The 55868-nt window shown below is 69.7% G+C and carries 56 protein-coding genes and 3 tRNA genes (2 of these 59 cut by a window edge); 23 read left to right on the top strand and 36 right to left on the bottom strand.

The annotated features are described in order from the left end of the window. From nusG to SALPAC3_RS28420, 10 genes are all read right to left on the bottom strand, one after another. On the bottom strand, positions 1-718 hold the 5' portion of the coding sequence (gene nusG / locus SALPAC3_RS0117865) for a transcription termination/antitermination protein NusG (RefSeq protein WP_018217074.1). It extends 11 nt beyond the left edge of the window; 718 of the gene's 729 nt are visible here — the first part of the coding sequence; the start codon lies at positions 716-718; its stop codon lies beyond the left edge, outside the window. Between the two features lie 38 nt (positions 719-756). Further along, entirely contained in the window at positions 757-1134 is a 378-nt protein-coding gene (gene secE, locus SALPAC3_RS0117860; RefSeq protein WP_018222568.1) for a preprotein translocase subunit SecE, read from the bottom strand. A gap of 210 nt (positions 1135-1344) precedes the next feature. Then, positions 1345-1417, bottom strand: a tRNA-Trp gene (locus SALPAC3_RS0117855). Positions 1418-1542: 125 nt separating this feature from the next. Further along, positions 1543-1935, bottom strand: coding sequence for a MaoC family dehydratase (locus SALPAC3_RS0117850; RefSeq protein ID WP_018222567.1), 393 nt, complete (start codon positions 1933-1935; stop codon positions 1543-1545). Position 1936: 1 nt separating this feature from the next. Beyond that, positions 1937-2383 carry a MaoC family dehydratase N-terminal domain-containing protein gene (locus tag SALPAC3_RS0117845; RefSeq protein ID WP_018222566.1) on the bottom strand — a complete coding sequence of 149 codons (447 nt, stop codon included), beginning with the start codon at positions 2381-2383 and terminating at the stop codon, positions 1937-1939. Positions 2384-2495: 112 nt separating this feature from the next. Continuing rightward, a complete protein-coding gene (rpmG, locus tag SALPAC3_RS0117840; RefSeq protein WP_012184342.1) occupies positions 2496-2663 on the bottom strand; it encodes a 50S ribosomal protein L33 in 168 nt (55 codons plus the stop codon). Positions 2664-2796: 133 nt separating this feature from the next. Next, positions 2797-2869 (bottom strand) — tRNA-Met (locus SALPAC3_RS0117835). 24 nt (positions 2870-2893) lie between these two features. Beyond that, a tRNA-Thr gene (locus tag SALPAC3_RS0117830) sits at positions 2894-2966 on the bottom strand. 92 nt (positions 2967-3058) lie between these two features. After that, positions 3059-5587 carry a putative bifunctional diguanylate cyclase/phosphodiesterase gene (locus SALPAC3_RS0117825; RefSeq protein WP_026185687.1) on the bottom strand — a complete coding sequence of 843 codons (2529 nt, stop codon included), beginning with the start codon at positions 5585-5587 and terminating at the stop codon, positions 3059-3061. A 27-nt stretch (positions 5588-5614) separates the two neighbouring features. Continuing rightward, a complete protein-coding gene (locus SALPAC3_RS28420; protein ID WP_196230318.1) occupies positions 5615-5767 on the bottom strand; it encodes a hypothetical protein in 153 nt (50 codons plus the stop codon). A 226-nt stretch (positions 5768-5993) separates the two neighbouring features. Between SALPAC3_RS28420 and SALPAC3_RS0117820 the strand changes: the two genes are divergently transcribed. Then, the gene (locus SALPAC3_RS0117820; RefSeq protein ID WP_018222564.1) at positions 5994-6446 is read left to right on the top strand and encodes a hypothetical protein; all 453 of its coding nucleotides are present in this window, start codon (positions 5994-5996) and stop codon (positions 6444-6446) included. A gap of 41 nt (positions 6447-6487) precedes the next feature. On the opposite strand, the gene SALPAC3_RS0117815 is transcribed toward SALPAC3_RS0117820, so the two are convergent. Then, the gene (locus SALPAC3_RS0117815; protein ID WP_018222563.1) at positions 6488-7741 is read right to left on the bottom strand and encodes an MFS transporter; all 1254 of its coding nucleotides are present in this window, start codon (positions 7739-7741) and stop codon (positions 6488-6490) included. Between the two features lie 67 nt (positions 7742-7808). On the opposite strand from SALPAC3_RS0117815, the gene SALPAC3_RS0117810 reads away from it, so the two are divergent. Next, entirely contained in the window at positions 7809-8702 is an 894-nt protein-coding gene (locus tag SALPAC3_RS0117810) for a 1,4-dihydroxy-6-naphtoate synthase (RefSeq protein ID WP_018222562.1), read from the top strand. On the opposite strand, the gene SALPAC3_RS0117805 is transcribed toward SALPAC3_RS0117810, so the two are convergent. Then, complete coding sequence (locus SALPAC3_RS0117805) at positions 8663-9049, bottom strand: cold-shock protein (protein WP_026185686.1); 387 nt, start codon at positions 9047-9049, stop codon at positions 8663-8665. The genes SALPAC3_RS0117810 and SALPAC3_RS0117805 overlap by 40 nt on opposite strands. Before the next feature lie 208 nt (positions 9050-9257). Here SALPAC3_RS0117805 and SALPAC3_RS0117800 point away from each other — a divergent pair, with 208 nt between their 5' ends. Next, positions 9258-11720: a helicase-associated domain-containing protein gene (locus SALPAC3_RS0117800; protein WP_018222560.1), complete on the top strand. Its 2463-nt coding sequence runs from the start codon at positions 9258-9260 to the stop codon at positions 11718-11720. A 46-nt stretch (positions 11721-11766) separates the two neighbouring features. On the opposite strand, the gene SALPAC3_RS0117795 is transcribed toward SALPAC3_RS0117800, so the two are convergent. Continuing rightward, on the bottom strand, positions 11767-12003 hold the full coding sequence (locus SALPAC3_RS0117795; protein ID WP_018222559.1) for a hypothetical protein: 237 nt from the start codon (positions 12001-12003) through the stop codon (positions 11767-11769). A 421-nt stretch (positions 12004-12424) separates the two neighbouring features. On the opposite strand from SALPAC3_RS0117795, the gene SALPAC3_RS0117790 reads away from it, so the two are divergent. After that, positions 12425-14104, top strand: a complete 1680-nt coding sequence (locus SALPAC3_RS0117790; protein WP_026185685.1) for a DNA repair helicase XPB — start codon at positions 12425-12427, stop codon at positions 14102-14104. Positions 14105-14261: 157 nt separating this feature from the next. Here the strand turns inward: SALPAC3_RS0117790 and SALPAC3_RS0117785 are convergent, their stop codons facing one another. The 3 genes from SALPAC3_RS0117785 to SALPAC3_RS0117775 all read right to left on the bottom strand — a co-directional run bounded on the left by SALPAC3_RS0117785 (position 14262) and on the right by SALPAC3_RS0117775 (position 17959). Beyond that, a complete protein-coding gene (locus SALPAC3_RS0117785) occupies positions 14262-15173 on the bottom strand; it encodes an SCO4651 family lipoprotein (RefSeq protein ID WP_026185684.1) in 912 nt (303 codons plus the stop codon). A 185-nt stretch (positions 15174-15358) separates the two neighbouring features. After that, entirely contained in the window at positions 15359-16624 is a 1266-nt protein-coding gene (locus SALPAC3_RS0117780; RefSeq protein WP_026185683.1) for a zinc ribbon domain-containing protein, read from the bottom strand. A 21-nt stretch (positions 16625-16645) separates the two neighbouring features. Next, entirely contained in the window at positions 16646-17959 is a 1314-nt protein-coding gene (locus SALPAC3_RS0117775) for a M48 family metalloprotease (protein ID WP_026185682.1), read from the bottom strand. 308 nt (positions 17960-18267) lie between these two features. Here SALPAC3_RS0117775 and SALPAC3_RS0117765 point away from each other — a divergent pair, with 308 nt between their 5' ends. Further along, complete coding sequence (locus SALPAC3_RS0117765) at positions 18268-18642, top strand: VOC family protein (protein WP_026185681.1); 375 nt, start codon at positions 18268-18270, stop codon at positions 18640-18642. A gap of 61 nt (positions 18643-18703) precedes the next feature. Here the strand turns inward: SALPAC3_RS0117765 and SALPAC3_RS0117760 are convergent, their stop codons facing one another. Beyond that, on the bottom strand, positions 18704-19699 hold the full coding sequence (locus SALPAC3_RS0117760; protein WP_018222553.1) for an NAD-dependent epimerase/dehydratase family protein: 996 nt from the start codon (positions 19697-19699) through the stop codon (positions 18704-18706). Positions 19700-19886: 187 nt separating this feature from the next. Further along, positions 19887-20096: a GntR family transcriptional regulator gene (locus SALPAC3_RS0117755; protein WP_018222552.1), complete on the bottom strand. Its 210-nt coding sequence runs from the start codon at positions 20094-20096 to the stop codon at positions 19887-19889. Positions 20097-20452: 356 nt separating this feature from the next. Here SALPAC3_RS0117755 and SALPAC3_RS0117750 point away from each other — a divergent pair, with 356 nt between their 5' ends. Together SALPAC3_RS0117750 and SALPAC3_RS0117745 are read left to right on the top strand one after the other, a co-directional pair. Next, complete coding sequence (locus SALPAC3_RS0117750) at positions 20453-20776, top strand: DivIVA domain-containing protein (RefSeq protein WP_018222551.1); 324 nt, start codon at positions 20453-20455, stop codon at positions 20774-20776. After that, positions 20773-21030 carry a hypothetical protein gene (locus SALPAC3_RS0117745; protein WP_026185680.1) on the top strand — a complete coding sequence of 86 codons (258 nt, stop codon included), beginning with the start codon at positions 20773-20775 and terminating at the stop codon, positions 21028-21030. Before SALPAC3_RS0117750 ends, SALPAC3_RS0117745 begins: the two co-directional genes overlap by 4 nt. Before the next feature lie 66 nt (positions 21031-21096). Here the strand turns inward: SALPAC3_RS0117745 and SALPAC3_RS0117740 are convergent, their stop codons facing one another. Continuing rightward, positions 21097-21939 carry an SCO4651 family lipoprotein gene (locus SALPAC3_RS0117740; protein WP_018222549.1) on the bottom strand — a complete coding sequence of 281 codons (843 nt, stop codon included), beginning with the start codon at positions 21937-21939 and terminating at the stop codon, positions 21097-21099. A 135-nt stretch (positions 21940-22074) separates the two neighbouring features. Continuing rightward, positions 22075-22599 carry a TetR/AcrR family transcriptional regulator gene (locus tag SALPAC3_RS0117735; protein ID WP_018222548.1) on the bottom strand — a complete coding sequence of 175 codons (525 nt, stop codon included), beginning with the start codon at positions 22597-22599 and terminating at the stop codon, positions 22075-22077. A 61-nt stretch (positions 22600-22660) separates the two neighbouring features. Between SALPAC3_RS0117735 and SALPAC3_RS0117730 the strand changes: the two genes are divergently transcribed. Further along, complete coding sequence (locus tag SALPAC3_RS0117730; protein WP_018222547.1) at positions 22661-23617, top strand: TIGR03620 family F420-dependent LLM class oxidoreductase; 957 nt, start codon at positions 22661-22663, stop codon at positions 23615-23617. 61 nt (positions 23618-23678) lie between these two features. Next, on the top strand, positions 23679-24089 hold the full coding sequence (locus tag SALPAC3_RS0117725) for a VOC family protein (protein WP_018222546.1): 411 nt from the start codon (positions 23679-23681) through the stop codon (positions 24087-24089). 30 nt (positions 24090-24119) lie between these two features. Here SALPAC3_RS0117725 and ligD (SALPAC3_RS0117720) read toward each other — a convergent pair whose 3' ends face one another. Together ligD (SALPAC3_RS0117720) and ligD (SALPAC3_RS0117715) are read right to left on the bottom strand one after the other, a co-directional pair. Then, entirely contained in the window at positions 24120-25028 is a 909-nt protein-coding gene (gene ligD / locus SALPAC3_RS0117720; protein WP_018222545.1) for a non-homologous end-joining DNA ligase, read from the bottom strand. After that, the gene (gene ligD, locus SALPAC3_RS0117715; RefSeq protein WP_026185679.1) at positions 25021-25959 is read right to left on the bottom strand and encodes a non-homologous end-joining DNA ligase; all 939 of its coding nucleotides are present in this window, start codon (positions 25957-25959) and stop codon (positions 25021-25023) included. Before ligD (SALPAC3_RS0117715) ends, ligD (SALPAC3_RS0117720) begins: the two co-directional genes overlap by 8 nt. An 85-nt stretch (positions 25960-26044) precedes the next feature. Here ligD (SALPAC3_RS0117715) and ku point away from each other — a divergent pair, with 85 nt between their 5' ends. From ku to SALPAC3_RS0117690, 5 genes are all read left to right on the top strand, one after another. Then, positions 26045-27121, top strand: coding sequence for a non-homologous end joining protein Ku (gene ku / locus SALPAC3_RS0117710; protein WP_026185678.1), 1077 nt, complete (start codon positions 26045-26047; stop codon positions 27119-27121). Between the two features lie 154 nt (positions 27122-27275). Then, positions 27276-27965, top strand: coding sequence for an FKBP-type peptidyl-prolyl cis-trans isomerase (locus SALPAC3_RS0117705; RefSeq protein WP_018222542.1), 690 nt, complete (start codon positions 27276-27278; stop codon positions 27963-27965). 124 nt (positions 27966-28089) lie between these two features. After that, positions 28090-28944 carry an SCO6745 family protein gene (locus tag SALPAC3_RS0117700; protein ID WP_026185677.1) on the top strand — a complete coding sequence of 285 codons (855 nt, stop codon included), beginning with the start codon at positions 28090-28092 and terminating at the stop codon, positions 28942-28944. A 35-nt stretch (positions 28945-28979) separates the two neighbouring features. Beyond that, positions 28980-29681: an HAD family hydrolase gene (locus SALPAC3_RS0117695; RefSeq protein ID WP_018222540.1), complete on the top strand. Its 702-nt coding sequence runs from the start codon at positions 28980-28982 to the stop codon at positions 29679-29681. A gap of 49 nt (positions 29682-29730) precedes the next feature. After that, positions 29731-30744, top strand: coding sequence for an NADPH:quinone reductase (locus SALPAC3_RS0117690; protein WP_018222539.1), 1014 nt, complete (start codon positions 29731-29733; stop codon positions 30742-30744). Between the two features lie 209 nt (positions 30745-30953). On the opposite strand, the gene SALPAC3_RS0117685 is transcribed toward SALPAC3_RS0117690, so the two are convergent. Further along, on the bottom strand, positions 30954-32603 hold the full coding sequence (locus SALPAC3_RS0117685; RefSeq protein ID WP_018812969.1) for a fatty acid--CoA ligase: 1650 nt from the start codon (positions 32601-32603) through the stop codon (positions 30954-30956). A gap of 83 nt (positions 32604-32686) precedes the next feature. On the opposite strand from SALPAC3_RS0117685, the gene SALPAC3_RS0117680 reads away from it, so the two are divergent. From SALPAC3_RS0117680 to SALPAC3_RS0117670, 3 genes are all read left to right on the top strand, one after another. After that, positions 32687-33178 (top strand): NUDIX domain-containing protein, encoded by a 492-nt coding sequence (locus SALPAC3_RS0117680; protein ID WP_018217103.1) that lies wholly within the window; start codon positions 32687-32689, stop codon positions 33176-33178. Positions 33179-33239: 61 nt separating this feature from the next. Further along, the gene (gene rfaE2, locus SALPAC3_RS0117675; RefSeq protein WP_026185676.1) at positions 33240-34922 is read left to right on the top strand and encodes a D-glycero-beta-D-manno-heptose 1-phosphate adenylyltransferase; all 1683 of its coding nucleotides are present in this window, start codon (positions 33240-33242) and stop codon (positions 34920-34922) included. Next, the gene (locus SALPAC3_RS0117670; protein ID WP_018222536.1) at positions 34919-35779 is read left to right on the top strand and encodes a glycosyltransferase family A protein; all 861 of its coding nucleotides are present in this window, start codon (positions 34919-34921) and stop codon (positions 35777-35779) included. The genes rfaE2 and SALPAC3_RS0117670 overlap by 4 nt, the downstream gene beginning before the upstream one ends. A 67-nt stretch (positions 35780-35846) precedes the next feature. On the opposite strand, the gene SALPAC3_RS0117665 is transcribed toward SALPAC3_RS0117670, so the two are convergent. From SALPAC3_RS0117665 to SALPAC3_RS0117655, 3 genes are read right to left on the bottom strand one after another with little or no spacing between them, the layout of a single operon-like run. Next, positions 35847-36977, bottom strand: coding sequence for a glycosyltransferase family 9 protein (locus tag SALPAC3_RS0117665; RefSeq protein WP_018222535.1), 1131 nt, complete (start codon positions 36975-36977; stop codon positions 35847-35849). A 7-nt stretch (positions 36978-36984) separates the two neighbouring features. Continuing rightward, positions 36985-37518: an Hsp20/alpha crystallin family protein gene (locus SALPAC3_RS0117660; protein WP_018222534.1), complete on the bottom strand. Its 534-nt coding sequence runs from the start codon at positions 37516-37518 to the stop codon at positions 36985-36987. A gap of 10 nt (positions 37519-37528) precedes the next feature. Continuing rightward, positions 37529-38020, bottom strand: a complete 492-nt coding sequence (locus SALPAC3_RS0117655) for a DUF2231 domain-containing protein (RefSeq protein ID WP_018222533.1) — start codon at positions 38018-38020, stop codon at positions 37529-37531. 99 nt (positions 38021-38119) lie between these two features. Here SALPAC3_RS0117655 and SALPAC3_RS0117650 point away from each other — a divergent pair, with 99 nt between their 5' ends. Beyond that, complete coding sequence (locus SALPAC3_RS0117650; protein ID WP_018222532.1) at positions 38120-38737, top strand: pyridoxamine 5'-phosphate oxidase family protein; 618 nt, start codon at positions 38120-38122, stop codon at positions 38735-38737. A gap of 15 nt (positions 38738-38752) precedes the next feature. On the opposite strand, the gene SALPAC3_RS0117645 is transcribed toward SALPAC3_RS0117650, so the two are convergent. Then, a complete protein-coding gene (locus tag SALPAC3_RS0117645; protein ID WP_018222531.1) occupies positions 38753-40381 on the bottom strand; it encodes an isovaleryl-CoA dehydrogenase in 1629 nt (542 codons plus the stop codon). Between the two features lie 441 nt (positions 40382-40822). Here SALPAC3_RS0117645 and SALPAC3_RS0117640 point away from each other — a divergent pair, with 441 nt between their 5' ends. From SALPAC3_RS0117640 to SALPAC3_RS0117630, 3 genes are all read left to right on the top strand, one after another. Then, the gene (locus tag SALPAC3_RS0117640; protein WP_018222530.1) at positions 40823-42232 is read left to right on the top strand and encodes a right-handed parallel beta-helix repeat-containing protein; all 1410 of its coding nucleotides are present in this window, start codon (positions 40823-40825) and stop codon (positions 42230-42232) included. Positions 42233-42379: 147 nt separating this feature from the next. Beyond that, entirely contained in the window at positions 42380-42874 is a 495-nt protein-coding gene (locus SALPAC3_RS0117635; protein ID WP_018222529.1) for an OsmC family protein, read from the top strand. Positions 42875-42962: 88 nt separating this feature from the next. Then, positions 42963-44135 carry a serine hydrolase domain-containing protein gene (locus tag SALPAC3_RS0117630; RefSeq protein ID WP_018222528.1) on the top strand — a complete coding sequence of 391 codons (1173 nt, stop codon included), beginning with the start codon at positions 42963-42965 and terminating at the stop codon, positions 44133-44135. A gap of 83 nt (positions 44136-44218) precedes the next feature. On the opposite strand, the gene SALPAC3_RS0117625 is transcribed toward SALPAC3_RS0117630, so the two are convergent. Then, a complete protein-coding gene (locus tag SALPAC3_RS0117625; RefSeq protein WP_026185675.1) occupies positions 44219-45304 on the bottom strand; it encodes a sulfite exporter TauE/SafE family protein in 1086 nt (361 codons plus the stop codon). Positions 45305-45830: 526 nt separating this feature from the next. On the opposite strand from SALPAC3_RS0117625, the gene SALPAC3_RS0117620 reads away from it, so the two are divergent. Further along, positions 45831-47207: a hypothetical protein gene (locus SALPAC3_RS0117620; RefSeq protein ID WP_018222526.1), complete on the top strand. Its 1377-nt coding sequence runs from the start codon at positions 45831-45833 to the stop codon at positions 47205-47207. Positions 47208-47350: 143 nt separating this feature from the next. Here the strand turns inward: SALPAC3_RS0117620 and SALPAC3_RS0117615 are convergent, their stop codons facing one another. Both SALPAC3_RS0117615 and SALPAC3_RS0117610 read right to left on the bottom strand, forming a co-directional pair. Beyond that, entirely contained in the window at positions 47351-47731 is a 381-nt protein-coding gene (locus SALPAC3_RS0117615; RefSeq protein WP_018222525.1) for a hypothetical protein, read from the bottom strand. A 266-nt stretch (positions 47732-47997) separates the two neighbouring features. After that, complete coding sequence (locus SALPAC3_RS0117610; RefSeq protein WP_018222524.1) at positions 47998-49371, bottom strand: hypothetical protein; 1374 nt, start codon at positions 49369-49371, stop codon at positions 47998-48000. A gap of 322 nt (positions 49372-49693) precedes the next feature. Between SALPAC3_RS0117610 and SALPAC3_RS0117605 the strand changes: the two genes are divergently transcribed. Further along, positions 49694-50248 carry a GNAT family N-acetyltransferase gene (locus SALPAC3_RS0117605; RefSeq protein ID WP_018222523.1) on the top strand — a complete coding sequence of 185 codons (555 nt, stop codon included), beginning with the start codon at positions 49694-49696 and terminating at the stop codon, positions 50246-50248. 4 nt (positions 50249-50252) lie between these two features. Here the strand turns inward: SALPAC3_RS0117605 and SALPAC3_RS0117600 are convergent, their stop codons facing one another. From SALPAC3_RS0117600 to SALPAC3_RS0117575, 6 genes are all read right to left on the bottom strand, one after another. After that, a complete protein-coding gene (locus SALPAC3_RS0117600; RefSeq protein ID WP_018222522.1) occupies positions 50253-50753 on the bottom strand; it encodes a hypothetical protein in 501 nt (166 codons plus the stop codon). 330 nt (positions 50754-51083) lie between these two features. Beyond that, positions 51084-52394 (bottom strand): right-handed parallel beta-helix repeat-containing protein, encoded by a 1311-nt coding sequence (locus tag SALPAC3_RS0117595; RefSeq protein ID WP_026185673.1) that lies wholly within the window; start codon positions 52392-52394, stop codon positions 51084-51086. 134 nt (positions 52395-52528) lie between these two features. Continuing rightward, entirely contained in the window at positions 52529-53758 is a 1230-nt protein-coding gene (locus SALPAC3_RS0117590; protein ID WP_018222520.1) for a glycosyltransferase 87 family protein, read from the bottom strand. 383 nt (positions 53759-54141) lie between these two features. Next, positions 54142-55368, bottom strand: a complete 1227-nt coding sequence (locus tag SALPAC3_RS0117585) for an NAD(P)/FAD-dependent oxidoreductase (protein ID WP_018222519.1) — start codon at positions 55366-55368, stop codon at positions 54142-54144. Further along, the gene (locus SALPAC3_RS0117580) at positions 55365-55556 is read right to left on the bottom strand and encodes a ferredoxin (RefSeq protein WP_018222518.1); all 192 of its coding nucleotides are present in this window, start codon (positions 55554-55556) and stop codon (positions 55365-55367) included. The genes SALPAC3_RS0117585 and SALPAC3_RS0117580 overlap by 4 nt, the downstream gene beginning before the upstream one ends. After that, positions 55553-55868, bottom strand: the end of a protein-coding gene (locus tag SALPAC3_RS0117575; protein WP_018222517.1) for a pyridoxamine 5'-phosphate oxidase family protein. The gene runs 599 nt beyond the window's last position; 316 of the gene's 915 nt are visible here — the last part of the coding sequence; the start codon falls outside the window, past its right edge; its stop codon occupies positions 55553-55555. The genes SALPAC3_RS0117580 and SALPAC3_RS0117575 overlap by 4 nt, the downstream gene beginning before the upstream one ends.

The following is a 55868-nucleotide window of genomic DNA, read 5'->3' as shown; positions in this document are numbered from 1 at the left end:
CGACCTGGTTGAAGTTCAGCTCCACCGGCGTCTCTCGACCGAAGATCGACACCAACACCTTGAGCTTCTGCTGGTCGGCGTTGATCTCGCTGATCGTCGCCGGCAGGGAGGCGAAGGCACCGTCGGTGACGGTGACCGAGTCGCCGACCTCGAAGTCGAGGACCTTGACCTCGGGCTTCGCCTTCTTCTCCACGGCCTCGACCGCTGGCGCCAGCCACTTCAACACCTCGTCGAGGCTCAGCGGCGCCGGCCGGTCGGCCCGGTCGGTGGCGCCCACGAAGCCGGTCACCCCAGGCGTGTTCCGCACGCAGGAGTACGACTCCGCGGTGAGCTCCATTCGCACCAGGATGTAGCCGGGGAAGACCTTGGCCTGGATCTGGGAACGCTTGCCGTTCTTGACCTCGACCTCATCCCGGGTCGGCACCTCGACCTGGTAGATGTAGTCCTCCATGTCGAGGGAGGTGATCCGGGTCTCAAGGTTGGTCTTGACCTTGTTCTCGTAGCCGGCGTACGAGTGCACCACATACCAGTCGCCCGGCGCGTAGCGCAGCTTCTGCCGCAGCTCGGCGACCGGGTCGAACTCGTTCTCCTCGGCCGGCTCGCTGGCGCTGGCGGAGAGCTCCGGCTCGCTGGCGGCCTCAACCGACATGTCACCAGCCGCCGTCGCGACCGTGGACTGCTCGTCCACAGGCTCGGCGGTCTCGTCGTACTCAGGCACGCTTGCTCACTTCCGTCACTATCAGCACAGTCAGCCGGTCAGCTGGGGTTACCGAAGACCCACAGCACACCCTCGGCGAAGGCGAGGTCCAGGCCAGCCACGATCGCCAGCATCACGGCGACGAACACGATCACCACGGAGGCGTAGGTCAACAGCTCCTTGCGCGTCGGCCAGATGACCTTACGCAGCTCAGCCACGACCTCGCGGATGAATCGCGCAACTCGACCGATCGGGCCAACCCTGTCACCCTGGGCACGGCTTTTCGGCCGGTCAACCGACTCGGCCCGAGACGAGCCGCTCGCGCTCTCACCCCGGGAGGCCGACTCATCGTCGGCGCCGGCATCGCCGGCAGCGTCGAGCTCGCCGTCCAGACGCTCGTCGTCGGCATCCTCGCCGCGCCGCTTGTTGTCGGCCACATCGCCCTCCGTCGCGGGATGTCGGTTCGCACGCCGTCACAGCATACGCGGCGTCTGGTCACGCCGGCCGGCCCGACCGTCCGCGACGGGCCGTAGCCAGCGGTCCGAACTTGGGGCCCGAGTGCCTCGGAGCCGCCCTGCCGATACCACCACCACGGGCCGGACGCCGCCGGCGACGACGCGACCCACGAAACGATCAGGCCTGAGGCGCAGGGGTGACAGGACTTGAACCTGCAGCCTGCGGTTTTGGAGACCGCTGCTCTGCCAATTGAGCTACACCCCTATGCGGCGGACGTCACCTCACCCCGCCAAAACGGCCGGGCAGGGTCACGTGCCCCACGGCGGACCAGTGTACGGGTAGTGGCACGACTTTCCCAACCGGTCCGCCCCCGGCACGTCAAAGATCGGTCAGCCAGACGTCCGGATGGTCGCCCTCGCCTGTGACAACACCTTCTCCCCGCCGCAGGTCGCGGTGATGTCGATCCTGGTCAAGCCCGCATCGGTGACCTCCCGAACCGCCGCCGTCACCTCGATCTCGGTGCCCTGCTCATCGTCTGGGACAACGACCGGCCGGGTGAATCGGACCCCGTAGTCGACCACCGCGTCGGCAGCGCCGGCCCACTCGGCGACGGCCCGGCCCACCAACGCCATCGTGAACATCCCGTGGGCGATCACGCCGGGCAGCCCGACCGAGGTCGCGATCCGGTCGCTCCAATGGATCGGGTTGAAGTCTCCCGAGGCGCCCGCGTAGCGGATCAGGTCCGCCCGGGTTACCTGGAATGTCTTGGTCGGCAGCTCCATCTCAGCCCTCCCCCCGTACGACAATCTTCGACCAGACGGTGACCACCGACTCACCTTCCGGCGTGGTGACCTCGGTGCGGGTGGTCAGGAACCCGTGCCCGCCGCGGGTGCGGACCTCCTCGATGGTGTTGACGCAGACCAGCTCGTCCCCCGCCACAACCGGGCGGGTGTAGGCGAAGCGCTGATCACCGTGGACGACCCGGCTGTAGTCGACGCCGAGGTCCGGATCCGCCACGATCTGATGGGTGGCGGCCATGGTGACCACGACCGGAAAGGTCGGCGGGGCGACCACGTCCGGATGGCCGAGCGCACGAGCGGCGATCGGGTCGTGATGGGCCGGTTCGGTAGCGCCGATCGCGGTCGCGAACTCACGAATCTTCTCTCGGCCCACCTGATAGGGGGCGGTCGGCGGGTAGGTCCGGCCGACGAAGGAGGGGTCCAGGGACATGCCGCGAACCTACACGCAGAACACGGCCGCCGACCCACCCGACCGGCGGCGGTAGAGCCACACGGGTCGGCGGATCGGCGACCGTGGATAGATCAGCGGCGGACCGCCAGGATCAGCGGGTCTCGCGGTGGATCGTGTGCCGGCCGTCCCGCGGGCAGAACTTCTTCAGCTCGATACGGTCCGGGTCGTTACGCCGGTTCTTGCGCGTGATGTAGTTGCGCTCCTTGCACTCCACACACGCCAAAGTGATCTTCGGCCGGACATCGGTCGCCTTCGCCACGGCGGAGTGCCTTCCTCGTAAATGGGTGACAACTACGGACGCATCAGCCTACGCGCTAAGCACGTGGACATGCAAAGCGGGCGCCGAAGGCGCCCGTCCCATCATCCGCCGGGTGAGGCCCGATGGACGAAAGTAGCGGTGGCCGGACTTGAACCGGCGACACAGCGATTATGAGCCGCTTGCTCTGCCACCTGAGCTACACCGCCGGGTGGGTCCAGCCGGACCCTCTGAGCCCCCTTACGGAATCGAACCGTAGACCTTCTCCTTACCATGGAGACGCTCTGCCGACTGAGCTAAGGGGGCCTGCGCGACCACTCGGTGGCCGTGCAGAGGTAAGCGTACACGGCGGGATCGCGGAGCTGAAATCGGATCCCCCGGTGGCCGGTGAGCCCAGCTCACGGCACGACCCGCAGCCGCGGCGGCTCCCCCGCGGCCGCTGTTCCCGACTCCAGTTGGGCGCCGAACCACGCCTCCAGCCGCTCATAGGGCAACGGACGGCTGAACAGGAACCCCTGCCCGTACTCACACCCGATGTCCTGGAGAAGCTCCAGGGTCAACTCGCTCTCCACCCCCTCGGCCACCACGGCGAGGCCGAACTGCTGGGAGAGCGTCACCACCGCGTTGACGATGGCCAGGTCACCTGGGTCGGTCGCCATCCCCTGCACAAACCGGTGATCAACCTTCACCTCGTGCACGGGGAGCCGGCGCAGGTGGGCAAGCGACGAGTTACCCGTACCGAAGTCATCCACCGACAGGCGGACGCCCAGATCACGCAGGCGCCGCAGGGTCGGAATGGGGCGGTCGGTGCCGTCCAGCACCCCGGACTCCCGGATCTCCAACGTGAGCCGCTGCGGCGGCACCCCGTACTCCCCGAGCAGTTCCCGCACCCGCTCCGGGAAGTGCTGGTCGGTCAGCGTACGCGGGGAGAGGTTGACCGCGACGGAGAGCGGGTGACCCCCGGGCGCCCAGTCACGGCTAAGCCGTAGCCCCTCCCGGAGCACAAACTCGGTGAGCCGCCCCAGCTGACCGGTGTACTCCGCAACCGCCACGAAGTCCTCCGGCGAGACCGCCCCGTGGGCCCGGTCCTCCCAGCGGGCAAGGCACTCGACGCCCACCAACCGCCGGTCGGGCAGGGTGACCTTGGGCTGGAAATACACCTCCAGCTCCCCGTTGGCCAGGGCCCGCCGCAGGTCGCCGGCGAGACCGAGCCGCCGCAGCGACCGGGACTCCAACGCCGGGTGGAACAGCTGGACGTTCCCGGGCGCGGACTGGGCTGCCCGGACGGCCAGGTCGACCCGTTGCAGCAGCGCGGCAGACCCCTCGCCATGTTCCGGGTGCACGGCGACACCCACCGCCGTATCCACGTCGAGGGTCAGCCCGTCAAAGGTCACCACGGCCCGGATCTGCTCCCGCATCCGCGCCGCCAGTTCCAGGGCCGCAGTCGACCCCGCCAGCCGGAGGGTCACCAGAAACGCGTCCCCGCCGACCCGTCCCACCAGTGCCGAGGACGGCGCGCAGGACCGAAGCCGCGCGGCGACCTGGACCAACACCTTGTCCCCGGCAGCCCGCCCGAGAGACTCGTTGACCTCCCGGAGTCGATCAACCGAGAAGAGCAGCAGCGCCACCACCTCACCCGGCGCCCGGATCTTCACCGCCTCGTCCAGCGCCTCGGTGACCCGCCGCCGGTTGGGCAGCTTGGTAAGCGTGTCGTGGTAGGCGTCGTGCCGCAGTCGGTCAACCAGCCGGGAATTCTCGAGCGCGACCGCGGTGTGCGCGGCGACGGTCTCGAAGACAGGGACATCATCCGGCGTAAAGCGACCTCCTTCGCTGAGCCGGTTGACGACCTCCAGGGTGCCGATCACCGCCGGACCCGACCGTAACGGGACGACGATCACGTCCTTCACCCCGTGGCCGACCAGGTCCCCCCAAGCGTCAGCGGAGTCCGGGAGGGCTCGCCCAACGGCGAGGGTCAAACCGGATTCCCGGACCTGTTCCCGCAGGTCGGCTGGGGTGGGTGCGACATCGAGCAGGCCCCGGTCGCCCATCCGAGCGCTGAGCAGCACCTCGGGAAACCGCCCCTGCGCGGGGAGCCACAGGGTCGCGTACTCGGCCTGCATCAGGGCTCGGATCCGGCCCAACAGCTGGTCGGCGACGGCGCCCTCCCGGCCGCCCTCGGTCATCGCCCGAGTCAGCTCGTACATGCTGCTCAACGTGCGGTGCTGCCGGAGGAACTGCGCATACGAGCGGTAGACCACCACCATCGCAACGGCCAGCACGGCAATCAACAGCACTGACCACCAGGTCGACTCCAGCGCCAGCAACAGGATCAGGCTGATCGCCACGTTGATGGAGTTGACCACCAGCGGCACCGGGGACCTGCGGAACAACTCCCAGCCCGCCTGCCAGCCGTGGAGCAGACTCACCACACCACTGATCGCGATCAGGGAGACAACCGAGTTCACGGTGACCGCGGCGAACAGGACCGCCCAGGTCCGGGGCCCCACTCCGTCCACACCCGAGAGCCCGACCAGGACCACGCCACCCAGCGAGGCCGCCGCGCCCTTGCAGGCCACGTTGAACCAGACCTTCACCGCGCCGAGCCGACGCCAGAGCAGCCCGACCAGGGTGGACAGGACGATGAGCACCACGACCGTAAAGGGCGGCAGGTAGTAGAACGCCAGCACGAGTGGAATCTCGGTGACGACCACCTCGAGCGCCTCCCGGCGCACGACGATCTGCAGGACCCCGGCACCAGCCGCGATCATCACGACGAGCAGGGCAGCGGCGATAGCCAGGTCACCGGGGGGCGGCTCGGCTGCGAGCGCCAGGAAGATGCTCCCAAAGACCGCGACTATCGCCAGCGGGGCGATGATCAGCCAGACCTGCTCGGTGGTCCTACGCACCGGCGGTGGACTGCCTGACATTCCGCCCCCTGGTTGACGGTGCGGACGCTACCTGCCTACCGCGATGCCCGCCTCCACGGCTGAGGCGGTCCAAATAAAGTCGGCGAGCTGCACACCCGAGTCCAGGGCCAGAAGGCCACCGAGCGCGGCCAATACCGCGAAGGTGAGGGCACTTCGCCAGCGACGTGACAGTCCAGACATCGGTGAGCTCCTGCCGGGAGGGGATCCGCGAAAGTTGCCGGTGCCACGATGGTGCCATACGTGAATCCGCCGGCAAAGCCGACGGGGACGGTTCTAGAAAACGACATGCCCGGGCAAAAGTAACCTTTTGCCAGTACAGCGGGAATGGTCCTGACCTACTTCAATCTGCCGCGAATCTCGACGCAGCAACTGGGTACGGTTCCACCGTTCGTGGGTAATCGATCACATGTCAAACAAGGACAGATCGGTAGACGCGGAACACGCTCGGCCAGCAGGGGTCGATGACGCCACCGTCGAAGCACTGGGCGGCTTGAGCGAGGCGTTGGAGACAGCCCACCGGGCGCGTGGTCACCTGTATTCGGCACACCAGCTCATCGGGGAAGCAGATCTCACCCTCGACCGGGTGGTACGGCTGCTCCGCGAGGCCGGGCACGACGACACGGCCGACCGGGTCGAGCACGAGCTGCTGGGCCGCAACGTGCTACCCGGACGATGGACATTCCAGGTCGTGGAGGAGTTCGACGACGGCTACCACGCCACGTTCCAGGAGATCGAGCGGGACGCACGGGAGCGCCTGGCCGGTGGGCGGCGGCACATCTACGAGGCGGAGATGAAGCAGCGGCGCCGTACCCACGGGTTGCGGGGGCACGAGGCCACGCCGGAGGCGGGAACTCCGTAACGTGGCCTGGTAGCGCGGCTCGGGCAGCGCCACGCGATCATTCATCGATCGACCGGGACCGTCGTGAGCCCGACCCGAGTGGTGCGTAGCGGCGCGGACCGGAGCGCCAGCAGCCCGGCGCCGCTGGTGGCCACCGCGCAGATCACCACCGCCACCACCGCACCACGGTGTTCGACGACGGTGCCGAGCACGTTGAGCATGACCAACGAGGCCAGGCTCTGCACCAGGGTCAGCAGGGCCTGAATACGGGACAGGTGCGTCTCCGGGGTCGTCCCCAGGATCAGGGGCCCGATGTGCGCGGCGAAGAGACCACTCCCGAGTCCCAGCACCACCGCCGCGCCGAGGGCTACAGCGGCGGTCGGTGCGAGCGCCAACCCGAGCACGCCAACGCTCGCTGTCAACAGGCCCCAGGCGGAGAGGAGACCGGGCCGGCCGAGCGGGCCTCGGCGCGCGACAGCCAAGGTGACGACCAGCATGCCGACGCTCTGCGCCCCAAGGATGAGACCGGCAGCCTCCGCTCCCCAGCCTTCCGCCCGCGCGAGCAGCGGGACCAGTAACGACAGCACCGGGAGCAGGAACGCCGCCGCGGCCCCGGTCATCGTCAACCCGGGACGCAGGAGCGGATCCCGGAAGCCGACGCGGAGGCTGTCGAAGGCGTCGCGGACAACCCCGCTGCCCGCCGGCGGTGGCGGGCCACCGTACCGCGGCCGGATGACGATCAGCAGCATCAGTACCGCGGCGAAGGTCACCGCGTTGACCAGGGCGGCCCCCGCCAGCCCGGCCAACCCGACGAGAACCCCGCCGAGCGGACCGCCGCCCACGGCCACCAGCTGACCGCCGGCCTGGCGTAGCGCCAGGGCCCGCGGCAGTTGGTCCGGGTTGACCAGCCGTCGCGGCATTGAACCGGACGCTGGCAGATAGAAGGCGTCGGCGACCCCCACAGCAACCCCGGCGGTGAGCAACAACCAGGGCGGCGCGCCAAGATGGTAGGCCGCTGCCGCCAGGGCGACCGAGAAGACGAGCATCGCCGCATCGCCGGCGATGAGCACTCGGCGTGCGCTCACCCGATCCCCGACCGCCCCACCGATCAGGAGCAGCAGCACCCGCGGCAGCGTGATGGCGGTGAGCACCAGACCGGCGATGGCACCGCCATGCGCACTCGCCTGCCAACCGAGGGCAAAGTAGAACAACGAGTTACCCAGCAGCGAGGCGAGGATCCCGACGAGCCAGAGCAGGTACGAGGTGGGCAGTTGGGGCCTCCGGCGGCGAGGACGCGGATCTGGACCACCGGACAATGCCGGATCTTGGCCGTTGCCACAAGGCCGGCCAGGAACGGCCGTACCGCGGGGCTACCGTAGGTGCGTGACGCTCTCGCTGGCGATCTCGCCCTGCCCCAACGACACGTTCGTCTTCCACTCGCTGGTGCACGGGCAGGTCCCCGGCGCCCCCGCGGTCACGGTGACCTACGCCGACGTGGACGTGACCAACACGGCCGCCGAGCGGGGCGCCTTCGACCTGGTGAAGGTGAGCTACGCGGCGCTACCGTGGCTGCTCGACGACTACCACCTCCTGCCCTGCGGTGGAGCACTCGGCCGGGGATGCGGACCCCTGGTGCTTACCCGACCCGACCCGACGCTCGCCCCTGCTGCGGCACCCGAGGGCTCAGGCAGCCGGGTGACCGGGACCCCGGACCGGGCCGACCTCACCGGGGCCACGGTTGCGGTACCCGGTGACCGGACCACGGCCTACCTGCTCTTCCGGCTCTGGTCAGCCGGGCGGCCACCCGCCCGGATCGAGGTGGTCCCGTTCCACGAGATCATGCCGGGGGTCGCCGCCGGCCGATACGACGCCGGCCTGGTGATCCACGAGGCCCGGTTCACCTACCCCCGGCACGGGCTGACCGCCCTGGTTGACCTGGGCGAGTGGTGGGAGGCCGACACCGGCCTCCCGATCCCGCTCGGCGCGATTCTCGCCCGCCGCGGCAGCGTGGATCCCGAGGCCGCCACCGGATGGATCCGGGAGTCGGTCCACCGCGCCTGGGCGGACCCGGCGGCCAGCCACGACTATGTACTGAGGCACGCGCAGGAGATGGAGCCCGACGTGGTCAAGCAGCACATCGACCTCTACGTGAACGAGTTCACCGCCGACCTGGGCGCAGCCGGGTACGCCGCCGTCAACGCGCTGCTGGGCCGGGCCGCCGACGCCGGCCTGGTGCCTCAGACCTCCAACTCACGGGCGACCGCGTGGACCAGCTGAGCGATCTTCTGCGCGGTCTTCCGGTCCGGGAACCGGCCACGGCGTAGGTTCGGCTGCACCTTCGCCTCCAGAACTTTGATCATGTCTTCGACGAGGCCGTGCAGCTCCTCCGCCGGGCGACGACGCAGCTCCGCCACCGACTGTGGGGCCTCCAACAGCTTGACCCCCATCGCCTGGGTGCCCCGGCGGCTGTCGACCACGCTGAAGTCGACCCGCTGCCCACCCTTGAGTTCGGTGACACCTGCCGGAAGCGCCGCCTTGGGCAGGAACACGTCGCCGCCCTCGTCACTGGTGACGAACCCGTATCCCTTGGTCGCGTCGTACCACTTCACTCGACCCGTCGGCACTTGAAAACCTCTGCTTCACTCACGACGTCTACTGCTCTAAGGCTAGCCGGACCGCGGCGTTGGGCGCCGCTGGGAATCCAGTGAGATCATCGCGCACCGGCGCCACCCCGGCCGCGGCTGCCACGGGTACGGCCGTCACCGATGCGGTGGGGGCGACTGGCCGACCGAGGGGCGGAGCGGGCACCCGTCGGGCTAGCGTGGAAAGACGATGACCAACTCACTCGCCGACCACCTGCGTGCGCTGCCCGACCAGGCGCTCGCGGCCCTGCTCCAGCAGCGGCCGGACCTGGTCGTACCGGTCCCCACCGACCTCGCCGCGCTCGCCATCCGAGCCCAGTCCCGGGTATCGGTGGCCCGCGTGCTGGACAGCCTGGACCGGTTCACGCTTCAGGTCCTCGACGCCGCCCGGCTCACCCGCGACGCAGCGGCCGACACGACCAGCCTCGACGTGATCCTCGCCATGGCCGCGGCCAACGCCCGCCCGCCCGACCCGGCCGCCGTCCGCGAAGCGGTGCGACTGCTCCGATCCCGTCTGCTGTTGTACGGACCCGACGAACACCTACATGTGATCGGCGGCATCGACGAAATCTCCCCGTACCCCGCGGGGCTGGGCCGGCCGGCAGCGGAGCTGGACTCGCGGGCGGCGGCCCTCTGCGCGGACCCGGCGAAGCTGCGGCGCACCCTGCTCTCGGCCCCGCCGTCGGCGCGGGCCATCCTCGATCGGCTCGCCGCCGGTCCGCCGGTCGGCAGCGTGCCACCGGGGGCGTTGCAGGCCCCGCCCCTGGGCGCCGAGGATGTCCTGCCGCCGGACCCCACGAACGGCGGCCCACCCACCGGCTCACCGGTGCGCTGGCTGGTTGACCACCGGCTCCTGGTTTCGGTCACCACCGGTGGGGGCGGCCGGCCCGGGACTGTCGAGCTGCCCCGGGAGGTGGGGCTCCTGCTCCGCCGGGACACCGGCACGCTCGGACCCATGCCCACCGACCCGCCACAGGTCGCGGCCCCACCCCGGGAACCGAAGGCGGTCGACTCAGCCGGGGCCGGCCAGACCATGGAGGTGGTCCGCCAAGCCGAGGCGCTGCTGGAACAGCTCGCCGCGGAGCCGGCCTCGGTGCTTCGCTCCGGCGGCCTGGGCGTCCGCGACCTGCGCCGGCTGGCCCGCGCCCTCGGCCTGGACGAACCGACCGCCGCGCTGCTGCTGGAGACGGCGCACGCCGCCGGACTGACCGGGGAGCTGGAGGCGCCCGGGATCGCCGCGCCCCGGGCCGGCGCCGAGCAGCAGGTGCTGCCGAGCGCCGGGTACGAGGCCTGGCGCGCCGGTTCGCTGGCGCAACGGTGGGAGCAGCTGGCCCGGGCCTGGCTGACGATGACCCGACAACCCGGGCTGGTCGGCCAACGCGACGACCGGGACCGCCCGATCACGGTGCTCTCCCCCGAGGCGGAACGCGCTGGGGCGCCGATCGGCCGGCAGACGGCGCTCGGTGTCCTCGCCGACCTGGAGCCGGCGACCGCACCCACCCCGGACGAGGTGTTGGAGCTGCTGGACTGGCGAGCGCCCCGGCGCAGCCGGGGACGGGAGGCGGCACACCGGGAGGTGCTGACCGAAGCGGCCACGCTGGGCGTGACCGGGCTGGGGGCGCTCACCTCGTACGGGCGGCTACTGCTCGCCGCCACCGCCGGCGAGCAGCGGGACGCGGACGACCCGCTGGGCCTGCACGCCGACGGCGAGCCGTCAACGGCGGTACGGGCGCTGGACGGGCTGCTACCCGCCCCGGTTGACCACTTCCTGGTGCAGGCCGATCTGACCGTCGTCGTACCCGGACCGGCTGACCCGACCCTCGCCGCCGAACTGGACGTGGTGGCCGAGCACGAGTCGGCCGGTGGGGCCAGCGTGCACCGGGTGACCCCGGCGAGTGTCCGGCGGGCGCTGGACGCCGGCTACTCGGCAGACGACCTACACGGGCTGTTCGCCCGGCGATCGCGGACCCCGGTGCCGCAGGGGCTCACCTACCTGGTCGACGACGTCGCCCGCCGGCACGGCGGGCTGCGGGTCGGCGCCACCGGGGCGTACCTACGCAGCGACGATGAGGCGCTGCTGGGCGAGGTACTCGCCGACCGCCGGTTGGAGGTGCTGGCGCTCCGCCGGCTCGCGCCGACCGTGCTCGTCACTCCGGGCCCGGTCAACCGGATGCTCGCCACGCTGCGCGAGGCTGGCTACGCGCCGGTGCCCGAGGACACCACCGGTGCGGCGGTACTCACCCGGCCCAGGACCCGCCGGGCACCGGCGCGCTCGCCGGGCACCGCCGCCCGAATCGTTGACCCGGCCACCGCCCCGAGGCTCCCGATGCCCCGGCTCCTCGGCATGGTCGAGCAGATCCGGCGGGGCGACGCCGCCACCCGGGCCGCGCAGCGGGCACCGGCGTCGCTCCGCGGCCAGGAGGGCGCCGGAACCGCGCACCGCCACACCGACGCGCTGGCCGTACTCCAGCAGGCGGTTCGGGACAAGGCGCTGGTCTGGGTGGGGTATGTCGACGCACACGGGGCGACCGCCTCCCGGCTGGTCCGGCCGGTGTCGATCGGGGCGGGTTACCTACGGGCGGAAGACGAGCGAACCGAGATGCTGCACACCTTCGCCCTACACCGGGTGGCAGCAGCGGTGCTGGCGGACTGAACGCCGCGACGGGTCAGCGCCGGTCGCGCGGGAAGAGGACGACAGGTCAGCGCCGGTCACGGCGGAACGTGCCGACCACCGCGACCACCAGCAGCAGACCGAACGCCGTACCGGCGGTCTCGCCGACCGAGTCCACGAGGCCCTGCCGCTGCACCAGCAGACCAAACAGGAACCAACCGAACAGGAGCACCCCGCCAGCCACGTAGGCGACCATGGTGCCGGCGGAGACGGGCGGATCGGGTCTCCGCGGCGTCTCGGTCATCACGTCCTGGTCGACGGTCATTCCGCCCTCCCCGCCATCGACGAACCTGGAGGATCCAGGGTGACACTCACCGTGGCTGTGGGCCAGCACCACCACCGGCCGGTCCGGCCCGGGCGTTGCGCCCGCCCCCGTTGGCGGCTCCGCCGCCCCGACCGACGCGGGCCCCCCGACCCCGCCGCCCTCGGCCGCGGATCGAACGCGTACGCACCGGCGCCGACCAGCGTGACGACCGTGCGGGCACGGTCCGGAAGGCGGCCCGGAAGCAGGAACGTGAGACCCACCCGCATTAGTCGTCACCCTGCAAGACGTACCAGTGCCCCGCCAGGTTGCATGCGCGCCCAAAAATCCTGCCTCCGATGCGGGGCGTGTAACACTGGATGGTCGTCCCGTGGCCTTTGCCCGGCACGACGGCCGGCATCCGAAGATCAAGAGAGGCGCTCACGTGAGTGGTGGACCCCTGATCGTGCAGTCGGACAAGACCCTGCTGTTGGAGATCGAGCATCCCGATTCGCAGGCCTGCCGGTTGGCGATCGCGCCGTTCGCCGAGTTGGAACGCTCACCGGAGCACGTACACACGTACCGGCTGACCCCGCTGGGCCTGTGGAACGCCCGGGCTGCCGGGCACGACGCCGAGGGCGTCGTCAACGCGCTGATCACGTACAGCCGCTATCCGGTGCCACATGCCCTGCTGGTCGACGTGGCCGAGACGATGGACCGGTATGGCCGGCTGCAACTGATCAACGACCCGGCGCACGGCCTGGTGCTGCGGGCCGTGGATCGGGTGGTGCTGATCGAGGTCGCCAAGAGCAAGAAGCTCGCCGGGATGCTCGGCACGAAGCTCGACGACGACACCATCGCGGTGCATCCGTCCGAGCGCGGCCGGCTCAAGCAGGCGCTGCTCAAGCTCGGCTGGCCGGCCGAGGACCTAGCCGGGTACGTCAATGGTGAGGCCCACCCGATCGAGTTGGCCGAGGCTGGCGGGGACGGCGGAAAGCCGTGGACGCTGCGCTCCTACCAGCGGGAGGCGGTGGAGGCGTTCTGGGCCGGCGGGTCGGGCGTGGTGGTGCTGCCCTGCGGTGCGGGGAAGACCCTGGTCGGGGCGGCGGCGATGGCCGAGGCGAAGGCGACCACGCTGATCCTGGTGACGAATACGGTGGCGGGGCGGCAGTGGAAGCGGGAGTTGGTGGCCCGTACGTCGCTGACCGAGGCGGAGATCGGCGAGTACTCGGGGGAGCGCAAGGAGATCCGTCCGGTCACCATCGCCACGTACCAGGTGTTGACGTCCCGACGCGGTGGCGCCTTCACCCACCTGGACCTGTTCGGGGCACGCGACTGGGGTCTGGTCGTCTACGACGAGGTTCACCTGCTGCCCGCACCGATCTTCCGGTTCACCGCCGACCTGCAGGCCCGTCGCCGGCTGGGGCTGACCGCCACCCTGGTTCGCGAGGACGGTCGGGAGGGGGACGTGTTCAGCCTGATCGGTCCGAAGCGGTATGACGCACCGTGGAAGGACATCGAACAGCAGGGCTGGATCGCCCCGGCCCGGTGCACCGAGGTACGGGTGACGCTCACCGAGGCCGAGCGGATGGCGTACGCGACGGCGGAGGCCGAGGAGCGCTACCGGATGGCGGCGACCACCCGGACCAAGCTGCCGGTGGTGAAGGCGCTGCTCGACCGACACCCGGGCGAGCAGACCCTGGTGATTGGCGGGTACATCGACCAGCTGCACCAGCTGGGGGAATATCTGGACGCGCCGATCGTGCAGGGGTCAACCACGAACCGGGAGCGGGAGCGGCTCTTCGACGCGTTCCGCTCCGGTGAGCTGCGGACCCTGGTGATCTCGAAGGTGGGTAACTTCTCGATCGATCTGCCGGAGGCGGCGGTGGCGGTCCAGGTGTCGGGCACGTTCGGCTCCCGGCAGGAGGAGGCGCAGCGGCTCGGTCGGGTGCTCCGGCCCAAGGCCGACGGCCGGCAGGCGCACTTCTACACGGTGGTGTCCCGGGACACGATCGACACCGAGTACGCCGCCCACCGGCAACGCTTCCTCGCCGAGCAGGGGTACGCCTACACGATCGTGGACGCCGACGATGTCCTCGGCCCCTCGCTCCCCTCGGTCGACTGACGCCGCAGGGCGCTCGCCGACAGTCTGGCGGGGTGGACCGCTGGCGGGTCCGGGCCAGGGTTGACTGTCGCGCCCCCCGGGGCAGGGGCCACAACGACTCCGCCCGGCCGGGGAGCCCGGCCGGGCGGAGTACTACGATCAGCTAGGACGATCCCGTTCAGTTGCCAGCGGGGAGGTCTTCGAGCTCCTTCAGGGCGTCCTCAAGGTCCTTGTCGATGTCCGCCAAGGATTCCTCAAGGTCCTTGTCGATGTCCGCGAAGGCGTCCTCAAGGTCCTTAAAGGCATCCTCCAGGTCGACAACATCCGCTGCCGGCGGCGCCTCGATCTGCGCGGGCTCGTTGTAGTCGTAGTAGTCAACCGTCGTCACGCCCGCCGTGCCGAGGTCCGAGCGGAACCGACGGAGGAGGTACTCTTCGTCGATCCAGATATCGACCGTTACTTCGGTTACACCGAGAGTGTCCCCCGCAGCCAACAGGTCCGAGGAATCAACTGACCCCTCCGGTTGTGCCTCGGCGAGCTCCTCGGGGGTGGTGGTGACGGTGTACTGGACCGTGCGGATCCCATCCACCGTATCCTCACCCACGACGGTGACGCCCTCCAACTCCAGCAGCGCCTCGATCTGCTGGGATGGGTTGGATTCCTGCAACATCTGATCCACGCCCATATCACCTATGGGCGATGAGCTGAGGTCGAACTTGGTCCAGCGCTTATCGCCGTAGAGCTCCCGATCCTCCGCGGAATTCTCCGTATACATCGCGGAGTCAACCATGCGGATGCTGATGGGGTCGCCAAGAACGTCGCCGACCATCTCGAAGCTGACCGAGTCACGGAAGTCTATCGTCATCTGCATCTCAGAATCTGCGGCGCCTCCCGAGGTAACCACGTCCGCTCGCACCGTTTCGGTTTCCTTGGCCTTGTCGGCCGCCGCTTGAAGCGAGCCAGGGACGTCATCGGTGAGCCGCTCCAGCGCACCCGGCTCTCCCTCGGAGTCGTCCGGTCCGCAGGCAGTCATCGAAACCGCCGTAACGGCCGCGACTGCCAGGGCGCTCAACTTTTTCCAACGTGACATGTGAAGCCACTCCCCCGGGAGGCAAATCTAGGTCGACTGGCCACAGTAACCCAGCCCGTCAAGCCGGACAAGCCCCTTTCGGACCACCTGCCCGGCAACGACAGGGACGGCGAATCAGCACATTCCCGACCCACGCAATGTTGGCAACGCGAAGACAAAACCGCATCATCCACGCTGAACTAATTCTAGTAAGGGTCGTAGTCGAAGGTCACCTGACCACCGATCAAGCTGGCCCAACCGGTGACGGAGAAGCGGATGTCGTAATCCATCTCCACCCCGCCGTAGCCGACCCATGCCACGTTGACACGTCCCGTCCAACCGGTGACGCTGACCTGACCCTCATAGATATCGAATTCGAGCTCCGGATACGTTTCGATCGCCCATTGCACAGATTGTGAAGAATCGACCGCGGTCCAGGAGAAGGGGCAGTCCTCCGGCGACGGGTCGGTGCTCTCAGCACAGTTGTCAAGGTATGCCTTCACCTGACTTTCGACCGCGCTGCGCGCCGAGTCCCGGACCGTTGGCCGTAGCCTCGCCTCACGCGGTCTCAGCAGGCCAACCTCCGCAAACACCAGCTCGGCCCGGAGTAGTGGGTCGTCAGCCACTCTCACCTCATGGACACCAGGGAAGACGCGTGCCGTCGCGTACCCCTCGCGCACTGGCACCACCTGCCCGTTGATGAGCACGCTCGGACTGTTCTGCCAGGCCGACACGGTCAGCTCATTAACCCCGCCGTAGATCAACCAGCCATCCAGAACACCAAGTTCCTTCCGCTTCTGCCGGTGCAGATACAGCACTTCCCGATAGGTACGGTCGCCCACCCGGTACGTGACGCCGGCCAACCGCCAGTCAGCCCGGTCCGCCCCGGCCGGAGCGCCCACCAGCTGGATCTCGTTCGGCACCTCGATCGAGGTGACTTCCGCCGACGCCGGCGGCTGGTAGGACTCGTTCAGGGGGATCAACGGTAGCTTCCCGGGATCGTTCGGACCGTCCCCGGACGGCTCCTCCAGGAGGGAACGCGCGGCGGCGAAGTCCCGCTCGGAGAGCGCGGAGAAGTACTCCGCCACCACCCGCTCGGGGGTGTAGAAGACGCTCTGGACCGCGTAGAGGCCGGCAATACCGGCCAACAGCACGGCCAGACCGACGCCGGTGAGCCGATAGAGCCAGCGATTGGGGTTGCGCACCTCGGCGAACGCGGTGGGCGGCGGCAACGGGGCAGCTGGGTCGGTGCCGGGCTGCGGCGCCGTCGCCGCCTCACCGGCGGGCGTCGGCGACAACTGCCCCAGCCGCTGCCCACAGGCGGGGCAGAACCGCGCGTCCACCCCGGTGGGACGGTGGCAGGTGGAGCACTCCTGCGTCTGCTCGGCGGCCGGGAGACCACATCGCAGGCACCCCTGCTGGCCCGGAAGGAGCACGGTCCGACACTTCGCGCAGGCCTGAATCGTCGTCATCGCTGTCTCTCCGCCGTTGGCTCAGTCACGGGATGAGCTGGACACGACCACCGGAAGCGGACGTGCCGGCGAGTCTCGGTCGGGCAGCGGATAGTCAACACCGGGTGCCTCGGCTCGCTCCAAACGCAGCTCACTCGGGGGGTGGTTGGCGCAGACAGCGAGTTCCCACCCATTGCGGGCCCCGTCGAAACCTCCCTGGACCCGGCTCAACACCTGCCGCAGCCCGAGGTGGTGCCCCGCCCAGATCGCGCCCTGGTCGGCGAGGTATTCGGCGGCTCGGTTCCCCGCCGCCTGCATCGGCATGACGAAGTACCGGACAGTCAGCAGGAGCGGCCAGGCGCTGAGCGCCAGGACGAGGGAGAGGATCGGGTGCCGGAACTTCCGTCGCAGCCACGTGACCAACGCGTAGGCGAGGTAGAGCGGCAGGCCAAGCCCACGCACGAAGAGGCCGGACACCGGGTCGGCGTTGCGCCAGTGCGTCAGCTCGTGGCACAGCACCGCGGCGATCGGCTCGGGCGCGTAGTCGAACTCGTCGAGCAGTCCGCGGCTGATCACCACGTGTCGAGTACCGCTGACCGCGTGCGGATCGTGGCTGTCATCGATGAGCAGCTTCGGGTGCGCGTCGAGCTGCAGCCGCGTCGCGCAGTCGACCAGGATCGGCTGGAGCAGTTCCCTTTCTCGACGGCTTGGTTCGCGGTAGCCGGCAGCCCGGAACCGCCATCCTTCGGTAGCGATTCCGTAGCTGGTGTAGAGCAGGCTCAGGAGAATCGCGACGATGGTCTGGGCGACGAAGTAGCCGACGGCATAGCCCGGCTCGGTGGTGACCAGAGACCACGGCACGAACAAGCCGCCGACGAACCCGGCCAGGCAGCCGAGCAGCACGCCGACCAGAAGGCCGAGCACACCGCCCACCTGAAGCGCGGCGCCGCTGAGTACCGAACCGAGCAGGGGAACCTCGGTGAGGAAATCGGGGCCGGATTCATTGCCACTGGTGAACCCACCGAGGTAGCCAGCTATCCCGCCGTACACGATTCCCAAACCGCCGATGAACACGGCGAGCGGCAGGTTGAACCAGGCGGCGATGAACGCGCCGAGCGCACCACGCCGGTCCCGGAACGCGCCGGTCACCAGCCAGGAGACGAAGGTCGGATAGCCAGGAGGACGGGTGAAGAGCCGTTGCCCCCGGGTCGGCTGGACATTGTGCGGCGGGACGGAGATCGGCTGCGCCGGCCGCTGGCCGGGCACCTCCGCTCCGGTTGGCTGCGGCGACGGAGTGCCGCACTCGCACTCACCCTTTGCCGGATCAATATAATTGCCGCAGTTCGCGCACTGCACCGTCGACTCCCAGAAACCTCGTCGTTAAATCCGAACGGATTGTTGCACGGACGACGGCCGGGCGATGACCCGCCGTTCCGGGAACTGCGAGGAACGCGATCGAATCGGTGCCCGATTTCACCGCCCTGCGCTACTTCACCCGCTATGACGCCGGCAACGGCCGACCCACGAATTTTCACCCGGTGCGTTAGACATACGGGCGGCCTTCGCGCTGGGTAACTTTCGGGCTGGCCGCATTCGACGGCGAGACGGCGTGGATGGGGTTCGCGTCCACGAGTTGGTCGTACCCGCCGGGCATGATCTGGTGCATGACCGATTCTGTGACTCACCGACAGCACGCCATCGACTACATTGAGTTCGCCGTCACCGACCTCGCGGAGGCGAAACGGTTTTACGGCGAGGCCTTCGGCTGGGAGTTCACCGACTACGGGCCGGAATACGCCGGCATCCGCAGCCCGCACGGCGAGTCCGCACCGGAGGTGGGCGGGCTGCGGCAGGACCCGCAGGTGCGGGCGGGCGGCCCACTGGTCGTGCTGTTCTCGACCGCCCTGGAAAAGTCGGTCCAGGCGGTGACCGAGGCCGGCGGCACCGTGGTCAACGGCCCCTACGACTTCCCGGGCGGGCGTCGGTTCCACTTCACCGACCCAAGCGGCAACGAGCTGGCCGTCTGGGCCGAGGCGTAACGACCACCGGAGAGGCGGGCTACCCGATCAAGGGCAGCACCGCGTCAGCTCCCCGCGCAACTCATCCACCGTGGGTGGAATTGGGCTGGGGCAGCACGTCGAAGTGCCGCAGGGCGCGGGCGAAGCCCTCCGGTACGTCGGTGGTCTGCCAGCCCAGTTGACTGCGGGCCCGGGAGGCGTCCGGTAGCGGGTGAGAACGAAGGAAGTGCAGCTCGCCCGCGGCGAGCAGCGGCGGCCGGCGGGTCACGCGGGAGAGGGCCTCCCCCGTTGTGGCCATGGCTCTCGCGAGAGCCGTGGGTATGGTGCGGGGGACCTTGGCCGTCGGCACCAACGTGTGGACCAACTCGGCGATGGCGGTCAGGGTCAGGTAGCGGTCGGAGAGGATGAACCGGCTGCCGATCGGCGCCTCGGCCGCGAGGAGGTGTCCCCGGGCGACGTCTTCGGTGAAGACGACGGGCATGCCGCCTGGGGGCAGCGCGGGAATCTGATTACGGACCAGCCTGAGCAGCAGCAGGTTCAGCGCGGTCGCGGTCGCCGGACCGGGCCCGTAGACCCCGGACGGATGCAGGAACCGGGCTGGCAGGCCCCGCTCGATCGCATCGGTCACGAGAACGTCGGCGCGCTGCTTGGAACGCTCGTACGCGGTGCCGAGCGGACGTTCCGCGATCCGTGACTCGTCGAACGGCTGGCCTGGGACCTGGTCGAAAACGTCGATCGTGCTGGTGTAAACGAACGTCGCCACGCCCTCGGCGAGAGCTGCCTCCACCAGGTGCCGCGTGCCGCCGACGTTGACCCGCTCGAAGACGTCGGGATCGGCCAACCACTGCTCGGGGAGCCCGGCAGCGTGAAAGACGGTGTCACACCCGCCGACCGCGGACCGGACCGAGGCCAGGTCGGTGACATCCCCCCGGACCGTCTCCACACCCTGGGGTAGGGCAGCCGCCGCGCGCTCCGGCGAACGAACCAGCGCCCGCACCCGCACCCCGCGGTCGGCGAGGTCGCGAACCAGAAGGCTACCCACGGTGCCGGTGGCTCCCGTGACAAGTACCTGCTCCATGCTGCCCCTTCGCTCCACCGAATGTGCGCCGCGCATCGTGACATTTACTCGTCGAGTGTCCACGGCTGAGAGCCCCGAAGTGTGGCGCAGGCCAACCCGGGGATCGCGGCCGGTGCGATGACCTCGAGCCTAACGAGGCACGGGTGGCGGCAACGCGGGGTGCCGCCCGATCAAGGGCAGCGCCCCGTCAACGACGTGGCGGCTCCGCGACGAAGACGCCGCGTCCCGGACGACCCACCAACACCCCCTGCGCCCGCAGCCGCGCCACTGCCCGACTGATTGTGGACTGAGAGGTGTCGTACTCGTCCGCCAGCACCCGCCCGGAGGGCAACTGCGAACCAGGCGGGTAGGTCCCATCTTTGATCTTGCTCAACAGGTCTTCGAGCAACTCGTCCATCGTGGGTGGAATAGGCACGTCGGGCCCCTTGCAGTCGGTTGGCCCACCCAGTATCGATCAACCCTTCGCCATAGGCAACATATGTTGCATGAATGACGTAGTTGGGTAGCTGGGCAAGTGACTTCTTGACATAGGTGACTCGGCGTCAGTAGCGTCGCTGTCGGTGATGCGGTGCCGCTGCGGTCGGTTGGCGCCTCTCGTACTGGTCTCGCATCGCCGCCGAGACCGCACCGCCGCGCCACCACCAGGCGCGGCCCGGTTGTCGTACCGCCGATTAAGGCTGCGACGGCCGGGCGGGCGCTCCGCCGGCCGCAACCGACGGAGCGCCCCTCCACCTACCCGCGACTCGACGAAGGGTGGCCACCATGCGCAACCTGATCCGCCGACTCACGCACCGACCCGGCCCCAGCCCGAACAGCGGGGTCACCCACCACCACAAACCCGCCCCGCCCACGCACCCCCGACTGCCGCTGCGGCCGGGGGAGGTCCGGGACCGGTACTTCGCGGTCCGGCGACGGGGGCTCGACCCAGTGGAGATCCGCGACTTCCTGCACCGGGTCGCCGACGAGTTGACCACCACGCAGACCGCCCTGGTCGCGGTGCGGGAGGAAGATGTACGGATCAAGAACGCCCTACGGGAGTGGCAGAGCGCCCAGTCGGCTCGCCACCACTACCGATGACCAGCCGCCGGGTGATCCACCTCCCGGTCACCGCTGCCGACCTGATGCGAGCCCGAATCCTGGCCCGGACCGCCGCCCGGGTGCTGATTCGGTTCAGCGCCCGGATCGAACCGGGCGGGGTAACCGTCTCCGCCGAGGACCAGCAGGAGGTGCGCCACTGGGTCTTCTGCGACCGGCTGTTGCCGGAGGGAGGTGGACGGTGCGTACTCGCGGTGGACCACACCTCCCGCTGCCGGCCGCGCCCGCCCCGGTAACGACTCTGCCCGGCCGGTGAGCCCGGCCGGGCAGAGCGTGGCGATCAGTAGGACCGTGCGTCCCGGTCAGGTGGTGGTGCGGAGTTCCTCCGCGAGGTTGCCGAGGAAGTCGGCGAAGTCGGCGGTCTCGGCGGCCGGCGGCGCCTCGATGGTCACCGGCTCGTTGTAGTCGGTGTAGTCGACCGTCATCACGCCCATCTCGCCCATGGTCATGCGGGCCCGCCGCGGCCAGTACTGCTCGTCGATCCACAGCTCGGTCTTGATCTCAGTGACGCCGAACTCGGCCATCTGGTCCGCGGCGTTCGCCTGGCCGGCGGAGTCGAGCTTGCCCTGCTCCTCCAGCAGCGCAAGGTGCTCCTCCGCGGTGGCGGTGACGCTGTAGTGGACCGTGGGTGTCCCGTCCACCGTCTCCTCGCCGACAACGGTGACCCCCTCAATTTCCAGCAGTGTCTTGACCTGCTGGACCGGGTCGGCGTTCTGCATCTGTTCGTCGATGCCCATCCCCTCGGCGGCAGAGACGTCCAGCTTCATCCAGCGCTTACCATCGCTGCGCTCGCGTTCCGCCTCGGGAATCTCCATGTACATCACGGAGTCGACCAAACGGATGGTGGTGGCTTCTCCCTCCATCTCCATGACCATCTCGTAGCTCACGGAGTCACGCAGATCCATCGCGATCTGCATCTCGAAGTCCTCGGCACCCGAGACCACCGCCGCCGCCCGTACGGTCTCGACCTCGCTGGTCCGATCCGCCGCCTCCTGGAGGGAACCCTGGAGATCGTTGGCGAGTAGCTCCAGCACGCTCGACTGCTGTGCCGCCTCCTGAGAAACCGTGCTGGGTCCGCACCCGGTCACCGCGACCGCTGCGGCGGTCGCAGCCGCCAGGACGACGATGTTCTTCCAACGTGGCACGGGTAGCCACTCCCCCCGAAAGGCGTATTGAACGACGGGTCAGGTTATCCCAGTCGGCCAGACTCGGCATCGCCCTTTCGGGCATGCCACCCAGGCAAACGGACGAGGGCCAAGAAAGCACCCAGTATCGGCACTTCAGCCGCGCAAGCCGACAATGGCGATAGAAAGGAGACGTTCGGCCCGAGCAGGGCTATCCGCAGCCAGGGCGATACCGATCGTCAGTTGCAGGATGTCCTCGACCTCAACGCCGGCACGCACGACGCCCGCCTCCTGCGCCCGCGCGATCAGTCCCGCCCCCGCCGTACGTAACTTCATGGCGCAGTTCAGGTCGGAGCCCGACGGCGCCTTCATGATCGTTTCGGCCAGGCCTCGGTCCGTCCGGCAATGCTGGAGGAACGCCTCCAGCCATGCGGTCAACGCGTCGCTCGGCGACCGGCTCTCGGCCAGCTCGTGAGCGCGCGCACACAAGGTCTCGATCCGGGTGGTGAAGACTTCGAGCAGCAGCGACTCCCGGGTAGGGAAGTGTCGGTACAGCGTGCCGGCACCGACGCCGGCCTGTTGCGCGATCTCGTTGAGGGAGGCGGCGGGGCCCTGCTCGGCGATTACGGCGGTGGCCGCCGCCACCAGCCGGTCCCGGTTACGCCGTGCGTCGACACGCATCCCTCGTTCCTCCTGGGCCACACAACATGCGGAGAGCCTCTCCACATGATACGTTACCTCTATGCGGAGAACCTCTCCAGATCGTACCGGTGACATCCACGAACGAGAGACCGACACAAACAACAGCCACCGGGGGCTCGGCCGAGTCGGCATCTGGACCATGGCGTTCGACTGGCAGCCAGCCGGGCTCGTCCGCGACGCGACCGCCGAGTTGGAGGAACTAGGCTACGGCGCCGTGTGGTACGCCGAGGGCCTCGGCCGCGACGCGGTCAGCCAGGCATGGCTCATCCTGGGCAACACCCGGCGGCTGGTCGTCGGAGCGGGGGTCGCCAACATCGCCGTACGAGATCCGATCGCGATGGCCGCGGCCCACCGCGCACTGGATGACGCGTACGCGGGACGGTTCGTGCTGGGACTCGGCGGACACCGAACCCACGACACCCCGGCCAACGCCATCCCAGGGCGCTACGGGCGACCAGTACAGACCATGACCGCCTACCTCGACGCCATGGACGCCGCCACCACCGTGCTTCCCGAGCCAACACGTCCTCGTCGCCGCCGTGTCCTCGCCGCGCTCGGTCCCAAAATGACCGAACTCGCCGCACAACGCACCGAGGGCGCCCTGCCCTACTTCGCGCCCGTCGAACACACTCGGCGCGCCCGGGAGGCCATGGGACCTGGTCCACTGCTCGCAGTGGAGCTCGCGGTCGCCCTCACCGACGAACCCGATCTCGCGCGGCGGTTGGCCCGCGACCATGTCGCCTACTACACCTCAACCGCCCCGCACCAGGGCGCCAATCTGCGTCGGCTGGGCTTCAGCGAACAGGACATGCGGGGGCCGAGTAGCACCCTGGTCGATGCCGTGGTCGCGCACGGCAACTCCGATGCGGTGCGCACCCGCGTGCGCGAGCACCTGGACGCCGGGGCGGACCACGTCTGCATCCAGGTGCTCACCGCGGATCCGGCCACGCTCCCCCTGCACGAATGGCGGGAGCTGGCGTTCCTCGCCACCGAGTGAGCAAGGTCAAAGGTCGGCTGCTCCCATCGGGACCGAGATGGCTGAAAGGATCAAAAGCGACATGAACGCCGAACTACCGACGACGACGGGTGCGGACCGAAAAGTCCTCGCCTTCCCCCACCGAATTGGAATCACCATCGACTGTCGCGATCCGGACTCGGCGGCGGCCTTCTGGGAACGGTTTCTCGGCTACCGGCGGCGACCACACTCCGCAGGGAGCACCTATGTCACGGTCGACTGCCCAGAAAGCGTGGCGGGCCCACCACAGCTGACGTTCCAGCGGGTTTCCGAGCCCAAGACCGGCAAAGTGCGGACCCACCTCGACCTCTTCGTCGACCACGCACAACCGCTGACGCGGCAGATGCTCGCCGCCGGCGCCAGCCAGGTCAGGGTGACCGATGCCGGCGAGTGGACGACCCGCGTCCTGACCGATCCGGCGGGCAACGAATTCTGCGTCATCGGTCCGGACTGACCGACGCCGGGGACAGGCCGTGGGCTCCTCCTATCCCGGCAGTTCGGGGCCGCCGTCAAGCAGCGGGGCGAGTAGGTCGCCCTGCTCGGCGATGCGGGTCAGCACCTCGGCCGCGCGATAGGGCTTGACCGCCGGACGTTTGCCGGCCGCCCCGGCCGCAACCTCGGCCCAGGTCAGCGGGGTGGACACCGCCGGCACCGGCTGCGCACGTAGCGAATACGGCGCCACCGTCGTCTTAGCCGCACTGTTTTGACTCCAGTCGATGAAGACCTTTCCCGCCCGCAGCTTTCGGGTCATCTTGGACACGATCAGCTTCGGATGGGCCCGCTCCAACTCCTGGGCGATCCGCCGGGCGTAGCCGGAGACCGCGTCGGCCGGTTGGGTGCCGGCGATCGGACAGCAGAGCTGCATGCCCTTCTTTCCCGATGTTTTCGGATACGACTCGATCCCGTCATCGGCGAGCCGATCCCGCAGCAACAGGGCGACCTGACAACACTGGCGAAGCTCGGCCGGCGCACCCGGATCGAGATCAACCACCATTAGGTCCGGATGTTCGCCGATCTGCCACTGTGGCGTGTGCAGTTCGAGGGCGGCGAGGTTGGCCAACCAGACCAGGGTCGGCAACTCGTCGGCGACCACGTAGTCGATCGTCTCCCGGCCCTTCGCCGAGCCGGGGACCGGCAACGTCTCGGTGTGGACCCAGCTCGGGGTCGCCGCCGGGGCGTTCTTCTCGAAGAAGGAGCTGCCGTCGACGCCGTTCGGGAACCGGATCCGGGTCAGCGCCCGGCCGGCGAGGTGCGGCAGCAGCACCGGGGCGACCCGGGTGTAGTAGTCGATCACCTCACCCTTGGTGAAGCCGGTCGCCGGGTACAGCACCTTATCCAGATTCGACAACTCCAGCGTACGGCCAGCCACCTCGACCCGGAGCCGGTCAGGCATCATCAACCTCCTCGGCGAGTTTGTCCGGGCGTAACCGCAGCACCCGGGGAAACCGCAGGCGTCCATCCGGAGTGAGCTGGCCGTACTTCACCTCCACCACGACCCGGGGCGCGACCCAGACCACGGCTCGGGAGTCCGCGCGGGGCAGGTCGCCGGCGAAGGGTGAAACGTCGGTACGCAGCGGTTCAAGCTCACGCAGCAGCTCTCGCTCCAGCGCCGCGCCGATGCCACCGCCGACCCGCCCCCGGAATGTGAGGCGGCCGTCCGGCCGTGGTACCCCGACCAGTAGCCCGCCGAGCCGGCGGGCACCCGGCCGCCAGCCACCCACCACGAAATCGCCGGTCACCTCCAACTTGACCTTGACCCAGTCCGGTGAACGCGTACCCGGCCGGTAGACCGAAGCGACCCGTTTGGCCATCACCCCCTCCAGGCCGTGCTCCCCCGCTGCCTGGAAGGTCGCCGGGCCGTCCGAGAAGGCTGGCGGGACCGCCCACCGGGGCCCGGCCAGCCCCAACTCATCGAGCACAGCGCGCCGCCGCTGCCACGGGTAGCCGGTCAGGTCGACGCCGTCGAGCCGCAGCAGGTCGAAGACCAGGTAGGTGATGGGCAGGGATGCCGCGAGCCGCGCGGCCCGACCACGGTCCCGGACGTGCATTCGCTCGGCGAGCGCCGTGAACGACGGCTGCCCGGTCGCGCCGAAGAGCACCACCTCGCCGTCGAGGAGGGCGTCATCCACCTGCGCGCAGAGGCCGGCCAGTTCCGGGTAGGCGAGGGTGACCTCGACGCCGGAGCGGGCGTACACCCGCTGCTGGCCGTCGCCGATGTTGGCCAGCGCTCGAATTCCGTCCCATTTGAACTCATAGGCCCAGCCCGGGCCCACCGGCAGCTCCCCGGTGGTCGCGAGCATTGGCTTGGACGGCACGCCGGGCACAAACCGACCCTAGTCGAATGCGGAACTGCTCGCGTCCGGTTCCATCGGATGAGAACATGGTCGATACCGGCGAAAGGAGCACAGGGTGCGGGCCATTTGGAAAGGAGCCGTGTCGTTCGGGCTCGTCTCGATCGGGGTGAAGCTGTATTCCGCAACCGAGGAGAAGGATATTCGGTTCCACCAGGTGCACCGGGATGACGGGGGTCGAATCCGCTACAAGCGCACCTGCCAGGTCTGCGGCGAAGAGGTCAGCTACGACGACATCGCCAAGGGGTACGACCTCGGCGGCGGCGAGTTGGTCATCCTCACCGACGACGACTTCGCCGACCTGCCACTGAGCACGTCACGCGCGATCGACGTGCTGGAGTTCGTCCCCGCCGAACAGGTCGACCCGATCCTCTACAACAAGGCGTACTTCCTCGAGCCGGAGGGCACGGCCACCAAGCCGTACGTGCTGCTGCGCAACGCGCTCACCGACTCCGAACGAGTGGCCGTCGTGAAGGTGGCGATCCGGCAACGCGAGCAGCTCGCGACGCTGCGGGTCCACCAGGGCGTCCTGCTGCTCAACACGATGCTCTGGCCCGACGAGATCCGGACGCCGGAGTTCGGCTTCCTCGACGAGGACCTGAAGGTGCGCCCCCCGGAGCTCGCGATGGCCAGCTCCCTGATCGACTCGATGGCGGGTGACTTCCAGCCCGATGTCTTCACCGACGACTACCGGGCCGCCCTGAAGGAGGTCATCGACGCGAAGGTGGAGGGCCGCGAGGTCGTCCAGCCGGAGGAGGTCGAAGAGGCCCCGGCGGCGGCGGTGGACCTGATGGCGGCGCTGAAGGCATCGGTGGAGCGGGCCCAGGCGGCACGCGGCGAGAAGCCCGCCGGGTCCGGCGCGGGCGAACCGACCCCCATCTCGGCGGCGCGTTCCGCCCAGCGAAAGGCCTCCGAGCAGCAGGCTCCACCGAAGAGGGCCGCCGGCAAGAAAAGTGAAAAGACAACTCCGGCGAAGAAGACGGCGGAAAAGGAGAAGGCCGAGGAGAAAAAGGCCGACAAGAAGACAGCCGGGAAGAAAACGGCGACAAAGACGACCGCCAAGAAGGATACGGGGCAGCGGGCGGAGCCGGCCAAAAAGACCGCGGCCCGCCGGGGCGCCCGCAAGACCGCCTGAGCGGCGAGCCGGCCACCACCGGCGATACCCGCCACCATTGTCAATACTGGTTACCACCGTCGCTACCGGGTACCACCGGACAAGAGGTCGTCCGGCACCTGCACCACGGGGACCCCGGCGGGTACCGTGTTCGTCGGCCTTCCCCCGGCACGCGGTGCCGGCCACCATCTTCGAACAGGGAGTCGACGCCGTGAGCGAGCGGACGCAGAACCGGGCACAGAAGTCGGAGCGGCGGTTGGCCGCGCAGCTCGCCGAGCAGAAGGCGGCCGAGGCGAAGCGCCGCCGGCAGGCCTGGGCCGGCGGTCTCGCCGGGGTCGCCGTGGCCGCCCTCCTGGTCACCGTGTTCGTGCTGGTCGGCCCGGCCGGTGACGACGAGAGCAACCCGACCGCGGCGGGTTCCCCGTCGGCAGGTACCCCGTCGCCGGACGCCCCCGACCCGGCTGCCGGCGGCACCGAGCTGCCGGACGGGGCCGACCCCGCGCTGAACACCCCGCCGACCGTGGAGGCGGGCGAGGGCGAGCTGACCGAGCTCGTCGTCACCCCGCTGATCGAGGGCACCGGCCCCGCGGTGGAGAGCGGTCAGACGATCACCGTCAACTACGTCGGCATCCTCTACAACGAGGGCGAGGAGTTCGACTCGTCCTGGTCACGCGGGCAGCCGGCGAGCTTCCCGATCGGGGTCGGCGGAGTGATCCCCGGCTGGGACCAGGGCCTGGTCGGCGTGACCATCGGCAGCCGGGTGCAGTTGGACATCCCCGCAGAGCTGGCGTACGGCACGGAACCGGACGGCGGCCGTCCAGCCGGTCCGCTGCGCTTCGTCGTGGACGTGCTCGACGCGCAGTAACCCGCCCCGCCCCGCGCCGGTGCAGTTGGCCACAGTGGGCTTCCACACCGTCACCGAACGGCAGTAGGTTCGTCGAACCGGGGGCAGATACCCCCAAGGGGCCGGAACGGACGCGGAGGTGCGCATGACAGACGATGCGGGGCGGACAGCCCGGTTGATGTGGACCCACTTCGAGCCGGTGCACGCGGTGACGTACTTTCATCCCCGGGCCCGCGCGGCGTACGAGGCGACCGGGCTACGCGGCTACTGGCGGGGCTACTTCGCCGGCCGGTCCGCGCCGCTCGGCGCCACCGCCGCGGCACCGGTGACCGCGGCCTTCTACCACTTCGCCCCGCACATGGTGCAGCGCGCGCTGCCCGCGGTCTGGAAACTGGCCTCCCCGGAGGAGGCCCTGCGCGCCCGACTCACCGGTGCCGTCCAGGCCCTCGCCGAGCTCACCTACGAGCTGCCCGAGTCCCACCTCACGGAGACCGCCGACCTGATGGAGGCCGCGGCGGCCGAGACCAGGACGGCAGGCCGGGTGCTGGGGGCCGCGAACGCGGCGCTGCCGCGCGGTGAGTACCCGCTCGCCCGGCTCTGGCAGGCGGCGACGGTCCTGCGGGAGCACCGCGGGGACGGGCACATCGCCGCGCTCGTCGCGGCCGACCTCGACCCGGTGGAGACGCTGGCCTGGCGGGTCGCGGTGGGATTACCCGCGGCCGCCCTGCTCGGCCGGGGCTGGACCGAGCAGGAGTGGGCGGCGGCCAAGAGTCGGCTCCACGACCGGGGGTGGCTGACCGCCGACGGCGAACCGACCGAGCGGGGACAGGCCGGATTCAGCACCGTCGAGGCCGCCACTGACACGGCGGCGACCCGCCCGTGGCAGGCACTCGGCCCGGAGCGCAGCGCCCGGCTCCGGGAACTGCTCGACCCGGTGGTCCGGGCCGGGCACACCATCATCCCGCCGGACAACCCGATCGGCCTGCCATCCCTGGGTTGACCGGCGCCGCTGGCACGGTCCGGCAGGATGAGGGCATGGTAGCTGCGGTGATCTTCGACCTGGACGGCGTGATCGTGGACTCCGAACCGGTCTGGGAGGAGGTCCGGCGGGCGTATGTTTCGGCACGCGGCGGCACCTGGCAGGCCGACTCGCAGCGCCGGCTGATGGGCATGAGCACCGGCGAATGGTCCCGCTACCTCAGCGGTGAGCTCGGCGTTGACCGGACGGCCGAGCAGGTCGCCACCGAGGTGGTCACGGAGATGTCCCGACGGTACGCGCACCGCGTACCACTGATCGACGGCGCCGTTGACGCGGTGCGGCGGACGGCCGGGCGGTGGCCGCTGGGCCTGGCCAGCTCCTCCCCGACCCGGCTGATCCGGACGGCGTTGGACGCGACCGGGCTCAGCGACACCTTCGACGCGACGCTGTCGACCGAGGAGACCGGGCACGGCAAACCGGCTCCAGATGTCTACCTGGCGGTCGCGCAACTGCTCGGTGTCGACCCGGCCCGCTGCGTCGCCGTCGAGGACTCCGGCAACGGCGTCCGGTCCGCGGCAGCCGCGGGGATGGCCGTGGTGGCGGTGCCGCACGGGGCGTACCCCCTGGAGCCGGCGGCCGAGCGGCTCGCGGCGGTGGTGCTCTCCTCGATCGGCGAGCTGACCCCGGAGGTCGTGGCGCGGGTCCACGACGGTCTGGGCGAGGAACGGCCGGGTATGGCAGACCAACAGGGCAGCTGAGGAGACGGCATGGAAGCGATGGAGACGGTATGAAAGCGATGGAGGCGGCATGAAGGCGATCGTGTACGAGCGCACCGGCGACCCCACGGTGCTGCGGCCGGTTGACCGGCCGGTGCCCGAGCCGGGGGCCGGCGAGGTGCTGGTCCGGATGGCGGTCGCGGGGGTGAACCCGACGGACTGGAAGGCACGACGAGACGGCCGGTTGCCGGCCGGTTGGCAGATACCCGGCCAGGACGGCGCGGGGGTGGTCGAGGCGGTCGGCGAGGGAGTCGACCGGTCCCTCATCGGCGAACGCGTCTGGGTGTGGGAGGCCGCCTGGCAGCGGCCGTGGGGAACGACCGCCGAGTACACGCTGCTCCCGGCTGGGCAGGCCGTCCGCCTCGGCGCCGCCTCCTTCGACCTCGGCGCGTCCCTGGGCATTCCGTTCCTGACCGCGCACCGGTGCCTGACCGCCGGTGAGTACCTGCCGGACGCACTACATGCCGGGGCACTCGCTGGTCACACCGTGCTGGTGCAGGGTGGAGCGGGCGCGGTGGGCAACGCGGCGATTCAGCTCGCGCGTTGGGCGGACGCCTGCGTGGTCACCACGGTGAGCAGCGCGGAGAAGGGGAAGCTCGCGGCGGCAGCCGGGGCCGATCTCGTGGTCAACTACCGGGAACAGGACGTGGTGGCGGAGGTCCGCAAGATCGCACCAGCGGGGGTCCACGCGATCGTCGAGGTCTCCACGCGCAACAGTGACATCGATGTCCAGCTACTCCGGACCGGTGGCGCGGTCTGTGTGTACGCCGACGACGGCGGCAGCGAGGTGGCCCTGCCGGTCCGGCCCCTCATGGCCCTGAACGCCCGCTGGCAGTTCGTCCTGGTCTACACCGCGCCGAAGGCCGCGAAGGCACAGGCCGTCGTGGATGTGGCAGCGGCCGTGGAGCAGGGTGGCGTCCGAGTGGGCGAGGAGGCGGGGCTGCCGCTGCACCACTACCCGTTGTCGGCAGCCGAGGCGGCGCACCGGGCAGTGGAGGAGGGGGCGGTCGGCAAGGTGTTGATCAATACCTCGAATGACCGGTGAACCCGGATCGAGCCGGGCAATCCTCCCCCGGTATCAAGTTCCCAGGTATGGAGGACAGAGGCGAATCGTCCTCGCGAGAATGACGGTGCGGGTCGTCCCGCGTTGAACGGGCGGCCCCGGCGCGGTGCGAACGCCGGGGCCGCCCCCTGGGGCACGACAGCGGCACCCTCCCTGCACCGGCCGACCCGGCTGGCCGGGTGCGGTGGCGGCTACGAGGAGGCCAACTCCTGGACGGCGAGATCCCCCTCGGCGTACCGGGACCGCACCGCCTTCTTGTCGAACTTGCCCACACTGGTCCTCGGCACGGCGTCGATGACCGCCCAACGCTCGGGGAGCTGCCAGCGGGCCACCGACTCGGCGAGGAAGCCCCGCAGCTCCGCAACCCCGGCCTTCGCCCCCTCCCGAAGCACCACGGTCGCCAACGGCCGCTCGCCCCAACGCTGGTCTGGGACCCCCACCACGCAGGCCTCGACCACATCCGGATGGGCCATCAACGCGTTTTCCAGCTCCACCGAGGAGATCCACTCACCGCCGGACTTGATGACATCCTTCGCCCGGTCGGTCAACGTCAGGTAGCCATCCGGGGAGAGGGTGCCGACATCACCCGTGCGCAGCCAGCCATCCCGGAACGTCTCCTCGTCCGGGGTCTCGTCGCCGACGTACCGCCCGGTCACCCACGGCCCGCGGACCTCCAGCTCCCCCACGGACGTGCCATCGGCGGGCAGCCGCCTGCCCTGCGGGCCAACGATCCGGGCCTCGACGCCGGCCGGGACCCGCCCCTGGGTGTAGCGGTACCGCCACGCCGTGGCCTCGTCCGCGCCGGCCGGCGGGCGGGCCACCGAACCGAGCGGAGAGGTTTCCGTCATCCCCCAGGCGTGAATGATCCGGATGTCGTGCCGCTCCTCGAAGGCGTGCATCAGCGCCGGCGGGCAGGCCGACCCACCCACGATCACCTCTCCCAGGGAGCTGGTGTCGACGTCGTGGCTGTCCAGGTGGGCGAGGAGATCGGTCCAGATGGTCGGGACGGCACCGGCGACGGTCGGCCGCTCGGCGGCGATCATCCCGGCGATCGGGGCGGCCTGGAGGAACCGATCCGGCAGGAGCAGCGACGCGCCGCAGAGGAACGCCGCATAGGGCAGCCCCCAGGACATCGCGTGGAACATCGGCACGATGCCCAAGACCCGGTCCCTCGGCCCGAGGCTGAACGACTCCGGCATACAGACCTGGAGCGAGTGCAGGTAGATCGAGCGGTGCGAGTAGGCCACCCCCTTGGGGTTGCCGGTGGTCCCGGAGGTGTAGCAGAGCGCGGCGGCGGAGCGCTCGTCCACGTCCGGCCAGTCGTAGCTGTCGGGCTTGCCGGCCAGCAGGGCATCCCAATGATGTACGGAGATCCGGTCGCCGGCCGCCGCGACCAGCGGGGCGGGATCACCACCGCCCACCACCACCACGTGCCGGACGGTGCCCATGTCGCCGATGACCTTCGCCAGCAGGGGGATCAGGCTCGTGTCGACCAGCACCACCCGGTCCTGCGCGTGGTTGGCGATGTAGGAGACCTGGTCCGGGAGGAGTCGGATGTTGAGCGTGTGCAGCACCGCGCCCATGCTCGGCACCGCGAAGTAGGCCACCAGGTGCTCGGTGTTGTTCCACAGGAAGGTGGCGACGCGCTCGTCCCCGGTCACACCGCACTCGTCCCGCAACGCGTGCGCCAGCTGGGCGGCCGAACGCGCCACGTCGGCGTAGCTCATCCGGCGCGGCTCGGCGCCGGTCCAGGTGACCACCGTGGCCGCGCTGTGCACGGTGGCGCCGTGGTCAAGAATCCGGGAGACCTGGAGGGGGGCATCCATCATCGTGCTCCGCATGAGCAACAAAGTAGTGTCACCGATCACATCTGGGAACCCCGGATCTCCATCTCGCCCCGGCGGCGGTGCGTAAATTAGCCGGAGTGAGCATTTCCTGGGCAGATTCCTACGTCGGACAGCTCCGCGCCCTCGCCGGCGACCGGACGCTGATGTTCGTCGGCGCTCGCGCGGTGGTGCGGGACAACGCGGACCGGATCCTGCTGATCCAGCGCGCCGACAACGGGCACTGGGCCATGCCGGCGGGAGCGATGGAGTTGGGTGAGTCGATCGCCGACTGCGCGGTACGGGAGGTTCGGGAGGAGACCGGGCTGCGCGCCCTGCGGGTCAGCGCCTTCGCCCTCTACACCGGGCCGGACCGCACCCACACCAACATGTACGGGCACACGTACCAGATCTTCACCACCGCGTTCCGGGTGGAGGAGTGGGACGGGGACCTCACCCGGGTCACCGACGAGACCACCGATGCCGCCTTCTTCGACCGGGGCCACCTGCCCAGCCCGCTGTCGGCCAGCGTCCCGGAGACCCTCGCCGACCTGGACGTCTTCGAGCAGACGAACCGACTGATCCTCAAATAGTCCGCCACCGGCCCCGCACCGCCAGGTTTGGCCCGGCGGACCGGCGGGGACCCGGACGGACATGGCAGGAGCAGCAGCGGAACAGCACCGACTCGCCGCCGTGGTGGAGAGCTGGCTGGGACGCCCCGTCCTGGTCGTCGGGGACGCGATGCTCGACGAGTGGCGGTTCGCCGACTCGGATCGGCTCTGCCGGGAGGCGCCGGCCCCGATCCTCACCCTGCGCCGACGGATCTCCGCCGCGGGTGGTGCGGCGAACACCGCCGTCAACATCGCCGCGCTCGGCGGACGGGCCGCGCTGGTCGCGCCGATCGGCGCGGACGTGGCCGGCGACGAGGTACACGACTGCCTGGACCGGGCCGGCGTGTGGGACCGCACCGTCAGCCAACCGAGCCGCCCGACCCCGGTCAAGCGGCGGATGCTCGCCGGCAGCCAGATCCTGCTCCGGGAGGACTCCGGTGGTCCCGCGGAGCCCCTGGACAACGCCGGGGTGGCTCGGCTGCTCGACGCCCTGGCCTGCGCGACCACGGAGCTACACGCGGCGAGCGGCGCGGCGCCGACCCTGGTGGTCTGCGACTACGCGCTGGGGGCCCTGCCCGCGCCGGTGCGGGCGTGGCTGGTGGCAAACCGGGAGCGGTACGCGACGGTCGCATTGGACGCACATGACCTCGCCGACTGGCGTGGGCTCGCCCCGACCGTGGTCACGCCGAGCTTCGCCGAGGCGAGCCGGCTGCTCGCCCACACCGCGGCTCGGCCGGGGGGTGGGGGCGAGGGCCTGCACCTGGACCACCCGGACCGCGCCCGCTCCGACGGCCCCTCCGAGCTGACCGTGGGAGTCGCACCCGGCGACGGTCGAGTCGCCGCCGAGGAGATCGAACCCGGAGCGCGCGGGGACGCTGCGCGGCCGGACCGGGCGATACTGGCTGAATCCCGGCTGGCCGAGCTACGGCAACACACCGGCGCTGATGTCGTGGCGGTGACGCTGGACACCGACGGCGCGGTCGTCGCCGGCCCAGACGGCGAGCCCAACCGCAGCCACAGCAACCCGATGCCGGCCAGTCACACGGTCGGGGCCGGAGACGCGTACCTGGCGGCGATGACCCTCGCCCTGGCCGCCGATGCCCCCCTACCGACCGCCGCGCAGCTCGCCCAGCTCGCGGCGACCATCACCGTCTCCGACACCGGCACCTGTGTCTGCCGGCGGGAGGACCTGCTCACCGCGCTCAACCGGTCCGGCGACGGCGACGCCCCGACCCTCGTCGGCGCCGACGAGTTGGCGACGATCGCCGGTGCGCACCGCCGCGCGGGCCGCTCGGTCGTCTTCACCAACGGCTGCTTCGACGTGCTGCATCCCGGGCACGTCCGCTACCTGGAGCAGGCCCGCGCCCTCGGCGACCTGCTCGTGGTGGCGGTCAACGCCGACGGCAGTGTCCGCCGGCTCAAGGGCGCCGACCGGCCGGTGAACCCGGTTGAGGACCGGGTGGCCCTGCTGGCGGCGCTGACCCACGTTGACCATGTGGTGGTTTTCGAGGAGGACTCACCCGCCCGGCTCATCGAGGCCATTCGGCCGGACATCTACGTCAAGGGCGGGGACTACCCGCCGGAGCTGGTGCCGGAGGCACCCCTGGTCCGCCGGCTCGGCGGCCAGGTCCGCACCCTCGGCTACGTGCCGGACCGCTCCACCTCGGCGATCATCGACCGGATCCGCGCGCACGGCGGCAGCGCACCAGTGGCGGGGCAGGCGTGAGCCGACCCCTCGACCACGGCCACTCCGACGAGTTCCGCGCCGAGCGACACCTCGACGTACTGGTCCCCACCCGAAACCGCCCCGCCGAGCTGGCCGTCACCCTCTCCGGGCTCGCCGCCCAGGAAGGCGTACCCGACTTCGGGGTGGTGGTCAGCGACCAGTCCGACGACACTCCCGCGTACGCGCACCCGGCCGTGGCCGCGATGGTCCGGGTCCTGCGCCACCGGGGACACCCGGTCCTGCTGACCCGCCGACTACCCCGGCGTGGAATGGCCGAGCACCGGGCAGCGCTGCTGGCCGCCTCGACCGCCCGCTACGTGCTCTGCCTCGACGACGACGTGTGGTTGGCGCCGGGAACCCTGCGCCGGCTGGTCACCGCGATCGCGGAGCTGGGCTGCGGGTTCGTCGGCAACGCCGTACACGGTCTGTCGTACCGGCACGACATCCGCCCGGAGACGCACCGGCACTACGAGGAGTGGGACGGACCGCCGGTGCCGGAGCGGATCCGCCCGGGCGCCCCGGAGTGGGAGCGCGCACTGCTCCACCCGGCCGCGAACCTGCTGCACGTCACCGAGCGGCTGCGCCTACCGCCGGACACCTGGCGGGCGTACAAGGTGTCCTGGATCGGTGGTTGTGTGCTGTACGACCGGGAGAAGCTGGTTGACGCGGGCGGCTTCGACTTCTGGCGACGGGTGCCGGAGCGGCACCAGGGGGAGGATGTCGCCGCCCAGCTCGCGGTGTTGGAGCGGTACGGCGGCGCCGGCGTCCTGCCCAGCGGAGCGTTCCACCTGGAGTCACCGACCACCGTCACCGAACGTGAGGTGGAGGCGTGGGAGGTGCTCCTCGAACAGGCTTGACCCCGTGGGCGGTAGAACCACGGTCGCGGCTCGGCCACCGCGCCGCGGGGCGTGACCCGGCCCCGACTCAGGGCGTCGAGGCCGGTTGCGCTCCGTGGGTGAGCAGGTCGCGGGCGGCTTCGAGGACCTCGATCACCGGGACCTCGGCCACGAACGAGTCGCGGTGCGGGCACTCGCCGTCGCCGGGCCGGTGTGGATAGCTGCCCGGGGTGCAGTCGACCGCACAGACCGGGCAGTGCACCGTCCAGGACGTGATCGGGCGGTGCCGGCCCCGCAGCGGGGTCGCCGTGGTGATCAGATTGCCGACCCAGAAGATGCCCACCGTGGAAGTACCAACCGCGGCCGCCAGATGTAGCGGCCCGGTGTCGTTGGCGACCACCAGCGCGCAGCCGGCGTAGCAGCCGGCCAGCCCGCCGAGGCTGAGCGTGCCGACCAGCGGCCGGAGGGGCACCCCGGCCGCCGCCACCACCCGCTCCACCACCTCCTGCTCCACCGGTGTGCCGGTGACCAGCACCTCGTACCCGTCCCGGTGCAGCTGCCGGGCGACGGCCGCGAAGTGTTCGACCGGCCAACGTCGACGGGTGTCGGTGGCGCCCGGGTGCAGCGCCACCCGCGGTCGGTCCGCCGGGCCGAGCACCTCGGCCGCCTCCGCCCGGTCGGCGTCGGTGACCGCCAGGGTGGGGACAACCGTGGTCGCCACCGCCCCCACCAGGGCCACCACCTCCAGGTAGCGGATCACCTCATGCTGGTAGTAGACGTACCGCAGCCAGCGGTCCAGCGGCGGCGCGTCCTCGGCCCGCAGACCGGCCGTCACCCGGGCGCCGAGGCCGGCCACCACCGGGTTGGAGTTGGCCCCGCCGCCATGCACCTGCAACGCCAGGTCGAAGCGCTCCGCGCGGGCCCGGGTGAGGAAGTCCGCCAGCCCGGACTCCGGCTCGTCCGGCTCCGGACGGCGGATCCCGGGAGCCGGCGGAACCACCAGGACCCGGTCCACCGGACCGGGCCGATCGCGCCAGAGCTTCGCGTGCCACGGCGCGCCGAGCAGGACGATCTCCGCCGCGGGGTACGCGGCCCGCAACGCGGTCAGCGCCGGCAGGACGAAGATGAAGTCGCCGAGCGCGTTGGCCCGCAGCACGGCGATCCGCTCCACCTCGGGTACGCGCTGCGCGGCCGGGCCGAGCAGGTGCGGGGCGACCATCGGCGCGCTACGGCCGGTCGGACTCGACGTGCGGGTGGTGCAGCTCCCGGTTGGCGGCGGGGTCGACCGGGAACTGGGTGCCACCGTCGGCGCCGCGAGCACCGCTGCGCCCGACGGTGATGGTGCGGGGCTCGGGTCGGACGGTCCGGGGCAGCCGAATCCGGAGCAGACCGTGATCCATCACCGCGTCGATGGCCTCCGGGTCCACCCGGGACGGCAGCTCCACCCGGTACACGAATGCCCGGGTCTCGGAGCCGTCGAGGATCCCGTAGTCGGCGTTGACCTCGGCCTCCGACCGGGCCCGGACGCAGAGCTCCCGCTCGTCCAGCTCGACGGCCACCTCGTCGGGTGCGACCCCGGGCAGCCGGACGATCACCTCCCAGCCGTCCTCGGTCTCGTCCAGTTGGAGGTCCGTCGAGTCGGACCGACCCCCCACCAGCCGCCCCAGTTCGGCGCGGAGCGAATGCAGCTCGCCCATCGGGTCCCACCCCTGCTGCCGGGCGCGCCTGCCCTGGCCGATCCCGCCGCCGGCTTCACTCATCACACTTCTCCTATTCACTGGGGGTTGTCGAGGGCCGCAGGGAACTGGGCGCGTCCAGGTCGGCGTCCCGGTCGACCCCGACGCCAAGCCGGTCAACGAGCTCTCCACCGAGCCACGCGCTGACTCCGAGGATCGCCAGGGCGACGATCTCGATCGCGATGAGCGCTCCGCCGGCGGCCCGGGAGTCGGCGTTGAGCCGGACCGCCCAGACCGCGGCGAAGAGCAGGATCAGCGCCACGTTCCCCGCGGCGTGGGTGAGCGCCACCCGCTTGGCCCGGGTACCGGTCGGGATGGCGAGCAGGTCGACCGTCCCGGCCGCCGCGGCCAGCAGCGCACCGACCAGGCCGACGGTGAGGTTCCAGTAGGCGACCTCACCGAGAAAGTCGGGCCCGCCCACGATGTCGACCACGTCGAAGAGCACGGCGGTCGCGAGCAGGGCGACCGGGAACATCACCAGCATCGGGTGGAGGGGGTGACCCAGCACTTTGAGTCGGCTCTCCATACCCGGGCCTCCACTGTTCGGCAAACCTCACCCCGGCCGATGTCGTCTAGGCTGCCGATGACGCACCGCCGCCATGGTCAACGGACGAGGGAGGGGCACGTGACGGTAGATATCACCACTCACGAGGAGTTGCGGGCATTACTGGGCGTACCGACGGCTCGGGCCGCCACGAAGGAGCGAACCCACCTGCACGAGCGGGACCGGCAGTGGCTGGCCGCCTCCCCGTTCTGTCTGGTGGCGACGGCCGGCGCGGACGGCGCCTGCGATGTCTCCCCGAAGGGGGACCCGCCCGGCTTCGCCCTGCCGATCGATGACACCACCATCGCCATCCCGGAGCGACCCGGCAACCGCCGGGCCGATGGCTTTCACAACATCCTGGACAATCCACACGTCGGGCTGATCTTCCTGATTCCCGGGCGCACCGACACGTTGCGGATCAACGGCCGGGCCCGGCTGGTACGGGAGGCACCCTTCTTCGACTCGATGACGGTCCAGGGCCACCGGCCGGTCCTGGCGCTGGTGGTAGCGATCGAGGAGATCTTCTACCACTGCGCGAAGGCGTTCCTCCGGTCGCAGTTGTGGAACCCGCAGACCTGGACGCCCAACGTGCTGCCGTCGCGCGCTCGCCTGGCCAAGGAGGTCGAGGCGCGCACGGAGAGCCTGGCCGAGTTGCAGAGCTACTACGGCCCGGAGTACGCCCGCCGCCTCTACGCCTGAGCCGCCCGCGGTGGGTCAGTCCACCTTCGGCGTGGCGCGGTCGATGATCGCGGCGAGGTCGATCCCGGCGGGGAGCGTGCCGTACGCGTAGCCGTGCGCACCGCCCAGCCGGGACGCACAGAACGCCTCGGCGACCGCCGGGTGGCCGTGTCGCACCAACAGCGCCCCCTGTAGGACGAGGGCGAGCCGCTCCACCAGGTGCCGCGCCCGCAACTGGGCGTCGGTCGGGTCCGCCAGGCTCGCCCGCAGCCGCCGGACCGCGGCTGCGAGCCGGGCGTCCGCACCGGCGGCGGCGTCCACCTCGGCCTCGAAGGCCGCCAGCACCCGCGGCTGACGGGTCAAGGCCCGCAGCACGTCCAGGGCGGCCACGTTGCCGGAGCCCTCCCAGATGGAGTTCAGCGGCGACTCCCGGAACAGCCGGGGCATGCCGGACTCCTCCACGTACCCGTTGCCACCCAGGCACTCCAGCGCCTCGGCGGCGTGCCCCGGCCACCGCTTGCAGACCCAGTACTTGCCGACCGCGACACCGAGGCGCCGGAACGCGGCCTCGTCGGCGTCACCCCGGGCGGAGCGGTCCGTCGCACCGGCGAGCCGCAGCATCAGGACGGTGGCGGCCTCCGACTCCACCGCCAGGTCGGCGAGGACGTTGCGCATCAACGGCTGGTCGACCAGCGGGCGCCCGAAGGCCCGTCGGTGGCGAGCGTGGTGGACCGCGGTGACGACCCCCTGGCGCATCCCGGCGGCGGCGCCGATCAGACAGTCGAGCCGGGTGAGGTTGACCATGTCGATGATGGTGCGGACGCCCCGTCCCTCATCGCCGACCCGCCACGCCACCGCGTGCTCGTACTCGATCTCCGCGGAGGCGTTCGACCGGTTGCCCAGCTTCTCCTTGAGCCGCATCAACCGGAGCGCGTTGCGCGTGCTGTCGGGCAACACCCGAGGCACCAGGAAACAGGTCAGCCCACCCGGGGCCTGGCCAAGAGTCAGGAAGAGATCGCACATCGGTGCGGAGGTGAACCACTTGTGCCCGACCAGCCGGTAGCTGCCGTCCGCCGCCGGCTGGGCGAGGGTGGTGTTGGCGCGTACGTCCGAACCGCCCTGCTTCTCGGTCATCGACATGCCCGCCAGCAGGCCGTGCTTGCCGAGCGCCGGACGCAACCCCGGGTCGTACGTGGTGGCGGTCAGCAGCGGCTCGTACTGGGCGGCCAACTCCGGGGCGTGCCGCAGCGCCGGCACCGCCGCGTAGGTCATCGAGATCGGGCAGCCGTGCCCGGCGTCCGGCCGCCAGGTGTAGAACTTCGCGGCCCGGGCGACGTGCGTTCCGGGCCGGTCATCGGCCCACGGCGCGGCGTGCAGGCCGTAGGTCACCGCGGTCCGCATCAGCTCGTGCCAGGACGGGTGGAACTCCACCTCGTCCACCCGGTGCCCGTAGCGGTCATGGGTGCGCAGTACGGGCGGGTGTTCGTTGGCCAACCGGCCGTGCTCGACCGCCGCCTGCGTGCCGCCGAGCCGGCCGAGTTCGCGCAGCTCGGCGCTGGCCCAGCCGGCTCCCTCCCGGGCCAGCCCGGAGCGGAGTGCCGGGTCGTCTGACATGTCGTGGTCGACCAGGGGTGGCACCTGGTTGATCACCTCGTGCGTCGGCACAGTGGCCCTCCCACCCGGGTCAACTCAACCCGCTCGACACGGTTCGCACCGGTGCCACGGATGGCCGGTGCGGCTGCTCCGCACTCACTGTCGCTGAGGCGGTGGGGGCAGCGGAAGGGGCTGGCGGGTCCTCGGTGTCCCCGGCATCGCCGCCCGTCGCGTCGCCGAGGCGGCCTCCCCGACGACCAGCCACCCATCCCCACCGCGAATCCCTTTTAGTCACCTTTCTTCGTATTCGTGTTTGTCTGAGTGCGGTGTCGGTTTAGGTTGCGGTGGCTGCTACCGCCGGTTGGTAGCCGAGGAGCCGTCCACTGCCCGGTGTGGTGGTGGGTTCCTTGTCGCACACGGGGGAAGGACATCGAGTTCACGATGAGGTACCAGAACCACACCCAGGGGCCGGTACGGCCGGGCGGGGGCCGGGCGAGGTCGCGGTGGTGGGCGGTGGGGCTGGCCGGGGTGACCGGTCTGGCCCTGAGCACCGTCGGCGTCGCCGCCAGCCCGGCCGCGGAGGCGGTTGGGCGCACCCTGACCGCCTCCGATGATCACGGCGACGACCGCGGTAGGCACGATGACAAGGGCAAGGGTGGCGATAGGGGCAAGCGGGACGACAAGGGCCAGCATGGCGGGAAGGGCCAGCATGGCGAGAAGGGCAAGCATGGCGAGAAGGGCAAGCATGGCGAGAAGGGCAAGCGGGACGACAAGAGCAGGGGTTCGGAGAAGAAGCCGGCAGGTATCCCGGTCCCGTGTGACGCCGACGCGTTAATCGCCGCGATCACCCTGGCCAACGCCCGCGGTGGCGCCGTACTCGACCTGGCCAAGGACTGCACCTACCTGCTCACCGCCGACATCTTCGACAGCGGCCTGCCCGCCATCACCACCCCGATCACCCTCAACGGCGGCAAACACACCACCATCGAACGGGCCGCCGCAGCCGTCGGGCAGTTCCGGATCTTCACCGTTGACGTCGGCGGCGACCTCACCCTCAACAAGCTCACCGTCGCCGGCGGACAGACCAGCGACGATGACGGCGGCGGGATCCTGGTCAACGCCGGTGGGGCGTTGACCACCAACCACAGCACCATCACCCGCAACATCGCCGGTGGCGACAGCAACTCCGGCGGCGGCATCGCCAACTTCGGCACCACCCGAATCAACCACTCCGCAATTGTTCGAAACACCGCCAGCTTTCAAGGAGGCGGCATCTACAGCACTGGTCTGCTGGAGATCGTCAAGTCCCACCTCGACAACAACACCAGTGACGACAACGGTGGCGGCATCTTCTCGACCAACAGCACCGTCACCGTCAAGGGCGGCAGCATCTCCGGCAACCAGGCATCCAACGGCGCAGCGATGTTCCTGTCCACCTCGATCAGCACGGTCACCGGCACCAAAATCACCGGGAACACCGCCAGCGGCAGCACCGGTGGTATCCGGGCCAGCGTCGCGAGCCAGCTGACGATGCGGCATGTCAGCCTCGCTGACAACAACGCATCGGGCCTGGCCGGCGGCTTGTTCGTCTCCGCTGCCGGAGAGGGGGAGAGCTTCGCGACCGTCGAGAACAGCGTGATCAAGAACAATGTGACCTCGCTTATCGGCGGAGGAATCTTCAACGGGGGGCAGACGGTGCTGCGACACACCAAGGTGATCGGCAACCAGGCGAGCCAGGGTGGCGGCATCCAGAACGACGGTACGATCAGCCTCTTCACCACGAAGGTGGTCGAGAACATCGCCACCACCGACGGCGGGGGCATCTACAACAACGGCACGGTGAACCTCAACACCGCCACCGGCACCATCGTGATCAAGAACCGACCCAACAACTGCGTCAACGTCCCCGGCTGCGCCGGGTAGCGATCAGCGGATTCCAGAGGGCCCGTTCCGCCGTCAACCGGCCGGAACGGGCCCTCCCCACTCGCCGACTCGAGAGCAACTGTCCCGGTACCAGCGAAATCCATCGTGGCTGGTTGACGCCCACGAGTCGCCTGCGAAAATTCGTCCGTGACCCGGAACCACACCTACAAGGTTTCCACCACCTGGACCGGCGACCGTGGGCACGGCACGGCCGACTACCGCGCCTACGACAGGTCGTACGACACGGTGAGCCCCGGCCGCCCACTCCTCGCCGGCTCCGCCGACCCGGCGTTCCGCGGCGACCCGCGGCAGTGGAACCCCGAGTTACTCCTCGTCGCCTCGCTCAGCCAGTGCCATCTGCTGTGGTACCTACACCTGTGCGCGGTCAACGATGTCGTGGTCGTCGGCTACCACGACGCCGCCCACGGCACGATGAGCGAGGACCATACCGGTGCCGCCCGCTTCACCGACGTCCTGCTCCGCCCACGGGTGACAGTCACCCACGCCAGCATGGTCGAACCGGCGACCGCGTTGCATGCCGAGGCGAATGACCGGTGCTTCATCGCCGCCTCGGTGTCCTTTCCGGTACGGCACCAGGCGCGCACCGTAGTCCGGCTACCACCACCAGAACCGGCCAGGTAGCAGCATCGATCTCGACGCTCGTTCCGTCGAAACTGGGTTCCTCCCAACGAGCCCGCCCTCAGTTCGAGGGCAATGAGGAGTTGTTCCCATGTCCGATCGGAATCGCCCACACCGCCGCCCGCCGGTGTTCTCGACCCGGCGACGCGCGATGGCCGCCGTGACGTCGTTCGCCCTCGTCGGCGGTCTTGCCCTCAGTGGGGTCGCCCCCGCGGCCAGCGCCGATACCGTCCGCCACCGCGACGGCGTGCAGGCAGACCTCGACCGCCTCGTGAGCGAGGAGAAGTTCCCGGCCGCTCTCGCCGCCGTCCGCACCTCCGACGGCCGTACCCGTAACCACACCGCCGGGGTGGCCGAACTCGGCAGCAAGCGGAAGCCACCGGTCGACGGACGGGTACGCATCGGCAGCAACACCAAGACCTTCGTCGCCACCGTGGTCCTGCAGCTCGTCGGTGAGGGCAAGGTCGATCTGGACGAGCCGATCGAGACATACCTGCCCGGCCTGGTCCGCGGCGACGGCATCGACGGCCGGCAGATCACCGTACGGCAGGGGCTACAGCAGACCAGCGGCCTCCCCGGCTATGTCGACGACATCGCCCCGGACTTCTTCCGCCTTCAGCACACCTATTTCGAGCCGCGCGACCTGCTCGACCTGGCCCTCACCGACAAGGCGAGCTTCGCACCCGGCACGAAGTGGGAGTACAGCAACACCAACTACCTCGTCGCCGGGCTGCTCATCCAGAAGGTCACCGGCCGTCCGGTGGCCGAGGAGATCACCAACCGGATCATCGTCCCCCTCAAGCTGCGCGACACCTACTTCCCGAACGTCGGCGAGCAGGGCATCCGGGGCCGGCACCCACACGGCTACTTCACCGACGACCCGGACAAGCCGCTGCAGGATGTCACGAGGATGGACCCGTCCTGGGCCTGGGCGGCCGGCGCGATGATCTCCAGCCCCAGCGACACCAACCGCTTCTTCGCCGCCCTGCTCGCCGGCGACCTGCTCCGGCCCGCCGAACTCGACGAGATGCGGACCACCGTCCCCGCCTTTCCCGGCCGCGCCTATGGCCTCGGCCTGATGAGCTGGGACCTGCCCTGCGGCGACCGTGCCTGGGGCCACGGCGGGGACGTCCCCGGCTTCACGACCCGCGGCGGCGTCACCGAGGACGGCCGCGCCGTCACCCTCGCCGTCACCGCGCAGCCCGCCACGGAGAGCGCCGCCGGTCAGGTCGAGGCGGCCGTGGACGGAGCCCTCTGCGAGTAGGCGCCCGGAAGGTTCCGTGCCTCGCACCCGGAAAGATCCGTGCCTCGCTCCCTGGAGCGGGGCACGGAACGCCGGGCGGATGCCTAGCCGACATCCTGCAGGTCCTCCCGGGTACGGGCATTGGGTCCAGCCGGCCGCTCCGCGGCCCCGGCGCCCAGGTCCGTCAGGGTGGCCTCCCCGAATCGGGACGGCCATGGCCGGGCGTACGTGTCCTGACGGATCAGGACCAGGCAGACGATGGTGAACAACACGAGCACGGCGACGCTGCCAACGGCCAGGGCGGGAGTGAACGGCACCAGCAGGAGGGTGCTGACCAACTCCGCGAAGATCAACACGAACAGCACCCCGCGGATCGTCAGGGGCGTCAGCCGGGTGCAGATCCAGGCCCCCAGCGGGGCGCCCACGGCCACCACCGGTGCCGCGGTGATCCAGTAGTCAACCACAAACCCGGTGAAGTCGCGGACGACGAACACATGCGTCAGAAACGCCGCGATCGACACCAGCGTCATCATGACCACCGTGGTCGGTGTTGCCACCTTCTCCGAAACCCGAAAAAGCAACACGAGCAGCAAGAACATGACGCAGTTCTCACCTACCCCGGCCACGCCGCTGAGCAGTCCGCCGGCGAAGCCGGCACCCAGGACCAGATTTCGCTCCCGAGCGGTCCACGTCGGCACCTCGAAATTTCGCCGATATCCGCGCTGACGCAGTTGCACGAGTAGCGCTACCGCGAGCGCGACGAGCAGCATCGTAAACAACACCCGCACCAGCTTCAGCGGCACATGTGGAGCGATCATGGTCACGCTGAGCACCACGCCGAGCATTCCGGCGGTCGAGCCGTACAGCACCACCCGTCGCTCTATCGGGACCCGGCACAGCAGGATTGACAGCGAAGCCGCAGTCATACCGATCGACTGGATGGCGAAGGTGAAAATACGCGCCTGATCCGGCGGCACGGTCAGCACTTTTGTCATCACCGGAAAGGCGATCGCACCACCGCCCTCGCTGGTCCCACCGCCAACCAGTGATCCGAACACCATGGTTAGCGCCACCGGCCAGTGCTCGTCAAGTCGGGTAAAGTAGCTCCACCCCCACACTTTCGCCCAGATCAGCCACACGATCGCCGCAAGGACGGCGTTTACCAACAAAACTCGAGGTACTCGTACCACTTCCGCCGTCCCGCCTTCCACAGTATTCCCTGAATCATCGGCCACGGTCTAGTCGTTCACAGTCCCCGATGTTGGGCAAGGGCCAAAAAGAGCAAAACAAAAGAATTGAGCGGTGGGACCGTACGACGCACAACTCGGGTGACGCCCGGCGCCCTTCTGCCGCTGAGCTGGGTTGGACCGATCGACAGGGCCGGGAGGCCGCACGCCGGCCCTTGGCGGCCCGGCCCCGGCCCCGGCCCCGGCGCAGCGGACGGCACGGCACCGCCCCCACCGGGGGCTGCCACCAACGAACGCGTGACCGTTTCAGGCTGGTTTTTCGCGTTCATGTTTGTTTGGGTCCGGTGTCGGTTTAGGTTGCGGGTGGCTGCTACCGCCGTTCGGTAGCCGAGGGCGGCCCCCGTTGGCGCGGGTGGTGGGTCCTTGTCGTTCGCGGGGGAAGGGCATCGAGTTCACGATGAGGTATCAGGACCACACCCAGGGGCCGGTACGGCCGGGCGGGGGTCGGGCGAGGTCGCGGTGGTGGGCGGTGGGTTTGGCCGGGGTGACCGGTCTGGCTCTGGGCACCGTTGGTGTCGCTGTCGGCCCGGCCGTTGGCGCGCTCGGGAGCCCGCTGGCCGCCGCTGATGATCGTGGTGGTGACCGCGGCACACCGGACGCGGGCAAGCACGACGAGGCCAGGTACGACGACAGGGCCACGCATGGCGAGAAGGCCAAGGGCGGCGCGAAGGGCAAGCACGACGAGGGCAAGGGCAAACGGGACGACAAGGGCGGGGGTTCGGGGAAGAAGCCGCGGGGGATTCCGGTCCCGTGTGACGCGGATGCGTTGATCGCGCAGATCACCCTGGCCAACGCCCGTGGTGGTGCGGTGCTCGACCTGGCCGAGGACTGCACCTACCTACTCACCTTCGACATCGACGGTGCGGGGCTGCCGGCGATCGTCACCCCGATCACGCTCAACGGCGGCAAGCACACCACCATCGAACGGGCTGCCGCGGTGGAGGAGTTCCGGATCTTCACCGTTGACGTCGGCGGTGACCTCACCCTCAACAAGCTGACCGTCACCGGCGGACAGACCGACGAGGACGGCGGCGGGATCCTGGTCAACGCCGGTGGCGCGTTGACCACCAACCACAGCGCCATCACCCGCAACATCGCCGGTGGCTCGGGGGGTGGCATCGCCAACTCCGGCACGACCCGGGTCAAGTACTCCACCGTCGACCGCAACACCGCCGCCGCAGCAGGTGGCGGCATCTACAACACCGGCCTACTGGAGATCGTCAAGTCCCACATCGACAACAACACCAGTGGCGACGGCGGTGGCGGCATCTTCTCAACCAACGGCACCGTCACCATCAAGGGCGGCAGCGTCTCCGGCAACCAGGCATCCAACGGGGCAGGGATGTTCCTGTCCAGCTCCATCGGCACGGTTACCGGCACCCGAATCGCCGGGAACACCAGCAGCGGTAGCGGTGGTGGTATCCGAGCCGGCGTCGGGAGCCAGCTGACGATGCGAAAGGCCGAGCTGGCGGACAACACCGCCTCCATCCTCGGCGGCGGCTTGTTCGTCTCCGGAGCAGAGGAAGGGGAAAGCTTCGCGACCATCGAATACAGCCTTATCAAAAACAACGTGACCTCGGCTTCCGGCGGAGGAATCTTCGCCGCCGGGCAGACGGTGCTGCGACACACCAAGGTGATCGGCAACCAGGCCAACCAGGGCGGCGGCATCTACAACGAAGGCACGACCAGCCTCTTCACCACGAAGGTGGTCGAGAACATCGCCATCACCGACGGCGGGGGCATCTTCAACGCCGGCGGCACGGTGAACCTGAACACCGCCACCGGCACCATCGTGATCAAGAACCGACCCAACAACTGCGTCGACGTCCCCGGCTGCGCCGGCTAGCACCCGCAACAAACGGACAGCCAACGGAGTTCCGCCCCGTCGCCCACCGGCGACGGGGCGGAACCGTCATCTCGTTCCCGAGCAGGTCGATCATCCAGTTGCGCCAGCCCGGCCCGCGGGCCGAAGTGAGACCACCCCCGGCCCTACCCGCGCTGACCTTCCGGCTGTCCGTCGCCACGCTGGCCGGATCGACCATCAGCGACGCCACCGTCGGAAGCATTGGGGATGCCGATCCGCTCCAGGCGTTCTCGCACTTCGGTCGCGTGCTGCTGGGCGATGGTCATGTCAGCCCCGGCAGCCTTGAGCAGTTCGACGGTTGGCCGGCTGACGCCGTACGGATCTGCCAGCGCCACCCCGGCCTGGATGCCGAGCAACACCGGGTCGTCGGTTATCGCCCGTACCGCGGCGACGGCCACCTCCTGTGGCAGGCCCCGACCTTCACCGATGCTGTAGCGGTTGGCTGTGCCGGCCAGTTCTGCCAGGAGCAACCGCTGCGGCTGCGGCAGCGACGGCATGTACACCATCCCGTGACCGTACCCAGATAGGGGTCCCGAGAACCCCTGGCCGTCTGATTTTTCGCCATCCGCGCCGACCATTCGGAGGGCCGTTTGGCGCGGCGCGTCGTGACGGATTCGGCTTGGCGCGGGTCGTCCTGATGTGGGGTCGTCTGGTGTGGGCCGGAAGGGCTCGCCCAGTCGGAAGTAAGCCGTCCGGGAAAGTGGGCGGCCCAGCAGCGGGCCCGTTCCCACCGGCCGTCGGCGGGAACGGGCCCTCGTGGGACTACGAATCGCTATCCGGCGCAGCCGGGGACGTCGACGCAGTTGTTGGGTCGGTTCTTGATCACGATGGTGCCGGTGGCGGTGTTCAGGTTCACCGTGCCGCCGGCGTTGAAGATGCCCCCGCCGTCGGTGATGGCGATGTTCTCGACCACCTTCGTGGTGAAGAGGCTGATTGTGCCTTCGTTGTAAATGCCGCCACCGTCGGTGGCCTGATTGCCGATGATCCTGGTGTGCCGAACCACTGTTTCCCCGGCGTTGTAGAGGCCTCCGCCGACTGAGCCGGTATTGGTGTTGTTCTTGATTAGGCTGTCCTCGATGACAGCGAAACTGTCCGTTGCCACGAACATGGCGCCGCCGAGGGCCGATGCGGTGTTGTCGGCCAGGTTGACCTTCCGCATTGTGAGTTGTCCACCGCTCTCGACCCGGGTGGCACCACCGCCACTGCTGCGGGCCAGGTTGTTGGTGAAGGTGGTGCCGGTAACGGTGCCGACGCCACCGAAGACAACCAGCCCCCCGCTGGCGTCGGCGAAGTTACCGGAGATGGTGCCGCCCTTGACGGTGACGATGCCGTTGACAGAGTAGATGCCGCCGCCACCACCACCGATGACCGTGTTGTCGTCGATGTGGGACTTGACGATCTCCAGTAGGCCGGTGTTGTAGATGCCGCCACCTGCTGCGGCGGCGGTGTTGCGGTCGACGGTGGAGTACTTGACCCGGGTCGTGCCGGAGTTGGCGATGCCACCCCCCGAGCCACCGGCGATGTTGCGGGTGATGGCGCTGTGGTTGGTGGTCAACGCGCCACCGGCGTTGACCAGGATCCCGCCGCCGTCCTCGTCGGTCTGTCCGCCGGTGACGGTCAGCTTGTTGAGGGTGAGGTCACCGCCGACGTCAACGGTGAAGATCCGGAACTCCTCCACCGCGGCAGCCCGTTCGATGGTGGTGTGCTTGCCGCCGTTGAGCGTGATCGGGGTGACGATCGCCGGCAGCCCCGCACCGTCGATGTCGAAGGTGAGTAGGTAGGTGCAGTCCTCGGCCAGGTCGAGCACCGCACCACCACGGGCGTTGGCCAGGGTGATCTGCGCGATCAACGCATCCGCGTCACACGGGACCGGAATCCCCCGCGGCTTCTTCCCCGAACCCCCGCCCTTGTCGTCCCGTTTGCCCTTGCCCTCGTCGTGCTTGCCCTTCGCGCCGCCCTTGGCCTTCTCGCCATGCGTGGCCCTGTCGTCGTACCTGGCCTCGTCGTGCTTGCCCGCGTCCGGTGTGCCGCGGTCACCACCACGATCATCAGCGGCGGCCAGCGGGCTCCCGAGCGCGCCAACGGCCGGGCCGACAGCGACACCAACGGTGCCCAGAGCCAGACCGGTCACCCCGGCCAAACCCACCGCCCACCACCGCGACCTCGCCCGACCCCCGCCCGGCCGTACCGGCCCCTGGGTGTGGTCCTGATACCTCATCGTGAACTCGATGCCCTTCCCCCGCGAACGACAAGGACCCACCACCCGCGCCAACGGGGGCCGCCCTCGGCTACCGAACGGCGGTAGCAGCCACCCGCAACCTAAACCGACATCAGACCCAAACAAACATGAACGCGAAAGATATGCCCAAGCCGGGCAAAGCGACGTATGCAGTGACGAATACGACTCATGAGCCCAGCCAGACCGGCACACCTCACCAGCGACGCGTCATTCGCTACTGTCCTGTGTCGTGGCAAGCACGAACCTCCGGACCGAACGCCTCGAGCTTCGGCCGGTACGCGAAGACGACATCGACCGCATCCTGGAGTACCGCAACCTGCCGGAGGTCGGCCGCTGGCTACTGCACCCCGAGGCCGATCCTGCCGCCTTCCGGGCGAGGTGGCGACGGTCAGCGGACGACCCCAACGACCACAGTGTGGCGGTGGCCCGCGACGGTGTCGTCATCGGGACGGTCTCGCTCGACGTACGCGACAGCATGGGGCAGCCCGGCACTCCGCCGAACACGGAGGCCGAGATCGGCTACAGCTTCGACCCGGGGTACGGCGGCCACGGCTACGCGACCGAGGCGGTCGCCGCGATGGTCGCGTACTCCTTCGACCGGCTGGGCGTACGTCGGATCACCGCTGGCTGCTACGCGGACAACCTCCCCTCGGTGCGCCTCCTCGAAAAGCTCGGCATGCGTCGGGAGCAGCACGGCGTCGGCGACTCCTGGCACGCCGAGTTGGGCTGGGTGGACGGTTACACGTACGCCCTGCTGGCCGCGGAGTGGCGCCACCAGCCGTAAACCCCTACCCCACCGGCTGTTCGGGGCTCGGACGAATCGTCACCGGCACCTCGCCACGGCGGTAGTGGACGACCGCGAACGGCCACACGTCTCGCAGCCAGGCCCCCACGATCTCGGTCAGCGGAGCATCCAGTTCCGCTCGCGCAGCGGTCACCCACGACGAGGCCGTCACCTCCCCCTCCCCCATCGGCGACGGCTCAAAATAGACGCAGCCGACCACATCCCCGGTGGCGATCTCGATGACCGAGTACGCGAAGTCCACCCGCTGTCGCGACCGCTGCGCATGCCCCACCAGGTCCGCGCGGTTCTCGGCGAGCGTCATCCCGGCCGCCGGCGGCCAACCCCGGTCGAAGCCCGGCGTTGACCGGATGTGCGCGATACTCGACATCCAGGCGGCGTGATCCGCCTCGTTGTGCTGCGGCCCGAGCAACTCAAGCCTCAACCCGTGGGCGACAAACGCCTCCGGCACTGCGAACGCGTCCTCAACGAGCGGTAGATCGGTCATGTCGGGAGCCTAACGGCCCGGACGAGCCGTTTCGGGCCACAAGGGTCGAGCCAATCCCTGCCCCGCAGGCCCGAATCACCAGTTCTCTGACGTTATGCACCCCGCCGCCGGTGTCCGCCGAAAAACTACCCGCTATGAAGCCGACATTAGGCCCAAACGAACATTAACACGAATAGAACCCTGAAATAGCGTGCCGGGGTCTGGTGTGCGGCCCGACACCGGGGGTTGACCCCGCAGCCCTTCGAACAGCCCGGCGACACCAACGGACCCAGCGGCCCGTCCGTCCACCCGAAGTCCTGCCACCCGGCGGCCAGTAGGGCACGGTGGAGGTCACCCGGAGCAGTCGGGAACGTTCACGCAGTTGTCTGGTCGATTCTTGGCGACAGTGGCGCCGGTGGCAGTGGAGAGATCGACCGTGCCGCCCACCTCGTTGAAGATGCCGCCGCCGTCGACGCCGGCGAGGTTCTCGGTGACCTTCGCGCGCAGCAGGGTGAGTGAGCCGCTCGCACCGTTGAAGATTCCGCCACCCGATTCGGTGGCCTGATTACCGGTGACCTTCGTACGCAGGAGCGTCAACGTGCCGAGGTTGTGCACGCCGCCACCGTCAACTCCGACATTGTTCTTGATGACGCTGTCCGCGACGAGCGCGGCTCCACCTTGCAGAAAGATCGCCCCCTGACCACCGCCGGTTGCGGTGTTGTTGGCGACGGTGACCCGGGAAACCGTGAGCTGGAGAGGCCCACCGGCGATGGCGGAGCCACCAAAGCCCGTTATCGCGTTCTCCGCGAAGCGCGTGTCGGCGATGGTGCCGGTCGTCCCACCAAGGATGAAGATGGCCCCGCCCTCGGCGGCCTGGTGACCGACCAGCTCGCTCCGGGTAACCGTCAGTTGACCACTGACGGTTAGAGCTCCGCCAGTCAACGCGGTGTTCGCCTCGAACCGTGACTTGTTGATGGAGATCGCGCCGATACTGAAGATGGCGCCACCGATGTTCGCCGCGGTATTCCTACTGACAACCGAGTGTTCGATGTGGAGAGCGCCAAAATTCCCAATCCCGCCGGCATCGCCCTCACTGGACACATTTTCGACAATCTTGCTATTTTTGATAGTGGCACCGCCACCCGGATTGATGAGGATCCCGCCGCCGTCGGTGTCGCCGGATATCCTCCCACCGGTGACGGTAAGGTGATTCAGGGTGAGTCGACCGTTGGCCTCGACGCTGAGGATTCTGAATTCGTCGGCCGCGGCGGAGCGTTTGAGGGTGGTGTTCCTACCGCCGTTGAGGGTGATCGGCGTGGTGATCGCGGGCAGACCGGCACCGTCGAGGTCCGCGGTGAGCAGATAGGTACAGCCCGCGGCGAGGTCGAGCACGGCACCGCCCTGGGCGTTGGCTCGGGTGATCTCGGCGATCAACCGACCCGTGTCACAGCGCACCGGCGTACCCTTCGGCTTTCCGGGCTGGTCATCGGCGCTGGCGCGGCCGACAACGTCCACGCCGGGGATGGTGATGCCGGTGGCGACGGCGGCGGTAAGCGCGAGGCCGGCTGCTCCGGCCAGCCCGGCAGCCCGCCACCGTGACCTCGCCCGACCTTCGCCGGGTTGCTCCGAACTGACTCCGGTCGCGTGGCGCTGATGATTCATCGCGGTGCTGGTGCCCTTCCCCGTGAACGACGAGGAGCCCGAAGGCACGGGTTTCCTCGGCTACCAGGCCGGTGGTAGCAACCATCCGCACGCTAGACCGACACCGACATCGATCAACTACAACTCCGAAGAATCTACTCAATTCGTGTATAAGGACCTAGAACGGGCGTAGTGGTGCCGTGCACCCACGGAGAGCCGGGATGCAGACGGAACCACACGGCGATGGTCAACGGCATCAGGAGGTAGCCGAATCGGGTGGCGGGGGCCAGACAGATGGCCACCGCGAGGGCGAAGGCAAGCTGGTCGGCGGCGGCGACCAGCGTCCGCGGTGGCCTCGTCACCAGCGCGACGGCGATGGCCACCGCGGCTGAGCCAAGCAGTACCAGGGCGAGCAGGCGCCCGCCCGGCAACAGCGTGGCGACAAGGTGCCCGGGCAACGGACTCGCGGCGGGCGAGGCGACCCGACCCGCTCCCAGCGGATAGCGCAAAACATGTTCAACGAAGGCTCCCGGCGAGGCGAGGAAGCTCGGAACCGTCAGGACGGCGAGGACCACGGCGGCCACGGCGCCCGCGCCCGACGCGACCCGCCCGCCCCGGCGCACCGCGAGCAGAACCAGCACCACCGCCAGTACGGGCCAGGCCGTCCACTTCATCGCTGCCGCCGCGCCGGCGGCCAGCCCGGTCGCCGCGGGACGGCCCGCGGCGGCGGTCGCGAGGGCGAGGCACATCAGCGCCGTGACCGGCAGGTCGATGCCCCCGGTGGCCAGCGGCAGGGCCAGCAGCGGAAGAGCGGCCAGGAGCACGAGGGCCCGGGGCGCGCAGTGGCCGAGGGCTACCCGGGCGGCCACCGCCAGGGCGAGACCGAAGACCAACGCGAACCCCCAGCGGGCATCGGTCATCGGGTGCTCGCCGAGCAGGGCGTACGGCAGCCCGAACAGTGCCATCCCCGGCAGGTACGGGTTGTGGTCCTCAAGCAGGGTTGGCTCGGGCAGGTATGGGCTGCCGGTGTGCAGCAGCAGCACGCCCGACTGGTGCACGACATCGACCTCGAGCTGCCCCTGCCGGTGCGCGACCAGCCACACCATGGGTACGAGGGCCGCACCCACCGCCGCGACGTACGGCGCAGCCCGGCGCAGTCCCCTCGAACCGCCGACGGCCAGGGCCCCGGCCCCGGCGTAGCCAAAGAAGGCGCAGCGCCCCCAGACCCGGTGCGGCTCCTGGTCGGTGACCGCGGCCAGGAGCAACGCCGCCACGGCGCACCCCGCCCACAGCAGTAGCCACGGCCCGGTCCCGGCCAGACCGAGTGACCGCCGCCGGGCCGTGGGCAGGGAAAGCGGCTGAGGTAGTAACGGGGTTTTGCTCATTTCCTGCGCCTTCCACATCGGAGTAGTGCAAGTCTCTGCAGGCCGCAGGTCCGGATCGTCACTCCAGAGTGCGATCTTCGGGTCAACCCGGGGTTTGACACCGCTGCCACCGATCAAAACCCGACGGTGATGCGTTCGGCGCGATGGCTGCGGGAGGCGCGTGCCCCACTGCGCCGCCCCGCCGCGCTACGCCTGGCAGACATACCGCGTCAGCCCTGGAACCCGGCCGCCAGCGGCAGATGAGAGTGTGCAACTCCGGCGAAATCGGATCGAGGAACGCGGGTGTCGATGCTGCGATCCTCGCAACCGCTTCCGCACCGATCACCTGGGCCGGGGGTCCCAGAGCGTCACGCGAGCGCTGGAGCCGAGGAACGACGCACCACTCAGTCCTGAACCGACCGCGTGCGGGTACGTCGACTGTCGAGGTGGCGCTGGATTTCCGCACGGTAGGGAACGAGCTGGCTGGTGCGGTTAGCGGTGAGCGCGCCGACGAGTGGCCCGTTCCGGTGGTAGGCGACGATGAGGCGGTGTGCGGCGGGGTCGTGGTCGACCACCTCGCTGGCGTCGGCAAGGTGCGGCAGCCCGACCGAGCGGATTCGCACCCCGTACAAGTCTGACCAGAACGACGGCACGGGCCGGTAAGCGGGGGCTGTGTCGGGCTTCAGCAGAGTCTGCGCTGCGGCGGTGGCCTGCTCGACGCTGTTGCTCCAGTGGCCGGGTGAGATCAGCTCATTTCCCGCCAGCGGATGCGGCCACTGGGTCAAATCGCCAGCGGCAACCGCATCCGGCGCGGGCAATCGGTCATCCCGGAGCGGCCGGCAGTGCTCGTCGCAGACCAGCCCCCTGTCGGTGACCAGGCCGGACCCGGCGAGCCAGTCGATGTTCGGCGTAGCGCCGAGCGCGAGGACTGCCAGGCCCGCCTCGACCTGGGTTCCGTCGGTCAGCTCGGCTCCGGTCAGCTCACCCCGGCCGTTGCTGGTGAAACCTTGCACCCTCGAGCCGAGGTGTAGGTCGACGCCGTTGGCCCGGTGCAGGGCGGCCACGAACCGCCCGACGTGCGGGCCGGTTTGCGCGAGCAGCGGAAATTCCCGGTGCTCGACGAGTGTCACCGCGACACCGAGGGCTCTGGCCGCCGCGGCCACCTCGCCGCCGAGAAAGCCGGCGCCGACGATGAGTAGTCGACGGGTGCGGGACAGCGCCTCGGCCACCGCCGCCGCGTCGTCGAGCCCTCGGATGGTGCGCACGCCGGCGGGTACCGGGTGGCCGGGCCAGGGCCGAGCGCGAGCGCCGGTGGCGAGGACCACCCCGTCGTAGTGGAGCCGCGCACCGTCAGCGAGCCGCACCGCGCGGTCGGCCACGTCGAGTCCGCTGGCGGGCACTCCCAGCCGCCACGTGATGTCGAGCCCCGGTGGGATGGGCAGCGCGATCTGCTCGGGTCGCCACCCATCGTTGAGGAACTGCTTGGTGAGCGGCGGCCGGTCGTACGGCATGTGTGGCTCGTCGCCGACCAGCACGAGTTCACCCGCGTAGCCGTATCGACGCAGCGCCTCGGCGGCGCGTAGCCCGGCGAGCGAGGCACCGACCACCACCACCCGGCGCAGTGGGCTCATGGCTCGCTCACCAGGATGGCGCGGACAGGGCAGGCGGCGACGGCGGCGCGCACCCTGTCGTGTTGCGACTCCGGAGGCTCCGGCTGGTACGTCAGGGTTTCCTCCTCGTCGAAGGCGAACACCTCGGGTGCGGCGTACACGCACTGTCCGTGGTTTTGGCACAGGTTGAGGTCGACGATCACGGTCATGGCTTGTCCGCCTGCGGGTCGAGGGTGGGGTTGAAGCGTGAGTATTTCGGCGCGCTCCAGGTGAAGGGGCTGTTGTTGTCGATCTGGACAACACGTTCCACGTGGAAGTCGACCGTCCGCTGTGCACCGGGCATCGGGATAGCCGGATCCCAGTCGACCTCGGCGGTGCCGGTGAGGTGCAACGTCGTGGCGGAGGACCAGTCGACCAGCAGCACGCCGGCGGTCGGGTCCTGCTGGAGATTGCCCAGCGTCATCAACATCGCGTTGCCGCCGTAGTCCGGCCAACGCAACCGGTCGGGTGAGAGCACGTGC

Origin of the sequence: Salinispora pacifica DSM 45544 (genome assembly GCF_000378845.1) — a bacterium.
Taxonomy (GTDB): Bacteria; Actinomycetota; Actinomycetes; order Mycobacteriales; family Micromonosporaceae; genus Micromonospora; species Micromonospora pacifica.
This window is presented reverse-complemented; position numbering and strand designations above follow the sequence as displayed.

Bases quoted from the DNA above. Each gene is read 5' to 3' on its own strand.
- SALPAC3_RS0117850 (WP_018222567.1), bottom strand. From the start codon at position 1,935: ATGGAGCTGCCGACCAAGACATTCCAGGTAACCCGGGCGGACCTGATC.
- SALPAC3_RS0117845 (WP_018222566.1), bottom strand. From the start codon at position 2,383: ATGTCCCTGGACCCCTCCTTCGTCGGCCGGACCTACCCGCCGACCGCC.
- SALPAC3_RS0117825 (WP_026185687.1), bottom strand. From the start codon at position 5,587: ATGTCAGGCAGTCCACCGCCGGTGCGTAGGACCACCGAGCAGGTCTGG.
- SALPAC3_RS28420 (WP_196230318.1), bottom strand. From the start codon at position 5,767: ATGTCTGGACTGTCACGTCGCTGGCGAAGTGCCCTCACCTTCGCGGTA.
- SALPAC3_RS0117820 (WP_018222564.1), top strand. From the start codon at position 5,994: ATGTCAAACAAGGACAGATCGGTAGACGCGGAACACGCTCGGCCAGCA.
- SALPAC3_RS0117800 (WP_018222560.1), top strand. From the start codon at position 9,258: ATGACCAACTCACTCGCCGACCACCTGCGTGCGCTGCCCGACCAGGCG.
- SALPAC3_RS0117795 (WP_018222559.1), bottom strand. From the start codon at position 12,003: ATGACCGTCGACCAGGACGTGATGACCGAGACGCCGCGGAGACCCGAT.
- SALPAC3_RS0117785 (WP_026185684.1), bottom strand. From the start codon at position 15,173: ATGTCACGTTGGAAAAAGTTGAGCGCCCTGGCAGTCGCGGCCGTTACG.
- SALPAC3_RS0117780 (WP_026185683.1), bottom strand. From the start codon at position 16,624: ATGACGACGATTCAGGCCTGCGCGAAGTGTCGGACCGTGCTCCTTCCG.
- SALPAC3_RS0117765 (WP_026185681.1), top strand. From the start codon at position 18,268: ATGACCGATTCTGTGACTCACCGACAGCACGCCATCGACTACATTGAG.
- SALPAC3_RS0117760 (WP_018222553.1), bottom strand. From the start codon at position 19,699: ATGGAGCAGGTACTTGTCACGGGAGCCACCGGCACCGTGGGTAGCCTT.
- SALPAC3_RS0117755 (WP_018222552.1), bottom strand. From the start codon at position 20,096: ATGGACGAGTTGCTCGAAGACCTGTTGAGCAAGATCAAAGATGGGACC.
- SALPAC3_RS0117745 (WP_026185680.1), top strand. From the start codon at position 20,773: ATGACCAGCCGCCGGGTGATCCACCTCCCGGTCACCGCTGCCGACCTG.
- SALPAC3_RS0117735 (WP_018222548.1), bottom strand. From the start codon at position 22,599: ATGCGTGTCGACGCACGGCGTAACCGGGACCGGCTGGTGGCGGCGGCC.
- SALPAC3_RS0117730 (WP_018222547.1), top strand. From the start codon at position 22,661: ATGCGGAGAACCTCTCCAGATCGTACCGGTGACATCCACGAACGAGAG.
- SALPAC3_RS0117725 (WP_018222546.1), top strand. From the start codon at position 23,679: ATGAACGCCGAACTACCGACGACGACGGGTGCGGACCGAAAAGTCCTC.
- ligD (WP_018222545.1), bottom strand. From the start codon at position 25,028: ATGCCTGACCGGCTCCGGGTCGAGGTGGCTGGCCGTACGCTGGAGTTG.
- SALPAC3_RS0117700 (WP_026185677.1), top strand. From the start codon at position 28,090: ATGACAGACGATGCGGGGCGGACAGCCCGGTTGATGTGGACCCACTTC.
- SALPAC3_RS0117695 (WP_018222540.1), top strand. From the start codon at position 28,980: ATGGTAGCTGCGGTGATCTTCGACCTGGACGGCGTGATCGTGGACTCC.
- SALPAC3_RS0117690 (WP_018222539.1), top strand. From the start codon at position 29,731: ATGAAGGCGATCGTGTACGAGCGCACCGGCGACCCCACGGTGCTGCGG.
- SALPAC3_RS0117685 (WP_018812969.1), bottom strand. From the start codon at position 32,603: ATGCGGAGCACGATGATGGATGCCCCCCTCCAGGTCTCCCGGATTCTT.
- rfaE2 (WP_026185676.1), top strand. From the start codon at position 33,240: ATGGCAGGAGCAGCAGCGGAACAGCACCGACTCGCCGCCGTGGTGGAG.
- SALPAC3_RS0117665 (WP_018222535.1), bottom strand. From the start codon at position 36,977: ATGGTCGCCCCGCACCTGCTCGGCCCGGCCGCGCAGCGCGTACCCGAG.
- SALPAC3_RS0117660 (WP_018222534.1), bottom strand. From the start codon at position 37,518: ATGAGTGAAGCCGGCGGCGGGATCGGCCAGGGCAGGCGCGCCCGGCAG.
- SALPAC3_RS0117655 (WP_018222533.1), bottom strand. From the start codon at position 38,020: ATGGAGAGCCGACTCAAAGTGCTGGGTCACCCCCTCCACCCGATGCTG.
- SALPAC3_RS0117630 (WP_018222528.1), top strand. From the start codon at position 42,963: ATGTCCGATCGGAATCGCCCACACCGCCGCCCGCCGGTGTTCTCGACC.
- SALPAC3_RS0117615 (WP_018222525.1), bottom strand. From the start codon at position 47,731: ATGGTGTACATGCCGTCGCTGCCGCAGCCGCAGCGGTTGCTCCTGGCA.
- SALPAC3_RS0117600 (WP_018222522.1), bottom strand. From the start codon at position 50,753: ATGACCGATCTACCGCTCGTTGAGGACGCGTTCGCAGTGCCGGAGGCG.
- SALPAC3_RS0117595 (WP_026185673.1), bottom strand. From the start codon at position 52,394: ATGAATCATCAGCGCCACGCGACCGGAGTCAGTTCGGAGCAACCCGGC.
- SALPAC3_RS0117590 (WP_018222520.1), bottom strand. From the start codon at position 53,758: ATGAGCAAAACCCCGTTACTACCTCAGCCGCTTTCCCTGCCCACGGCC.
- SALPAC3_RS0117585 (WP_018222519.1), bottom strand. From the start codon at position 55,368: ATGAGCCCACTGCGCCGGGTGGTGGTGGTCGGTGCCTCGCTCGCCGGG.
- SALPAC3_RS0117580 (WP_018222518.1), bottom strand. From the start codon at position 55,556: ATGACCGTGATCGTCGACCTCAACCTGTGCCAAAACCACGGACAGTGC.